A 57,671-nucleotide genomic window follows, 5' to 3' on the forward strand; every position below is an offset into this window, starting at 1 on the left:
CGCCCGCACCAACGCCTCATTCGGACGATGGTTTAGCCTATCGCCCACTTCACGAGCATGCTAGGCCGATGCGTGGTGCTCGCGTACTAAGGGTTCGCTCACTCACGGCACCGCATCGACATCGGTACAGCGGCCCATCATTCATCATTAAAAGCGTCGGCGAGAAATCTCTGCGGACTGGGCGTCGGTCGCGATGCGCATCGCTAATGCTCGCACCGCCTGTTGATAGGCGCGTATCAATTCTGGGTAGCCCCCAGGGGCGCCCTCATCAAAGCGGCCGGTTCCAGTCACGAGCGTGTGCCCGGAATCCTCTGAGAGGACTAGCTCCCAGTCAGCGGTCAGCTGGACGCGCTGACCTGGCCATGCATCGAAGCGCCGAACCTGCACTTTCACCATGACGACCGGCTTGTCAGACTTCATAGACAACCCCGCAACGTCCCGGGTGTTGAGCAGCATCGCCAGATGCGATGAAAGCGCGCCACGGACCTCATCGCCAAGTGGGCTGACCCAGCGCTCCGTTTCTAGCACGGCCACACCGCTGTCACCCTGCCGGACGACCATTTGGGACTGATCCAGCCCGTTGGGAATGCCGACCGGGAGCACGTTGACAAGAAACGATGCCCTCGGCTGCAGCGCCGCATCGTGTTCCAAGGGCGGAGCGACGGTGTGATAGTGAACTGGCGTCGAAGAGCAAGCTGCTAGCGCGAAAATCAAAGCCACAAGGGTAAATCGGATAACGTGTCTCATTGTGCTTGTTCCGATGGCGCGGTGTTGAAGGACGATGGAGTAGCCGTCTTCGCATCGTTTGGCAGACCTTTGATTAAGGCATCCGGGTGACGGCCGAGCATGTCAGTGAGCGTGCGCACCGACTGCGCTGTGCGTTGAACCTCGTGCAGCGCTTGCTGCAGGTTTTGCTGAAGGGGCGCGTTGTCGCCGAATGTGCTTTGAACCGTCTGGAAGGTGCGGTCGGCCTGTTGCAGTGTTTGCGTCGTCGCCGGCAGCACCTCGCCATTGACCTGCTTGAGGCTCTTGTCCAGATCCACCAGTGAAGCGTCGAGGTGCTCGCCAATGGCATCCAGCGGCATCTTCTCGATCTTGCTCACGATGTTGGCCACCTGTTCCTGCATGTGGTCAAAGCTACCTGGGACCGTGGGTATGGCGATTGGCCGCGCCGCCGGGTCGAAATCGACTTTGGGCGCATGAGGTACGAACTCGAAAGAAACGTATAGTTGCCCGGTAAGCAAGTTGCCTGAGCGCGCCTGGGCACGCAGGCCATGCTGAACCAGGTTGGTGAGGAACGCGGCCGCCTGCTCTGCCGTGTCACCGCCATACTTCGGCAAGCGCGCCAGCACACCGCCAAGGCGGGTGGGGTAAATGACCACACCAACCACGGTTGGGAAGCGGTGCGCACTCGCGTCGTAGTCGAGATCAAGGGAAACGACCCGCCCGATGTTCAGGCCGGCGAATTCCACCGGTGCACCAATCGCCAGGCCGCGTAGCGTATTGTCAAAGCGCAACTGCAAATACTGCGATGCGCCATCGGGCGGAGCCAGCGCCGTTTGTTGGTCTTTGGTCAGGTCGAACACCGTCTGCGCTGGTGCAGGAACCTGTGCTTCCCCACCGGTGTTGGCAAACGCAATGCCGCCAGCGAGCACGGTGGCCAACGATTGCGTGTCCAGTTTCAGGCCATCCGCGCCAAGCGAGATATCCACGCCACTGGCGTGCCAAAAGCGCGTTTTGGTAGTGACGAACCGGTCGTAGGGTGCATCAATGAATATTTCCAGCGTGACGTCGTGGCCATCGGCGTCAAGGCGATAGGACGCAACGTGACCGACGCGGATCCGGCGGTAGTAGATAGGCGAGCCGATGTCGAGCGAACCCAGGTCCTCGGCATGCAGTACGAAGCTTCTGCCCGGCATGCCATCGACCACGGTGGGCGGCGTTTCCAACCCTTTGAAGTGTTCGTTTGGGACAGTGGAGGGCCCCCTGTCGACTCCGATGTAGGCGCCCGAAAGCAACGTATCGATGCCCGACACACCTTGCAGGCCAATGCGTGGACGCACGACCCAGAAGCGCGTATCGGCGCGCGCCAAATTCGTTGCCCGCTTGTCCAGCGCCACGGTGGCCGTGACATGCGACCCGTCGTCGCTCAAGGCAATCGCGGAGACCACGCCCACCTTCACGTCCTTGTACTTCACTGGCGTCTTGTCGACTTCGAGGCCGTCGGCTGTCTGAAACTCGATCGTGATTTGCGGCCCGGTCGACAGCCAGGCATGCGCCAACATCGACAGCCCGATCAGTGCAGCTAGCAGCGGCACTAACCAGACCAGGGAGATGCGGTGGTTGGGGCGGATGATGGCCGCATCGTTGGGAGGCGTTACATGCCTAATTGCATCACTCATGTTCGTTTCCGTCCCAGGTCAACCGGGGATCAAATTGCAAGGCAGCGAGCATGGTGAGAATCACCACGCCGCCAAAGAAAAGAATGCCCAGACGCGGCTCGATGTCGGCCAGCGCGTGGAACTTGACGAGGCCCGCGACGATCGCGACCACCAGTACGTCGAGCATCGACCAGTAGCCAACCAATTCCACCAGGCGATAGAGCAGCGCGCGTTCGCGCCTCGCCCATGACGACTGACGTTTGGCAGAGACAAGTAGCACGCTGAGCGCGAGAAACTTCGCGCAAGGCACCGCGACACTGGCAATGAAGATCACCAATGAGATGCCGTAGGAGCCAGCCTTCCAAAATTCGATGACGCCGGTGCTGATCGTGCTGTTGCTGCCACGCCCCAGCAGGCTGGTGTACATCACGGGCAGCACATTGGCTGGGATGTAGAGGATCATTGCGGCCAGCAAGCAGGCCCATGTGCGCGCAAGGCTATTGGGACGGCGTATGTGCAAGGCCGCGCCACAACGAGGGCAGTTAGGAGCCCTTGGCAGTTCAAACGGCACTTCAGAGACCAGGCCGCAAGCATGACAGCCGATGAGACCGAGTCCGCGCGCGCGGCGTCGTGGATTCATGGCGTTGCCTCGCGCTCTGTGAGCTCCCAGAGTTGGCGCGCATCAGGGCTGGCTATCACTGTGAGCAGTACCGTCAGAACGCCAATAGCCCAGAGCCCCGCGCCGGGGATCACGTGCACGAAGCCGGCAAGCTTGATGACCGAAACCAAGATCCCGATCAGCGCCACCTCAACCATGCTCCATGGGCGGAGCGCCACGAGCACCTTCATGGCCGTCCGGAAACCCGGCGCCCGCCGACCTTGGCGCGCGTACGCCAGCAACCATCCGAGCAGAAGCATCTGCACCAAGGGCACGGCGATGACCGTCATGGCTGCGGGTACGGCGACCAGCGTGATGGGTCCCTGTGCCAGTGCGGCAGCGGCTTGCCATAGCGTCGCCTGGTGATGCAGTCCCTGAAAACGGATACTGATGATCGGGCAGACGTTGGCCATGACATACACCACGATGGCCGCCATGGTCAGAGCCAGCCAGCGATCGACATCCAGCCGCCCTGCGCGGTAGAACGGCGCCGCGCACACTTCACAGCGCACGGTTTCTCCGGGCGCTAGCGTAGGTCGCTGGTATACCGCGTCGCAGTGCTCGCAAACGATGAGGTTCGGAAAGGCGTTCATGATTTCGAGGCAAACTCCGGCCTCCCGCTCACGCGGGAGATAGGCCTTGGTCATGGTGATGAGCGCTATTTGGCCGTAGTGATCTGATACGGGAATGCAAACAGACCAAGCACTCTTGCAGCCTCTTTTTCGGCCGCTGGTTCTCGCACGCGCACCGTGACGGCCAGTGTTTTTTTCTCGTAGTCCATCGAGGCGATCACCGCAACGACATCAACGGCGGCCTTGGTGAGTGCTGCCGCGAGCGCGCGCTCGGTTTCCACGCGTTTAAGATCCGGCTTGTAGATCTTGCCGACGGCCGTCAACGGCATCGTTTCGATGACAGTAATGGCCTTGGGCATGGCCGCCCGCTCACCGATGCGGGATGCCAGGTAGCTAAGTAGTTCCGACTCGCTGACCTCAGCGCCCTGCTTGAGCTGTACGTATGCCACCGGCAGCTCGCCCGCATGGCTGTCGGGACGACCCACTGCCGCTGCCAATGCAACCGCCGGATGCGCGTACAACGGTTCTTCGATGGTGGCGGGGTCGATGTTATGCCCCCCTCTTATGATCAGTTCCCTGGTGCGTCCCTTGAGCCAGAAGTAGCCATCGGAGTCTCGGCTTGCCAGATCGCCGGTGTGTAACCATCGTTCGCCGTCGCCAAGGTCGAGCCAGAGGTCACGGTTATGCTCTTCGTTGAGGTAACCCGCGAACACATTTGGGCCGTTCACCGTCAGCACGCCTACTTCACCATCGGCGGCATCGCGCTGATAGGTGCCGTCGTCGCCCAGGATGACCGTCTTCATCGCTTGTCCCGGAATGGGCAAACCCACTGAGCCAACACGGCGGTCGCCCCGCGGTGGGTTGATGCTGCTGACACACGTCGCTTCGGTCAGGCCATAGCCTTCCAGAACGGCCAGGCCGGTCTCCTCCTGGAAGCGGCGAAACAGTTCAGGTGGCATGGGGGCCGCGCCACATAAGCCGAACTGTAGCGAATGGAGACGGTGACCCTCGCTCGGTACCTCGAGTAGTGCGCTGTATATCGTGGGGACAGCACTGAAAAGGTGAATTTGATGATGCTCGACGATGGCCCAGAACTGGGAAAGAACGCCCTCGCCGCGGTAGCCGTCGGGCGTACCCATGATCACGTGAGATCCCTTGGAAAAGGGCAGCAGGCCGGTTACCAGCGCGCCGTTCACATGGAATAGCGGCAAGCCACAAAACACGTTCTTTCCGGGACCGATCCCATCACCGATCATCTGCGACACACTCCACGCATTGGTCACCTCGTTGCGGTGACGGCGCATGGCGATTTTCGGAGATCCGGTCGTGCCGCCTGTACAGAAGAATGACGAGTAGTCGTTTGGATCAATGCGGCGTCCGCTGAGCAGCCGATCGCTCGGCTGGCCATGCATGGCTAGACCGAAATCATGGAACTGCACGTTGGCGGGCGTCTTCGACGTGCCTTCCCAACAGACATGCCCCGCATCACGCGATAGCTGCACGCGCGATGGCAAACGCTTGCGCCCCATGACACGTTCGGCAAGATTGACCAAGACCACATGTTCCAAGCTGGCCACCCGTCCCAGTTCGGGCGACAGCTTGCGCCACAGCCCTCCATCCTCGAAGGACGACAGCGTGACCAAGATACGCGCGTTCACTGCATGGAGCAGCTGCACGATCGCCTCCGACTCCAGCAAAGGGTTGATCGCTGCCACGATGCCCGACGCCTGCCCGCCCCAAATGACGAAGTGCGTTTCGGGAAGATTGGGCAGAATGTAGGCGATCACTGTGTCTTTGTTCGCGCCGAGTGCATGAAACAGGTTTGCCGTTCGGGTGACGTCCTCGAAGAATTCGCGATAGTTCCATTTCTCCGGATAGGGAAAATCGGTCGCATGCAGAAAGAACGACAGGGCCGGCTTTTCTGGATACTGCAGCGCAGTACGCTGCAGCATGTCGTAGGTGCTGTCGGGGAGGCTCAATGCGTTTCCTTCCGCCTCGATCGCGGCCACATGCGCCTGATCAGTGACGCCTGACATGTCACTGCTCCTCCACGATGAGGTTCCGCTGTGCGCCAAGGTGAATCCTGCCATCGAAACTGCGGATCCTGGATTCGACCACATCGCCCGGCTTCAAATATTGGATGCGCTTCGCCTGGATCTTCAGGAACAGCGCCCACTTGGTCTGCTCGGGCAACAGGCTGACGGCGCGCTGCTTGGTGGGTGATGGCACGGAAAGCGCACACCCAGCGGGCGTGCCTGTCGCCAGAAGATCGCCCACGGCAAGATCATGCACGCCGGATAGCTCAGTCAGGGTTTCCGCAGGCCCGTAAACCAGGTGACGGGTCGTGTCATGCTGGCGAACCTGGTCGTTTACGGTGAGGGTGAGTTGCAGCTGGGCGAGCTGGGCGATGTCAGACGGGTCCAGCAGACAAAGATAAGGCCCGACCGGACCGAATGTCCGGTAGCTCTTTCCCTTATAAAACTGCATCTGCGGAATCTGCACGTCGCGTGCGGAATAGTCGTTCACGATAACAATGCCGGCAATGTACTCGTGCAGGTTCTTATCAGTGACTTTCACGAACTCGCGAATATCGCGCTTGAGCACCAAGCCCAGCTCGATTTCATAGTCCAGGAACTTGACGTGCTTCGGACGGACGACGTTTGAATTGGAAGGCACGATGCAGCTGGATGCCTTGGCGAAAATCATATTGAACGTCTTGGTGTCGGGATTCATGCCCGACTCGATCATGTGCCGGCGGTAATTGGCGCCCTGGCACACGAATTGTTGATTGTGTGTGATTGGCGAGAGCAGCGCGACGTCGCGTTCGTGAACTTGGGGATCGTCCAGCAAACGAAGCATGTCGATGGGGTTATCGCGAATGAAATCCGCCGTGGACGGAAACTCGCCGGGGACGGGAGTGATCTGTCCATCACGGATGACACCCCACTGCGTGCGTCCGCGCCAAGAAAAATGAATGATGTTTAGAGACATGGAATTCGTTCCGTAACTTGTTGGGTGTAGGCGTCAGCCAAAGACCTTGTGCAGCGCGCGCAGCTTGGCGACGCTGAGGTCGGGACTCTCGCGCAGGCCACGCACTACTGCAGCCACCGTGGAAAGACCGAGCTTGGGACGGGTGAAACTGGCGGGCATGACTTGCCCCCATTGCGACATGGCCTCACGGCTCGCTTCGTGGACGCCCATCGGCACATCCGCAGTGAAGAGATCACCGTCGCAGTAATGCTCGTGCTTGTCGCCCCACGGATCATTCCAGTAATCGAAGATCTGGCTGCCAAGGATGTGCCGCCCAATTCCCCATGCGTGTTCCCTACGGTGCTCCCTAAGCACGCGCTCACCCATGCCGACCGCGTCCGCGTCCACCAGTTCATAGGCGCTGTGGCTGTAAGCCGGCGCAATGCCCTGGGCCAGTGCCAACGTGTGGTGGTCGGCCGGCTTGTCGCCCAGGTCCAAGCGCATGAAGACCGCCGCGGGAGACCCGTCCGGTAGCACCTGTACATCGCTTGGGATAAAGCCGAAGTGCTGCGTGTACCACGCGCACGTGGCCTGGAAGTTCGCAAGTTCGAGTACGACGTGCCCAAGCTTGATCACTTCCGGCGCGCAGAGCGGAGCCCGCTGCGTTTTGTTGATTCGGTGCACATCTGCCGGCGCGTTAACGGGAAGGATGGGCCGATGATTGATCTCCTCGACCGCATCCTGGCCTTGGATCACATCAACCTGAAAGCCCGAGGGATCCGTCAGGTGCACGCGCCAACCGCCGCCCGGCCAAGAGCAGGGTTCGGCGCGGCTGGCGCCGGCCACGTTCTGCAGCGCTTTTAGCTCCGCGACAGTCTCCACGCGCAGCCCCAGACCCGCGAATCGGGCCCTGCCGCCTCGCCGAACGACATAGCAGAAAGGAGACGCTTCCGTTCCCCGAAAGAACACGAGGTTCTTGCGGCGTGACACAAAGCGCAAGCCGAAGTCGGTGAGGAACTCGGCCGCTTCAATGAGGCTAGGCCGCTCGAAGATCAGGTAGGCAAGCCCGGTGGCCCGGGTAGTTGGATTTGGGTGCCGCGCCGGCTGAGGAGATGTGAGTTGCATGCAATGAATTCCGCGCAGTTAGTGGGCTTGGATAGCAAGCGGTTCGGCCTGGGCTTCCCGCGCGCCGAGGAGATCAAGGCTCTCGCGGACAAGTTGGTTAGCGTGTTTCGCCGGCCCGTCGTGCAGGATCGTGCGATCTGGACGGACCACGGCGAGCCATCCGACGCGGGCGAATCCGGGCAGGAAGACGCCGGTCAGGTCTTCCCAGGCTCGCTGCGTGCCGGTGCTGGGGCGCTGTCCGCGATGGGTGATCTGCACGAGTTGGCCACCCGCGCCAAGAAATTGATGCAGCAGGAGTGGCTCGAGGAGTTGGTAAGGGTCCACGCCAAAACCGATCAGCGTTAAGCGGGGATCAATGGCGTCGTCGCTGAGCCGGATGTCACCGTCACGCCGGCGAACATAACCTTGCGGAAACATGGATCCGCGAATCACTTTCGCGGCGGAATGCCCCTTGGCGAAGAGGCCACGCGCAAAGGTGCTCTTGGGCTTGACGCCAAGCTCCTCGACGTAGCGGCGCAACGTTGGAATCCAACGCGACAATTGCATGAAGCCGTGGATAAGTAACGCCGTAACGGCGTTACGAGGCATCACCAACTTGCCCATCAGTTGCGCCAGGTCAATCATCGCCTTGGCGTGCGGGCGCCGTTCTTCGTCGTAGCTGTCCAAAATATCTGGGACAACGTGTCCTTTGATGGCCCAAGCTAGCTTCCAGCTAAGGTTCAGAGCGTCGCGCAACCCGGCCACCAATCCTTGGCCAATAAACGGCGGCGTGACGTGCGCGGCATCCCCAGCAAGGAACACACGCCCCTTGCTGAAGGCACCGGCAACACGCGCATGGAATCGGTAGACGGCTCGGCGCTCGATATCGATCGTCTGAGGCGTTCCCCATGGCGCAAGCAGTTCCTTGATGCGCGCATCGGACTCCATGTCTTCCCGGGTCTCCTCTGGGTGAAGCCTGAACTCCCAACGCTCACGCCCGCCCGGCGCGGGCAGGTGTGGCCCCGGCCGCCGGTGGTCACAGAAGAACTCCACACGATCGACGGATCGCTCGAGCTTTTGCGCATCGACGATGAGCCAATCCTCAATATAGGTTTTTCCTTCGAACTTCTGACCGATCAATCGGCGCACTAGCGACGATGCGCCATCGGTGCCCACCACGTACCGGGCGCGCACGACCAAGTCGGTGTCACGCTCGATGTGAATATTCGCGACTACGTGGTCTTTCTTCTGGATAAGACCGATCAGCGTTGCGCCTAGCAAAACGTTCACGCACTCGTAGCGCTCCAACCGCATGCGAAGCATGAGTTCCAGCTCTGGCTGGTAGAACGTCACCAGCTTGGGATGTCCGTCGATGGGCCCGAGCGTATTGATTGCTCCGAACTCGCCCAATTGGGGCGAGATGAGCCGTACGGAGGGTACGGCAAGCTGCTCGAAGTCGCGCTCGCCGATGCCAGCCTGTTGCAGGATGCGCAGCGCTTCGTTGTCCAGAGCGATGGCCCTGGGGGCCACGAACAGTTCCGTGGATTTCTCAACGGCCAGCGTACGCACACCATAGCGTCCAAGCAGGTTGGCGATCATGGCGCCCACCGGGCCCATGCCAACGATGAGCACATCCACGTCAACTGCGGACTTGCCCGCGGAGAGATAGCTCTCGCCCGTGCCGGTTTCGGATCGTGTCGTCATTTCGTCAAAAACCATGGCTGGATTCCCATTCGGTATCTCGGTTGACCTGTTGTGTCGTCGCATGGCTGGGCCGATTGGCGACGGTGCCCATGCTAGGAAGTAGTCGCATCCGAGTCGTCAGCGACCGGTCGCGATTCGGTCCGGGTTGGGTACGGATGCTGTCGCGACCGAATCGCGACGGTTCGCTGACCCCCCGCGCGTCGAGCTGACCTACGCTGTGATGCAGGTCATTTCATCTATAGGTCTGCAATGGTCCTCAACCCCGAATCCAAGTACCCGAATCGCCGCGCATACGTGTTGAAGCTGCGTAGCGATGCCGCGCCAGGGGCCCTGATGGGCCGCCTCGAAAACCTCGTCTCCGGGCGTCAGCGCGAGTTTTCGTCTGCCGAGGAGCTGTTGGAGTCGCTTGCCTGCGACCTCGCTTCGGCGGCTGGCGAGAGCGCGGCGTCCGCTGGGGACGTGTAAGCCTCCCGATGGCGACCGAACGATGACGCATCGCTGACGACTTCGCCTGGCCAGCTCCCTACGCTGGCCTCACCCTCGAATCCAGACAAGTCCAATCCCATGCCGCGACTTTCACCCCCCCTCCCGCTGTCCGGGCGTGCCCCACAGAAAACCTCCCAACATGCCGGTCGCCTGGCCAGCACTGCCGTCGCGGCAACGCTGGCCGTGTCAATTGCCCTGCTTCTTTCCGGCTGTGCCACGCCGGTCCTTCACCCGAAGGTCGACGTGCCTTCCACGTTCGCCGCGACTAGCGCCTCCGAGATCGAGCCGGAGGCGGCCTGGTGGGAGACGTTTCACGACCCGGTGTTATCCGACCTGGTTCGTCGCGCGGCACTGGAAAACCGTGACATCAAGATCGCCACTGAGCGCCTGCGTGCCGCGCACGCCGGACAGACGATCAGCCGGTCTTTCCTGTACCCCAGCGTCAGCGCGAGCGGCGCGGGCGCCAAACACGACTCTGGCTACAGCGATGCCATCAAGCAGGTCCTGCCGGACGCCAAGGGCAGCGGCGCTGGGCTGGACGTCGCGTGGGAGGTCGATCTCAGCGGCCGCTTGCGTGCCGGCGCCGCCGCGACCGATGCCGATGCCATGGCTGCAGGAGACAATGTGCGCGGTGTACGGCTGATGGTGATGTCCGACGTCGCCAGCAACTACTTCACGTTGGTCGGTGCGCTGCGGCAGCTAAACACGTTGAGGGCGATTTCGGCCGCCCAAGACGAGACGCTGCGCCTGGTCAAGGCGCGCTACAACGTGGGCTTGGCGACGCAGTTCGACGTGGAGCGCGCACGCACCGACGCTGAATCAGCGCGCGCGCAGATCCCGCCACTGGAAACGGTTGCGGCAGTGTCGCAGCACCGCATCGCGGTACTGATCGGTGACCAGGCGTTCAATGCCGCGCGCATCGAGCCGTGGCAGGGCGACGCGGTCGTGCCGGAGATCCGGCCCGGACAGCCCGCCGAGCTGCTGAAGCGCCGCCCGGACGTGCTCGCGCTGATGGCGCAGCTCGATGCGGCGAATGCACGCCGCCGGGAGGCCGCGGCCGAATGGTTCCCGCGGCTCTTTCTCGGCGCGTCGTACGGCCAGCAGAACATGACACTGAATGGCGTCGGTCTCGGCGCCGCCCGCTTTACCAACGTGGCGGGCCTGCTCGCCATGCCGATATTCAACGCGGGACGCACGCAGGCGATCAACGACGTCGCGAAAGCCAGCCAGCGTGAGGCGCTGCTTCGCGCCGAGGACGGCATCGTGCGCGCGCTCGAAGACGTGGAGAACTCGCTGGTCGCGCTGTCGTCTGAAAAGCAGCGCACAGGGTCTCTAAATGCCGCCGCCACCTCCGCCGATGCGGCGCTGGAGCACGCGCGATCGCTGTATGACCGCGGACAGATTGACCTGCTGCCCCTGCTCGACGCGCAGCGCGCCCGCCTCTCGGTGCGGCTGAGTGCGAACGACAGCCACACCCAGCTGCTGCTCGACAGCGTGCAGCTCTACAAGGCGCTTGGCGGAGGCTGGCAGGCCTTCGAACAGTCCGCCAACAGCTCTGCAACCAGCGACGCCAAACGTCCGTCCGAATCCTGATAACCCACCGCCTTCAGAGGGAACCGCCTTGAAGAACTCATTTACCGCGGCCGGCGCCCTGGCCGTAACCGCAATGCTCTCCGCCTGCAGCTCGCACAAACCACCCGAGCAGGCGCCCCGACCCGTTCGGGCCGTCGAGCTCCGCTACGACAACGCCCGCCAGGCTCACCGCTACGCCAGCACGGTGCAGTCGCGCTACGAGGTGAACCAGGCCTTCCGTGTCGCCGGCAAGGTCGCCCAGCGCAAGGTCGATGTCGGCCAGTTCGTGCACGAGGGCGACGTGCTCGCCGTGCTCGACGACAACGACTTCCGGCTGGCACAAGAAGCGGCACGGCAGGCCTGGACCGCTGCGGCCACGCAGGCCCGCCTGACCGATTCGGACCAGCGGCGCCTGAGTGCGCTGAAGACGGACGGCTCGGTCAGCAGTTCGGACGACGAGCGTGCGCAAAGCAGCGCGCGGCAAGCGCGCGCTAACGCCGACGCCGCCCAGAAGAACCTGGAACTTGCGCAAAACCGGGTCAACTACACGGTGCTGCGCGCGTCCCGCAGTGGCCTCGTGACCTCCGTGGCTTTTGAAGTCGGGCAGGTCGTCCCCGAGGGGCAGCCCATGGTCTCGATCGCGGACCCCGGCTCGCCCGAGCTCGTTGTCGATGTCCCCGAAGACCAGCTTGCGACCTTCAAGGCAGCGCACTTCAGGGCGTCGCTGGCGAGCGCACCCAACGACGTGTTCGACGTCACGTTGAGGGAGCTGTCGCCGCAGGCGGCGGCGCAGACGCGCACCTACCGTGCGCGGCTGAATCCGGTCGAAGCGCGAGCTCTGCCGCTCGGCGCGACCGCCACGCTGCAGGTCGATCGCGTGATGTCGGGAACGCTCACAGCGACCATCCCCGCCACGGCGCTCACGCAGGATGGCGGCAGGCCCGCGGTGTGGGTGGTCAAACACACCGGTAAGCAGTCGGTGGGCACCGTAGAACTGGTGTGCGTAACGGTGCAGGGCTATCAAAACGACGACGTACTTATTGTCGGGCCGCCCGCCGGCGACCAGGTCGTGACGGCGGGCGTGCAGAAGATGGCGCCCGGATTGCAGGTCGCGCTGCCCGGCGTGGCTGAAGCTGATGCGAACACGGTGGCTACGCAATGAAAAACTTCAACCTCACCGACTGGGCGCTGAACCATCGCGCAGTCGTCCTCTTCTTGATCCTCGTCCTGGCAGTGGCGGGTGTGATCAGCTTCACCAGGCTGGGCCAGCTCGAGGATCCGAACTTCTCCGTGCCCTCGATGACGGCCATGGTCATGTGGCCGGGCGCCACGTCCGAGCAGATGCAGAACGAAGTGCTCAACCCCATGGAGAAGAAGTTCGAGCAGCTCGACCACTTCGAGAAGGTAGTGACCTTCGCCCGTCAGGGTTATGGCGGCATGACGATCACCGTGAAAGGTGGCACCTCCAAGGCGGAGCAGCGTGAGGCCTGGTACCAGGCCCGCAAGAAGCTCCAGGACATCAGCCTGGACCTGCCCAAAGGCGCCGTCGGTCCGATCGTCAACGACGAGTACGGCGACGTCTATGGCCTGATGTACGCCATCAAGGGCGACGGCATCGGCCAGGACGAGCTGTCCGACGCGGCCGAGACGATCAAGCGCCAGATGCTGCACGTGCCGATGGTCAAGAAGGTGGACATCGTCGGCAAGCAGGCCAAGCGCGTGTACATCGAGTTTTCGCACGAGCGGCTGGCTGCCCTGGGCATCACACCGGCGGCGATTGCCGAAGCCGTGCGCAGCCAGAACGAGCTTACGCCGGCCGGTTCGATCGATACCCGCAGCGACCGCGTCATGGTGCGGGTGAGCGGCCAGTTCAATAACCTGGACGACATCCGCAACGTGCCCATCTCGGCCAGTGGCCGGCAGATCAAGCTCGGCGACATAGCGACCGTCAAGCGCGGCCTGGAGGACCCATCCACCTACACCGTGCGCTATGACGGCCAGCAGGTCCTAATGCTCGGGATCTCGATGACCAGCGACGGCAATGTCGTCCAGCTCGGCAAGGCGATGAACCAGGCCGTCGCCAAGATCCAGTCCGAACTGCCGTACGGTGTGGAGCTGCAGCAGGTGGTTGACCAACCGACCGTGGTGAAAGACGCGGTTTGGGACTTCGAGCGCTCGTTGATGGAGGCGCTGGCCATCGTGATCGCGGTAAGCCTGGCGAGCCTGGGCTGGCGCACCGGCCTCGTCGTCGCGGCCTCGGTGCCACTGGTGCTCGGCGGCGTGGCCATCGTGATGCTGGCGATGGGCTGGAATCTCGAGCGCATCTCGCTCGGCTCTCTGATCATCGCGCTGGGCCTATTGGTCGATGACGCGATCATCGCCATCGAGATGATGGTGGTGAAGATGGAGAGCGGCTGGGACCGCGTGAAAGCGGCGGGCTACTCCTACTCGGCCACCGCGATGCCGCGCCTGACCGGCGCGCTGATCACCATGGCCGGCTTCCTGCCGATCGGCATGTCCAGGTCCAGCTCCGGCGAATACGCCGGTGGCATCTTCTGGATTGTCGGCACCGCGGTACTTCTGTCGTGGCTATGCTCCGGTCTGTTCACGCCGTACCTTGCGGTCAAGTTGCTGCCCAAGGACCTGGGTAAGCACGCTCACGCCAGCGATCCGTACGACGGCAAGTTCTATCGCAAGCTGCGCGGGCTGATCGACCAGGCCATCGAGCGGCGTTGGCTGGTGATCGGCGCGACGGCGGTAGGGCTGGCATTGGCGCTGGTGGGCGTGAAGATGGTGCCGCAGCAGTTCTTCCCCAACAGCGATCGTCCGGAGCTGGTGATCGACCTGCGCATGAAGGAAGGTGCTTCGTTCGCGGCGACGACCGAGCAGGTGAAGAAGTTGGAAGCGGTGCTAGCGAAAGACAAGGATGTCGAGTTCTACACCTCCTACATCGGCGCCGGTGCACCCCGCTTCTACCTGGCGCTCAATCCCGAACTGCCCAACCCCGGCTATGCCCAGTTCGTGGTGATGACCAAGAATCTGGAGATGCGCGGGCGGGTGCGCTCGCGGCTGACGGCCGTGGCGGACCAGCAGTTCCCGCAGGCCTGGGTACGCGTCACCCGGTTGGAGCTGGGCCCGCCGGTAGGCTTCCCGGTGCAGTTCCGCATCGTCGGTCCAGACACGCAAGTCGTGCGCCAGATCGCCCGAGACGTGGAGCATGTGGTGGCCTCCAACCCCAAGGTGCGCGACGTCCAGCTCGACTGGAACGACCCGGTACGCGCGCTGAAGGTCGACCTGGATCAGGACAAGGCACGCGCACTCGGCCTGTCGCCGGCCGACGTGTCGCTGGTGACGCAAACCGTGATGAACGGCGCGACCCTTTCGCAGCTGCGCGAGCACGAGGATCTGATCGACATCGTGGCCCGTGCGGTGCCCAATGAGCGGTTGAACCTCGGCACGCTGCAGGACATCAACCTCTACACCCGCCAGGGCACCGTGGTGCCGCTGTCGCAGGTTGCAAAGGTCAGCTACAAGCTGGAGGAGCCCGTGCTGTGGCGCCGCAACCGCGACATGGCGATTACCGTGCGTGCCGACGTCCAGGACGGCGAGCAGGCTGTGTCAGTGACGCAGCAGATCGTGCCGATGCTGAAGCAGATCGAAGCAGGCCTTCCTTCGGGGTATCGCATCGACGTCGGTGGTGCGGTCGAGGAGAGCGACAAGGCCAACAATGCTCTAATGGCAGTGGCGCCCTTGATGGGCTTGAGCATCATGCTGCTGCTGATGCTGCAATTGCAGAACTTCTCCCGCATGGGCATGGTGATGCTGACGGCGCCGCTAGGAATGATTGGTGTGGTGCCAGCGCTGCTGGTGTTCCAGGCGCCCCTCGGTTTCGTCGCAATCCTTGGCATCATCGCGCTCGGCGGGATGATCATGCGTAACTCGGTGATCCTGATCGACCAGGTGCAGACCGAGATCGCCGAAGGCCACGACCCCTGGAGCGCAGTGCTGAATGCCGCCATCCACCGAACTCGTCCGGTGGTGCTGACGGCGCTGGCGACCGTGCTCGCGATGATCCCGCTCACCCGAAGCGTGTTCTGGGGGCCGATGGCGATCGCGATCATGGGTGGCCTCACCGTGGCGACGCTGCTGACGATCTTCTTCGTCCCGGCGCTGTACGCAGCGTGGTTCAAGATTCGCCGCCAGACCGAAGACGAGCCAGCCCCTCTCCCGGGCACGGCGGTGGCTACACCCTGATCGACGTGGAAAAGGTCTGTATCTGAGCAAGCTCCCGGCCAGATGGAAGAGCCGCGGAGCATCTGACCAACCTTGATGAAACCGCGAAGGTCGGGCGCAGCGTTACCAACGGAGGACCGGTCAAGGCGCGCATACGCGCGCCCTGACCGGTCCCGCCAGGCGGCATCTATCTTCGCAAAGACCTGCGTGGCTTCCTTCCAACTGCCGCGGCACGGAACTACGAAGGTATCCCGCGCCAGGCGTCGGCGACGCACAAAACCGTTCCAATGGAAAACTCAGGTTATGCATCGCCATCGTCTTACAAGGCAACAGAGCCGCGAGCAAACGCGAGAGCGTCTGCTCGATGCAGCAGCCACGGTCATCACAAGTAAAGGGCTGGCGGCGACGACTGTTGAGGACATCGTCGAGCATGCAAGCTATACGCGCGGCGCGTTCTATTCGAACTTCAACAGCAAGCTCGAACTATTTGGCGAACTGCTGAAAGCAGACCAGGCCAGAATTAAAAATGGCCTGCGGCAGCTACTGGATAGCAGCCTTCGCAAAGAAGACCTGGAACATGCCCTCGCGTCGCGCCATCACCGGCACCAGCATTCAATGCTCTGGGCCGAGGCGCGCCATCATGCAATGCGTGACACGAAATTCCGTCAACTGCTTAATGCATTGATCCTTGAGTTGCTTGATCTTATCGCAAGCCTCATTGATGAATCCTGCGAGCGCATGAAGCTCGAGCCTTCAATATCCACCCGCGAGCTCGCGCTTATGACGATGGCTCTAATCGATGGCTCACTTTACTTTGATATGAACATGCCAAATGAAAAGCCCGGTGGCACACTTCGCGCACATCTAAACACGCTTTTCATCGCAGCATTCTCTGGCAATAGAGCCTGATCGCGCAGGCCCGACGGGATCTTCTTTCGCCTGGCAACGCGCCGAGCGCCAGATCCGTAAGACGCAAATTTTCTCTGCCGTATGCGGCTACTGTTCGTTGGCGCTGGTGGCGCGCATTGGTGGCTTTAGTCTCACTCTCGCCAGGGCGCCGTGGGAGCAGCGGGTGCGCGAGCAGGACGGACCGAGCCGCGCTGCATGCCCGTCAGTCTGGCTCCACGCTTTCGATCAGCTCGCGCGCTCTTCTGAGCAAGGGCGTATCGTGCGCCTCGGGCAGCCGGCCGACCAGCGTCCGGAGGGCGCCGCGCTCCTCGGCCGTCGCGGTGGGGTGCCCGCACAACTCGACCAGAGCGAGGAGTTCGAACCACGACGCCTCTTGTGTCCGCGCCTCCTCGATGGCCCGCCGCGCGGAGGCGGCGCCGGCATCGGTCTGACCACGTGCCCAGGCGATCGCCGCCTCGAGGAGCAGCAACTGGGGCAGGTACACGCGCTCGGTCAGCTCCTGCGCGACCTGCAGGGCTGCGGCGAGCTCGGCTTGCGCCGCATCGATGTCGCCGGCCAAGAGCAGGGCCTGCACCGCATATCCGAGCACCTCGCTGGCGCCGGAGCGCATCCCGAGCCGGGTGTTCTCTTCGTAGGCCTCCCTGATTCGGCGATAACCTTCGCGTGGCTCTCCCTTCCAGGCGTCCGCCCAGCCGCGGAACCACCGGCATGCCGTTCGGCCCTGTCCAAGCGAGAACTCGTCGACCAGCGCCTGCATCTCGTCGGCCAACGTCGCGACACGTTCGGTATTGCCCAGGCGAACCTCGAGCAGGGCTTCCAGCCAACTGGCGATCAGCTGCGTCATCGGTTGCCGCAGCTCACGGGCGCGCGCCTGCGCCTTTTGCATCTGCGTGCGTGCCTGCCGGAGCAGGCCGCAACGCACCAGCTCGATGGCCAGCATCCCGAGCAGGGTGACCTGGGAATCGGCGACGAAAATCTCTTTCGCTGCGAAGTCCAGCGACTCGGCGTAGGCGAGTCCTCGCTCGATCCACGAGCGCGTCGCCTGCGACTGGCCCTGCAAATGGTGCACCTCGCCGTGCACGATGCAGGCGGCCAGCATCAGCCCCGGATCGTCCGCCCCGGACGAGAGCGCTTCGGCACGCTCCGCCACCGCCAGCGCCTGCGCATAGTCGCCGCGCAGGCTCAGCAAGTAGCCGAACCCATGTAGCAGGCGCCCACGCATCGGGTGCTCGGGGGCATTCGCCAGCAGCGCGTACGCACGTTCGAACGCGCTGTTGGCCTTGCTGCCGACGCCGAGCGTGTGGAAGGCCGCCACGCCTTGCAGCGTGGCCAGGGTGATCTCGAGCGCGTCGCGCTCCGGCCCTTCCGGCGCCTGCGTCAACAGGGCCGACGCGCGCTCGGTGAGCCCGATGCACGCGGCCGGGCTGAAGTGCAGCAGTGCGGCTTCCGCCGCCTCGGCGTAGTAGCGCAGCGCGGTCATCGGCTGTCGCCCGCGATCGAAGTGCATCGCCAACTCCGCCGCGGCGACCGGCACACCGGCCGAGCGTTCGTGTTCGAGGGCAACGCCCACCTGGCGATGCAAGCGGATGCGCACCGAGGACGGCGTGCGGTCGTACAGCACCCGGCGGAAGAGGCCATGCCGGAACGCGTAGGGCAGATCGGACGCCTCGTCATCTTCGACAGCCCGCGATGGCGTGAGCCACATCTGTTCGCGCACCAGCTCCTCGCAGGCGTGGGCCACCGAAGGGACGTCCCGCTCGAGGGTCAGCGAAACCGTCTCGCCGCGGAACTCGACCCCGCACACCGCCGCCGCCGAAAGCAGGGCACGCTGCTCCTGACCGAGTTTGGCAATGTAGTGGTCGATGATGGCTGCCAGGTTGTCCGGAACTGCCACATCCGTTAGGCGCGCTTCGATGGTGGCCTCGTCGTTGGTTCGGTCCATCACTTCGCTGATGACCGACGACACGAACAGCGGCACGCCGTCGGTGCGCTCGTGCAGGGCTCGTACGAAAGATTCGTCGCGCGCGAGTGAGGCCGAACGCTGCGCGACATAGTCGGCGACCTCGGTCTCCGAGAACGGGTCGAGCACCACCTCCTCGCACAATCGGTGCAGGCGCAGCTCGTGCCGCAGAGAGTTGAGTGGGTGATCGAGCGCCACCACCTCGGTTACGCGGAAGCTTGCCAGCCACATCAGTCGCGCCTGACCACGTCGCCGGGCGACGTAGTCGATGAGCTGGATGGTGGCCCGGTCGCTCCAGTGCAGGTCTTCCGTGACCAGCAGCAGCGGCCGCTGTTCCGTGTAGCGGTCCAGCAGCTCGCCCATCTCCCGCAGCATGCGGTCCGGGCCGACGCCGGCGAGTTCGCGCCGCAACGCGTCGCGTTCCTCCGCGGTGCTCAACCATGGCAGCTGCAGCAACCAGGTCGGCGCCACGGCGCGCAACAGCGCCGGCAGCGCGGGATCGCCGCGGCACAGGTCGGCCAGCGCCTCCAGCACCGGCAGGTACGGCTCGCCGGTGCCATAATGCTCCACGCATTGGCCGCGCGCGCAGGCGACGCCGTCGAGGCTGGCAACGAACTGCTCGATCAGTGTCGTTTTACCGATCCCCGGTTCGCCGGCAATCCAGGCCAGGGCGCGCTGGCCGCCACACGTGAGTGCCCATGTCCGTTGCAACTTCGCAAGTGCGCCGACGCGACCGATGAACTGCGTCGACGGTCTTGCGCTCGCAGCCGGCAACGTGGCGGGCGCGAGCGGCGTCGACGTCGCGGACTGCGGCGAGGCGATGAAGCGATAGCCGCGTCGCGACACGGTTTCGATGTAGCGGGGTTGCTGGGCGTTGTCACCCAGCGCCGTGCGCAGGTCGCTGATAGCCGTTTTTAGCACCGAGTCGCTGACGAACCGGTGCCCCCACACCGTATCAAGCAAGGCATCCTTGGTCAGCAGCGAGCCTGACTGACTTGCGAGTACGCACAACAGCGTGAAGGGCGTGGGCGCCAAGGCCACCGGCTCGCCATTACGCAACAATCTGGCATTGGCTTCGTCGAGCTCGAACTCGGCGAACCGGATTCGGACCGGGTTCGGATGGGGTTGTGGACTCGTCACGCTCGATTCCTACGTCAATTCGTGCGCCGACGCTTGCCAATACTGGGCCCACGCGCCCGTGGCGGCCCTGTTCTCTCTCGCGCGGCTTGAGCGGGTATCGATGATGTCGCACATGTATGGCTAACCGGGAACGGTGGCACTCGTTCTAATGGCTTGTTGGCAACGGTTTCAGCGACCTTAGTTGCAACACCCAAGGATCGAAGCGAGGCTGCAGCGGTCATTTCGGCAAAGTTTGGCTCGCAATCGGGCTTCAACATGCAATGGATGGCACCGATCACTGCACCGGACACCATATTGAGTGCCAGTGGCATGGGCATGGGACGAAAACGGCCACACCTCATTCCTTCTTCGATGTCACGACGTACGAAGTCGAGCAAAAGGTTGGGACCTTGTGTGTCCGGCCACCCCAATTGGACCAAGAAAGCGGCTGCAACAGGGTCGTGCAAAGCTAGCCGGCAAACCAAGCGGATGCCACACGCGATGCGCTCGGCCGGGTCATCGCGCTCCCGCACGATCGGATCTGCCAGGCAAACCAGGTCGGTGGCCATCTTGATGGCCAGTTCCTGCACCAAGGCCTGGGGCGATGGATAGTATTTATAGAACGTTCCTCGCGAGACGCCCGCCGCCGCGATCACATCGTCAATGGAGGTCGACGATGCTCCCTGCGCAGCAACCAATTGGAGAGTGCTGCTCAGCAGTCGCGATCGCATACGTTCACGCCGCTGCGCGGCCACGCGAGGTCGATGGTCTGGGCTTTCCATAGAAGTCGAATGTGCTCCGGGTTGCCTGCCCGACGTTTAGCAGGGCGAATCGGCAGATCGTTTTTGCGGCGCACCGATGGCGTCACATACGACGCGCCAGACACATAGTAGACCCGGTTCTCCGCCTTCAGAACGCACGATACGGAGCCGAGTGGCTGTTTGCCCCGCCATTGTCGCGCCGCCGGTGTCTTGCGCATCCGCTAGGTCCGGAACGACGCACTACGTGCCAACGAAGTCTCTTAAGAGTTCCAGGGCGCTTCGCCTACCGCGATGTCCAGTGTGCGGTGAGACTCGCCCTCTCCCACCGGCGAACCAAAGGCCAGCGCTTCGCAGGACCGCGATTTCATCCGGGACGCGGCACGAACTGGCCGCGGCTGGGTCCGGTCCTCCGGTCGCCGGACTTACCGAGTGCGACGTAAGACTATACAACAATGACGTTGTTGTCATGATGACATAACTGTCATTATGTAAGCCTAACGTCCTCGGGGGAGGAAATATGAAGTCCAAGCAAGTTGTGTTGTCTCTGGCGGTCTGTGCCGCATTGTTCGTCGGGTTATCCCGGCCGGCCTGGGCGGTGAATGGTGCCCAACCGGGCGGAAACGGTGCCGCCAATGCCGCGATGGGCGGCGCATCGATCGCTCTGCCGCTCGATTCCGAAGCAGCGGCCAACAACCCGGCCGGGCTCGCTTTCGTGCCTTCTTCAATGACTCTTGGCCTGCAGGTGTTCCACGGGAACTCCTCTTCGCACTACGTGCTGCCCGGTAACACGCTGCACAACAGCGAGACAACGTTCGGCCCCGAGGGTGGCGTGAACTGGCATGTGTCCTCCCACTGGGCCGTCGGACTGAGCGTCAACTTCGGGGGCGCCGGGGCCGATTACGGACAGCCAGCGCTGCCGGTGCCGGACGCGCCTAACGCAAAGACATCGCTCCAGGTCATCGAACTTGTCCCGACGGTCGCCTGGCGGCCAAGCGACAACTTTGCCATCGGCGTAGGTCCCAACCTCGCGTACGAACGATTCGAAGCGCAAGGCGTCATCGTCCCGGCCCCCGTCCCCGGTGGATTGCTTCCGTTACCCAAACACGGTCAGCAGCAAGCCACTGGAGTCGGCATGCGTATGGGCATCTTGTGGAAGCTGACGTCCGACCTCTCGCTTGGCGCCAGTCTCAAGTCGCGTACCTCCATGGGCCGTCTCGCCGGCTATGAAAAGGACTTACTGGCTTATAGCGACGGCCATCTCGACATTCCTAGCCAGTACGGCGTGGGCATCGCGTGGCGGGCTACGCCCAACCTCACCTTGGCGGGGGACTGGCTGCGGATCAATTGGGGCGATCTGAGGGTGATGAAGGATCCCGATGGCTTCCGTTGGCGCAATCAGCCGGTTTGGCGAGTGGGAGCTGCATTCGCTCTCGATGATGCCTGGACGCTAAGGGCCGGCTACAGCCACAGCCAGCGTCAAATCACCAGCGACGTCACAGTGCAAAACCTGTTCGTCCCGTCGATCAACAACCGTGCGTTCACCGCCGGAATAACTCGGCGACTCAACCAAAGCAGCTCGGTCAATCTCGGCTACGAGTTCAACCCCAAGACCACGCTGCAAGGCAGCGGCTTGAGCACCGGCACCTCCCTGACCAGCAAGGTGCAGATGCTCATGGCGAGTTACCAACACGACATCTAAGGACCACGCGATGAAGAAAACCAAGGCAGTGCTACGACAGCCTGAGTCGTATCCCGAGAGCCGGCGGCCCGCGAGCGTCCAGCCGTTGAAGCGCCCGCCCGTGGTGGGTCGTGCCGTCGAACTGTCGTTTTTACGATGGGAGAAGCGTGAACTTCCGCCCACCGAGCGTTTCTGGCGCGACTTTGGTTTTCGCATTGTCCACTCAAGCACGCAGCGCCTCATTGCGCGCGGTGCAGGCACCGCACCATGTATCGCCATCGCGGAGAAGGGATCAACGAACCGATTCCTCGGCCCAGCGTTCCGCATGTCTGACGACACCGACCTGGCGTCATACGTCGAACGCTTCGGTGCTACCTGGCTTCCCCCAAGCGCTATCCCGGGAGGAGGAAAGGGTGTATCGCTATACGACCCCGCTGGGCGCAGCGTCTGGCTACTGCAGGGTCAAATGCGGGGCGAAGCTCTGCCGCTACGCGCGCCAACAACGGCGCTCACGAATACCGCCCATCACGCGTTACGCGTGAACCGTACGGTGCGCACACCGATCGAGCCCGCGCAAGTGGTAAGGCTCGGACACGTGGTTCTGCAGACGATCAATTTCCCACAAATGGCAGAGTGGTATCTGCAGGTACTCGCCTTGATCCCGACCGACGTGCAATACCTGCCCGATGGAAGCCCGAACCTCGCATTCTGCCGTCTCGACCTGGGCAACGAGCCAGCTGACCATCACACCTTGGTGCTCGTGGGCGGTCTTGAGGAAAAATACGAGCACAGCGCTTACGAGGTGATCGATCTCGATGCCCTTGGACAAGGACAACAAGTGCTGCGTGCGGCCGGCCACCACCACCTGTGGGGCATCGGCCGCCATCTGTTGGGCAGCCAGCTTTTCGACTACTGGCGTGACCCCGACGGCTTCGAACACGAACACTACACCGACGGCGATCTGTTCACCGCCAATCATGAAACATGAGTATTCGCCGCTCACCTTTGGCGGCATCTGGACGTGGGGCGCCGACGCACCGGCTTCAATGAAGCCTAGCAAGGACATCCCCACGCTGTTGCGCGTGTTGCGATTGCTTCGCCGTCGCGCCCTAACACCCCAGCGATTGAAACTTCTCGGCGCCGCACTCGATGCGCCCGCCCGTCCTTGGCTCTGACTAAGCACCGCATATGGCCCGCACACTCGTTCGTTTTATCCAATCTAAACATTCTTCCATCGCCCAATGGGGAGTGCAGTTCGGCTCTCGCGTTGCTCCGCTGCCCGTGCAAGCGAATACAACAGCCGATCTGCTCACCCATCACTGGGATGAGCTCTGGAGCATCGGCGAATCACGCGCCACGCTGCCATGCGCAGAGCTGACGTTGCTCTCCCCGGTCACGCCCAATCAGCAGTTCATGTGCCAAGGCATCAACTACCGAAGTCACATTATTGAATCGGGTATGCGCGTCGAAGACTTTCCCTTCAACACCATCTTCACCAAGGCCTCGTCATGCATGACAGCGGCCGACGCGCCGGTCGTTCGTCCGCCGCACGTGCAACTGCTCGATTACGAGATCGAACTCGGACTGGTGCTGCGACGCGAAGTGCCCCCACATACGTCCGTACAGCCGGACGACCTCGGCCGCTGGCTTGCCGGCGTCACGATCGTCAATGACCTGTCTGCCCGCGACATACAGCTGCCACAGGGCCAGTTCTACAAGGGCAAGAGCTATCGAGGATTCGGTCCTGTTGGACCTGGCCTGGTGCTGCTCACCGCCGACGAATGGAAGCGCTGGCCCGAGTTGCATATGCGGCTCAGCGTGAACGGCCAGCTGCGTCAGGATGCCTATTGCGCGGAGATGGTCCACTGGCCGGCTGCCACCCTGACCGAGCTCAGCGGCCTCCAAGACCTTCAGGCCGGTGACCTGATCGCCACTGGCACGCCTGCCGGTTGCGCAGCCCGAGCTCCCGGCAAGGCAGTGATGTTTGCGATGCGCCACTTCATGAGCGATGCCACCAAGTGGCGACTGTTTGCGCGCAAAGGCGCAAGCAATCCGGCTTACCTGCAGCCTGGCGACCGAATCCTCGCGTCCATTCGCACGGACGATGGCGCGATCGACCTCGGCGAGCAAACCACCGCCATCGTCGCGCCCTGACGCGAGGACTTCACACCATGCCTAGCCCTTTCGTAGTCGAGAGCTTCATGGCTCAAACCGCCATCAAGACGCGCACCGACATCGAGCACTTCGAATGCCTTCCTTGGCGGGAGCGACTGCCGGCCACCACCACCTATGGACTACTAAAGAGAGCCTGCGAAAACTACGCCGAGCGAGTCGCCCTGCGTTTGTTGCTCGCCGCCCACGCGGACGCACCTACGCGGGACATGACCTACCAGTCGTTGCTCGAAGGCGTGCACAGAGTAGCGAACGTGTTGCACAACTGCGGTGTGTCCTCAACGTCGGCCGTGACACTGCTGTTGCCAAACCTGATCGAGAGTCACCTAGCGTTGTGGGGCGCGCAGGCCGTCGCTATTGCCAGCCCGGTGAACCCGATGCTGGATGCCGCCTACATCGCGGGAATCTGTGAGGAGACGAAGACAGGAGTTCTGATCGCCTTGGGACCGGCGCCCGGGTCTGACATCTGGGAAAAGGCGGTGCAAGTCGCCGAACAGGTGCATACCGTACATACCATCCTGCAGGTGAATCTCGGTGCAGCGCTAGGCCAGTCGGTGGCCGACGTGCCGGCAGGCAACATGCCCGAACGATGGGGTGTGCTAGTGCTCGACTTCCACACGGCGCTTGCGGCGGCCCGTGCCGATAGTCTGGCCTTCGCTCGCACCATCGACGAAGACGATGCGTGCGCTTACTTTCACACCGGCGGCACCACGGGTTATCCCAAGGTGGCCATGCATTGCCACATCAACGAGGCTTTTATGGCCTGCGCGATGCAATGGATCGACCATCGCCAGGACGTGATGCTTTCTGGCCTACCGCTCTTTCACGTGAACGGTGCGCTGGTTACGGGTCTTGGCGCGTTCCATCGTGGCGCCGAAGTGGTGCTACTAACCCCTGGTGGCTATCGCACACCGGGCCTGCTGGACCAGCTTTGGAAGATCGCGCGCCGATTCGGCGCCACCACCTTCTCTGCGGTGCCGACCGTGTTGGCCAATCTGCTGGACAAACCTTGGCCTGAGGGCGGAGTGCCGACGCTGCGCCACGTGCTATGCGGGGCTGCGCCCCTGCCGCGCCAGGTGGCCATCGACTTCGAACGACTCACCGGCGCGAGCCTGCACGAGGGCTATGGCCTGACCGAGGGCAGCTGTGCTTCGACTGTCAATCCGCCTGAGGGCCAGCGCAAACTCGGCACCGTGGGCCTTCGTCTGCCGTACCAGGAGATCGAGCTGTTCGAACTTGGTGCCGAAAGCAAGCCCACCGCCAAACCTGTGAAGCGGGGTAGCACCGGTGTGATCGCGTTGCGCGGTCCCAACGTCTTCCAAGGTTATCTGCGAGAGAGCGACAACCGGCATATCTGGATCGAGGGAGGCTGGTTCAACACCGGCGACCTCGGTCGCTGGGACGAGGACGGTTACCTGGTGCTGTGCGGCCGAGCCAAGGATCTGATCATCCGTGGCGGCCACAATATTGACCCGCAGCTCATTGAAGACGCGTTGGCGGCACATCCCGACGTGGTTATGGCGGCGGCTATCGGGCAGCCCGATCGATATGCCGGCGAACTACCAGTCGCATACGTCGCGCTGCGCGCCGAATCCCATGTGGGAGAGGAGGCATTAATAGACTACGCCCGGGCAGCAATCCCTGAGCGTGCAGCGGTCCCCGTACGCATCGAGATCTTGCCCTCGCTACCACTCACTGCCGTGGGTAAGGTGTCCAAGCCCCACCTGCGCCTGAAGGCGGCCGATCACGTGCTGCGCGAGGCGCTGATCGCGCAGGGTCTGGGTGAGATCCAAGCGAACAGTCGACTCACCCTCGATGGCGGTATCGGTGTCGATCTGTCCGGACCGAGCGAGCTGCGACCGGCAGCGCTGGCGCTTGCCGGCCACTACCCGGTGTCAACGCACTGGTTGGAGCAGGCCGCATGAACGCGCGCCCTATGCCTCCAGAGGTCAGCCCCGATGTTGATGTGCTCCTTGTCGGCCTTGGCCCCGTAGGCGCCGCTCTGGCGAATCTGCTCGGCCGCTATGGTGTGCATGTTCTGGCGATCGACCGCGCTACCGAAGTGTTCGCCAAGCCTCGAGCCATCGCACTCGACAACGAAGCGCTCCGTATCCTGCAACTGGTCGGACTAAGCGAGGATGACTTCCCAAAGGTCGTGATCCCGCAGGTGAAATACCATTCGCCCCTTTTCGGGTGCTTTGCGCGCATCAACACGGCGCGAACGATCGATGGTCATCCGATGCTGGTGACCTTCTGCCAACCAGAACTGGAAGCTGCCCTGCGGCGCCGGCTCGCCAATTATCCCAGCGTGGAAATCCAGCTGGGGGTGACGCTGGATGGCTTTGCCGACGAAGGAAGCCACGTGCAAGCCACCCTCAAGGAGGGTGATGCGCTACGCCAGGTCCGAGCCCGATACCTTGTCGGCGCCGATGGCGCTAGCTCGCTGGTAAGGCGCTTGCTCGGCATGGATTTCGAAGGTCGCACTTTTGGCCAAGACTGGCTGATCGTCGACGCTCTGGATGTGCCAACACCGATCGATCATGTGGAGTTCCTCTGCGATCCACATCGACCAACGCCACATATGGTGGCTCCTGGCGGCAGACAGCGCTGGGAATTCATGCTCCGTCCTGGCGAACAGGCCAGCGATATGGAACAGCCAGAGAGGGTGCGCGCGTTGCTCGCGCCGTGGTGCGAGACGAACGACATCCGCATCGAGCGTACGGCGGTCTATCGCTTCCATGCTCGCGAGGCCCGTCGTTTCTCGAAGGGCCGCTGCTTCCTCGTAGGCGACGCGGCGCACGTCACGCCCCCTTTCGCAGGCCAAGGGCTGGTTGCCGGATTACGCGACGCGGCGAACCTGGCCTGGAAACTCGCAGGTGTCGTGCAGGGTCGCATCCGCGAGCAGGCGCTCGACAGCTACGACCAGGAGCGCCGCCCGCACGCACGCAAGATCATTAACCTTGCCCGCTTCCTCGGCAGGTTAGTGATGCCAAGCAACCGCGTTGCCGCGTTCGCCGTCCACGGACTGATTCGCGCTCTACGTCTGCTGCCTGCCGGCCGTGCCATCTTCGACGATCTAAAGATCAAGCCACCCCAGGTGTTCGGCAGAGGACTCTTCTGGCGCGAGCGAAATACGCGCAAGCTCCTTGCGGGGTCGATGTTTCCACAGACTTGGGTGCGCCAGGGCGACCAGCTCACGCCCCTGCTTAGTGATGATGTCCTCGGGCTGCATTGGTCGCTCATCGGCTTTGGCGTGGACCTGACAAAGCACCTCGACATCGCGCAACTCGAACGCTTGGAGCGTCTTGGTGGCAAGGTCTGGCAGTGGTGTTCCTCAGGGCACGAACAAGATCTGGCGCCGGCAGAGCGGCGCCTGGAGGCCATGGACAAAAATGTGTCCTCGGAACTTGCGCCGATAGGCTGGATCGCCTTGGTGCGCCCTGACCGCTGTGTCATGGCCGAAGGCCCGTTGGCAGCTGCAGATCCGCTGCTGAGGCGCGCGCTGCAAATTCTGGAGCCCGCTACCCCACCCACTCGGTACACGCTCGATCCAGAGGACAGCCGAACCTCCGCTCGACCTGCCCGCGCCGGATAGCCTGATCAGGAGTTCGTCATTCTGCTTCCGGGGTTGAGCGTGCTCACGAAACGAGACCTGCGTGCTCAAGCTCGGCGAAGCCCGTTTAGAGAGCCGACCGCTCGGTGAGCCCTGAGTATTCATCAATAAGCTCAAGCGTACCGGCCGGGTCGAAATCGAAGCGGCGAACAGCGGATGTTTGCGGCGGAATATTCGCAACCCACCGGTGCAAGTCGTGCCCTCGCCGCCAGTTACCTGGCTGCCGTGACATGGTCACTGAGACCCGGACGGCATACCTAAATCGGGTCGGAAGCTGGCATGAACCCTTTGAGCTGTGCAGCCCATTCAATTCGCGACTTGCGAAGCGGGCTTCAGAGGCGCGCTGGACACCTTATGCTTTATTTCAAGCATAAATTGTCCGAAACGGCCAACTTATGCTTTAACGAACAGTACCTTATGTGCACTTACCCATAACTTGGCCGCCGCGTTGATCCATAACCTGGCCAACGGCTCCTGCGGCGCCTTTGGTGGACGAAGATCCAACCATGCTTGGGGCGAAAAGCGGGCTTGCGATCACGGAACCAGTACGTGCCGGCGAGAAGCCTCGCAAGACACCTGAGGGGAGAATCCTAATCACTTGACAGGAAAAGAGGACCCTTGGCCGAGCCTGGAACCAACGCCACGCCGCCAACATCACAGGCGATGGCGATGGCGATGGCGATGGCGTCTAATCAGTTTGTTGTCAGAGGGTATTCCCTACCTGATCGACCAGTTTCGGGTCATCGGTGGAGATGGCCATGCGCCAAGCGTCCGCAAGAAGGAGTTGCCGCCTGACGGCGTGGTGATTGACTTTATGAATAGAGAACTGGGCGCCACCGCCCTCGGCCTCTAGGTTCGTCTCTTTCCGACCCCGGCCGGTGCGACGGAGTAATGGTCGGACCAGTCGGGCACTCTCGAGTGGATGCTTTTGCTCAACCTCGTAAGATTGGGCAATGGAAGGTCCGCCTCCAACTGTAGCGAACCTAACCGATGCCCGCGGGTGGGTAACACCAGCACCGAGTTCAGACGCCGCCGGTATAGTGCTTAACCGTGAGAAGCATCCACACGTAACCGCTTCCAGTTAAGTAGAAAGCTTTAGTTCCTTCCACGTCAAAAGGCAGCCGACTGCCTTTCGCCAGGCAGTCTTCCTGCGTTCCGTGTATTCCGCGACAAGAAACACGACACCAAATGTTCCGGCCACGACAAGAATTTGTTCCGGCAGAGTACCGACTTGCCGGGGTGACATTGCCGCCAGAAATTGCGCGACCGGAACGTGCAAGAGATAAAGGGTAAACGTCGTGCCAGCGAGCCATCGCATAGGGCGTTCAACGGCACGCGCCAGCCTCGCCCAATATGTGGCCGAAAGATTGAGGCTCAGGAAGTTCAGCGCTACCAAAAGTCCGAGGCCATAGTCGGCCAGGTAGGCGTGCCAATTGGCAGGCGACCGCCACGGCGCCGCTTCTTCCACGGGAAACGGTTGCCCGCCCGATATGCGTAGGCGGGCTAGTTGCCAAACCACCAGCACTCCCAAGAGCGTCAAGGTGCCGCACCAAAGCAGGCCTGCGCGAGACTTTCGTATGCTAATGCGGGTTGATAACGTCCAGGCGGCGGCGCCCATCAACCAAAGCGGAAACATCATCATGATCCGCGGACCTGCGACGGCGACACAAAGCAAGGTCAGGGCAATGCGCCAGACGCCCTTGGCGAAGTAAGCGGCAGCAAAGATGAGGTAGTACCAGACCTCATAGCCTAGCGACCAAAACGGACCGTTGTACCCTGGCGTAATCCTGGAAAACCAAAGTTCGTTCGTAAACAGTAGACAGCGAAGATAGGAAACGAGCGAGGTATCTCCCCAATCGACCACTGGTCGCAACGCCGTGCCGACGACGCCGAGCACGAAGCCAATGATTAGTGTTGGCAGAACAACGGAGTACAGTCTCGCGAAACGGCTGATGGCATAGTGGGTTAAATCGCTTTCCCGGTTTGCCACCGCATAAGCAATGACGTAGCCGGATAGGACAAAGAAGACAACCACGGCCTGGGGACCAAACGCGCCGAACTTCCAGAGGAGCCCGTTGGTGTAGTCCGCGATATGGTCGAATGCGACGACTAACGCCGCGCAAAACCGCACTATATCGAGGAAGACCGAGGTTTCTGTCTTCATGACGTTCCGGGCGTGGGGCAGTGTCGCGATGTAAGGGCCGTAGACGCCCGGGCTTCCGCTGCTTGGTTTAGTGGCAGCAACGACCTGTGCTACAGATGACTCCTGCAGCGAATCCATGCTTTCACTATCCATGTGGCCCCTTGGATTGAAGAAACATCGCGAGACGTATCCTACCGTGCACACGGATTGAATGCGCCCTGACCCGTGCACCGGGCAACCGCTGCGACTTCACCCGCTGCCCCATCCAGAGCTGCTCGTGGCCGCCTGATCCCGCGGTAGACATCGTGGACCACGCCAAACGAAGCCCACCTGCTTAATGCGCTCGAGGGACCACGCCCTCGGTCACCGCCACCGCCCGCCTCACCGGAGGCCGCCTGGGTGCTCCGAACTCATGCATACCCTGGGCAGCGCCATGATCTTTATCCACGGATGTTTCTGGCATGGCCGCGATCGTCGACTATGCATGCTCCCGGAAAACCTTGCGAGAACGATCCGGGATGGCACAATGGCCGCCGTCAGATCAACCCCGGCGCCCACTGGCGCACCTGGAAGGAATCAAGGAGACCGGATGGAACGAAGTCGCATCTTCCAGGCATGCTCGAACCGGCTGGCCATCTTGGCCACACAGGTCGACATGTTGGGCAAGCTCAACGTCCTGAACAATCATCTTCATTGCGAAGATTTCTACGCTGAGCTTCTTAATCTGATCTACGGCTACCAGCTTAAGAACATGAATGCGCTCGAACAGAATGCGGACGGATTCGATCTAATCGACGAAGTCGCCGAGCTACTTCTTCAGGTGTCCGCAACGGCGACCAAGAAGAAGGTGGAGTCATCGCTTAATCGAGACCTCGCCAGCTACAAAGGTCACGGCTTTCGATTCGTGTCGATATCGAAGGATGCGTCGCACCTTCGCTCAGGCACTTACTCAAACCCCCATGATCTCGACTTCGATCCGTCGCAGCACATCCATGATGTCGGGTCGCTATTGAGAGTCGTATTGCACATGTCCCTGACAAGGCAGAGGCAAGTCTATGACTTCCTCCGCGACGAGCTCCGCGACCCGAACGACGACCTCGTTCTCAAGGAAACCAATGTCGCGTCCATCATAAGCATTTTATCCAAGGAGGATCTCGATCGCGCCTCGCCTTCTGCGACGACACTCGCTTTCAATGTCGATGAGAAGATTGATTTCAACCAGTTGAGCGCCGCTGCCGGCGTCATCGAAGACTATAAGTTTCACCATGCGAGAGTCGATCAGATCTACGCTGAGTTCGACCAGTGCGGGGTGAACAAGAGTAGATCGGTCTTGGATGCTTTCCGTACCGCTTACCATAAGCTCGGCACTAAGTTCTCTGGCGACGAACTCTTCTTTCAGATCGTGGAGCACGTGAGCTCTGTCGTTGAGAGCAGCTCAAACTATGATCCGATTGCAGTGGAAGAGCTTCAGCTTTGCGTTAACGTCCTAGCGGTAGACGCATTCATTCGATGCAAGATCTTCAAGAATCCGATGGGAGTGGCGCATGTTGCTACCTGACAATGTCCACCCTGACAACACGCTCATGTACAACGGCGCGCTGATAATCAAGACCCTCAAGCGAATTGGCGGCGCGTCGCTGCTCGACCTGTTTGTCGAGACGAAAACCGAGAACGACCTCGGCATGCCAATATTTGTCCTCTCGCTGGACTGGCTCTACCTGGCGGATTGCATAACGCTGAACGATCAAGGGAAGATCACCCTATGTTCCTGAAGAGCCTGACGATCGAGAATGTCAATGGCATCATCCGGAAGCTCGCCTTTCATCCGGGCATGAACCTTGTCGTCGATGAAACCCCAAGTACGGAAGCTCAGATTACGGGCAACAACGTTGGAAAGACGACGGTACTCAAGTTGATAGACGTTTGCCTCGGGGCCGATCCGAAGCGCATCTACACGGATCTGGAAAATCCGAAGGCCGAGTACGGAGACGTCAAGAAATTTCTGATCGACACGAAGGTCATTGTAACGCTCGCGCTTTGCGAATCGTTTCAGAAGGCCTCCGATCGTGACCTTGTCATTGAGCGAAACTTTCTCGCAAGAAAGGCATGCATTCGCCGAATCAATGGAACGGCATGCAGCGAAAGCGAATTCGAGAAGGCCCTGACGGATCATCTATTTCCAGGACATTATGGGAATAAACCCACTTTCGTGCAGATCATATCGCACAACATTCGTTACAAAGAGCCAAGTGTCAGCAACACGCTGAAGACACTCAATGCATTCACGAGAGACGAAGAGTACGAGGCACTCTATCTCTTTCTGCTGGGCGTCGACTTTGATCGGGGTGACGAGAAGCAGGACCTACTGGCACAGCTTCGTGCAGAGTCGGCGTATAAGCAACGACTCGAGTCCACTGCCACGAAGGCGCAGTACAAGATTTCGCTCGATATTGTTCTGGACGAGATCCGGGGGTTGGAACAACGCAAGGGTTCGTTCGCAAAATCGTCCGACCTGGATGGCAAAATCACCGCGCTTGGGCACGCAAAGTATGAAAAGAGTTTCGCGGGGGCCGAATTGGCGCGGCTTCGTCTACGGCACGATCTCGTTTCCGACGCCGTACGTGATGTGCACGCTAGAAAGTCCGACATCGACGTTGATGAGCTTCAGACGCTCTACCGTGACGTATCAGAGCGCCTGACGGTAGTGACACGAACCTTTTCGGACCTGGTTTCGTTTCATAACAGCATGGTCGAGGAGAAAGCGCGATACATCGCCAAGGATCTTCCTCGGCTTCAGCGGGAGATCGCATCGCAGGAATCCAAGATCGCGGCTTTGACGAAGCTCGAGCAATCGTATTCCGAAGAAATAGCCTCCAGCGGCGCGCTCGACGATTTGGAAGACGTCGTCAATGCACTTAATGATCGTCATCGCCAGCGCGGTGAATACGAGAAGGTCATTGAACAAATATCCGAAGCCGAGGCCGCCATCAGCACCGTTGAGTCAAGGCTAGGTGATATCGACAAACTTCTTTTCTCAGAAGATGCGGAATCGAAGATCCATCAGCAGGTGCTTAAGTTCAATAAGAATTTCTCTGCCATCTCGGACGAACTCTACGGCGAGAAGTATGCATTGACGTTCGATCGCGTCAAGACCAAGACGGGGCAGCAAGTCTATAAGTTCCGTTGCTTCAACACGAACAACTTCAGCTCGGGAAAAAAGCAGGGCGAGATCACGTGTTTCGATATCGCGTATACGCTGTTTGCCGACGATCAGAAGATACCTTGCTATCACTTCCTTCTGAACGACAAGAAAGAACTGATGCACGACAATCAGCTTGCCCGGATCGGGGAGCTCGTTACGCGAAAGTCGGGCCAGCTTCAATTTGTTGCATCCATCTTGCGGGATAAACTTCCGCCAGAATTGGATAATGACAAGCTAGTCGTTGTGAAGCTATCGCAGGATGACAAGCTTTTCCGAATCGAGAACGACGGTCGTGCGCCTGGTGCGATCGTCGACGGAGCGGTCTAGCGAAGGATTTACGCCACTCCGTCATCTTAGTGTCTGCAGCATATTGAACACATCGACGCCGGCCGCTAGGCCTGCGCTTCTAATCTGATCCTTGATTGCACAAGACTCTGCGCCGCAGCAAGGGCTTGATCGCTTCTGAACTCGACAGCTTGATGGATGAGCGTTTCGGTGGCTGCCATGTGGGAGGTCAGCGGAAGGTCAGGGAACCAAGGGAAATCACATGACTAAGTTGGGACCGCAAGACGCCATCGAACCCATCGTTAAGCTGAGTACGGACAAACCACCCTCGCGACTGCAAGCAGGGACCCAAATTCTCACTCTGCTTTCCCTACTCTTCGTGGTGATGACGCCTGTGACGTATTTCAACGGGCGAGCCTTTCATGATGGGTGGTATGCCTATCTTCACCTCGATCAGCAAATGTTCCCGCTGGACACCGCTGGAATGTTGACCCAGGGTGCGGTGGCGTGGGGTGACGCGTTGGCAGAATTGATCGACGCTACCTTTAAGTCGATCGGCGCTCATTGGTTTGTCGTTTTGCTGATGATCTTTTCAGGTGCGCTGCTTTGGTCCGTCTTCGCATGGCTCAACCGTACGATGGAGGAAGGCGGAAAGAAAAAAGAGCGCGCTGCCAAAACAGAAGGACGTCTGGCCAGGCTGGCCTCTCCAGTCTTTTCACGCGCTATCGTTCTGACACTCGCCCTATTTCTAGCCATTGAGGTCGTCTCCCTGATGACCTTGGGATTCGCAGCATTGAGCTTGCCTTTCTATCTATTGGGCCGCTACGAAGCCAAGAAGGCCGTGTCCATCGACTTCGCGAAAAATCCCCTGGTGACAGTGAAGTCGGCCAAAGGAGACATTTTGGAGTTGCGAGAGCTTGGCTGCGGCCCCCAGTTCTGCGCGCTCTGGGGAAATGGCCACGCAAGCACGGCACCACTATCGGCCATTTCCTGGTCCGATTCACCGCCGCCCGACAAGTGATGGCAAGTTCGTTCTGGTGTCAGTTCGTCCGCCCCATGCACCCGTGGGTCGTATATCGGTACGCGAGTGCGAGGCATGCACATCGCGCAGCAGGCCTGTGGAACCTCGATAACGATCTGCTTATACGTTCGTTATGGACGCCACGCCATGTCAAGTGACTGCTCGGCGAGCCATGTCAGCCTCCGGTCCAAGACCTTAGCCCTGCTTCGCTGATGCGCTTTTCAGGATGTTCTCTAGCCTGGAGATCACTTCTTCAGCTTCGACATAACATCCATCGCTTAAGCGCTGTTCGCGCCTAGCTAGCGCCTCTGTGAGAAATTCGCGCTGACGCTTCCTCCGCTCGACGCCGACGCGGACTGCTTCACGCACGAAGCATTTCAGGCTCTCACCGTCGTTCAGAATGGCTTCGACGGAGCCACGCAGCTCCGCGTCCAGACCAATAAGTACATGCTTCGAGGAGCTCATGGCTAGTCGTCCCAACTTTCCAACCGAACCTTGATCGTCTATCGACCTTACACCAAGCGATCATGCGGGTACTTCCACAACCTAGTTCGAGCTGCCCTGATCGCGGACGAGCGCACGCTGCAGCGGGAATTCTACCTCGATCGCACCTGATCCGAGGAATCGTGGTTGCCTATGCAATTGCGATCTCCTCCCCAGCCTAGCTGACGAGCTGGCGGGAAAGACTTGTTCGCAGGCCAACTTAACCCGGCAATTTCTATGGATGAGCCATTGAATAGGCGGCAGATGAGGCACTTGCCAAATCTATCTGCCAAGCGCTTGAAAACCTTAGATGATCGATGCGTCAGCTGTGGAGCAGCTCGCACAGATTAGTCATTTCGACACGCCGACATGATCATCTTGGCAGTTCACGATTAGTCACATCGACATGCCGATATGAATATTTTGGCAGTTCAAGATTGGTAACGACGTCATCCGACCACGTCCGCATTCACGCATGGCTCCTGAAACATCGCAAAAAATGGCTTGTTTTAGGGCACTTGCGATATTGCAAATCAAATGGCAATGTTCTTTCGTCCCGTGAAATCTATCGACTGAGCTTGCGGCCGATTGATCACTTCCAGTGACTTGCCAGCGAATTCGATGACTAGAAGTAACCTTCCCTAGCCGAAGAAATTGATCATTGCTTGGAGCCACCAGGTGTAGGTGGGTCAACTAAGTAACCCCGAGCTACTTTGTGCGGTATTCGAGGACTGGCGCATGCAGGCACCTCACACTGCCGATCCAATGAGCGCTGATCTCTATCTCAGCAAGCCGATACTTACGGCGCCAGAGACCGCCCGTTGTCTTGGATTCGCATCCGTCAACGCACTTCTTCGCGCTCGAAAGCGCGGCCTTCTTCCCATCGAAATGTTTCAGATCCCTGGACGCCGCGGATGGTTCGCTGCGACGCGCGCCGTCATGGGCTGGGTTGACGCTTCCACCCGGCGCCACCTTGAGTTCAGGGCACCCCAATTAGAGGAGGGCCTTCCGATGAAGAAGTAACCTGAACAGGTCTTCTGAGGGCGGGATGAAAAAAGAGGGGACCGCGTACTAGCGCGTGCCCCCTCCGGTTGACCGACATTGAGAGCCGACGGTCATCCTCATTCTCAGCCCATATCTCTTACTGAGTCAACCGCCTCCACGGCGCGCCAAGACTCCGGTACGCCTGGCTGCGGCTCGCATTCGCCGATAGGGCGATGGAGGCTGAGCTATGACCCTTCAATCTAACGAGTTTGACGGGCTTCTTCGTTCCCTGCCGCTTACTGACAAGGGGCGCGACTACCTGCAGTCCGTACGAAGCAGCGCCCCCGCGCGGAGAGTCCAGTCGGGGACGGTGGCAAACTGTTGCTATCGCTATGTAAGTGAGCGAATGGGCTTTGCTCTGATGGCGGAGAGCCATCTAGAGCATCGCGTGCTGCTGCGCTGCGAATTCGATCGGAAGGGAACCATCGAGTTCTGGGACCAACCCACGTCAGTGCCAGTGATTGGCACAGACAAGCGCGGCAGGTGCTTTCGATCTCGATATACCGCCGACGTCCTGACAGTCGGGCCATCGTCTGTGACAGCAATCGAAGTAAAGCCCTTTCAGGAATGTCTTCGACTCTGTGAAGAGCGCCCCAGTGACTGGATACAAGCCGACGGCCGCTTCCTTTACCTTCCGGCCAAACGTGCATTTGATGAACTTGGCATTGGGTTTGACGTAACTACAGATCGTGATATCAGCGCGGTAGAAGCAAGCAACTTTGACCTGTTGCTTCACGCCAGGGCCAACCCGTCTAAGATCAGTTACCGCCAGCGGCAGGTCCTCAGCACGATACTTTCCAAAGAAAACGTGCTGCCAATCTCTGACATTATGAGTCGACTGAGATTTGAGGACGTAACGCCAATCCTCTACCTCATTCAAGCCGGTGTGCTGTATGCCGAACTCGCCAGGCAGCCGCTTGATCAGATAGACAACGCGTGGGTTGGGCTCGATCCCTCTGTTCTGCGTAGCGCGCTGAATGCCCGTGATGCCTTCACCTGCGCCATCGACCCCTCACTTTCGATTTCGACCGAGGAAGTTCCGCGACCTAAAGATGCAATCCAGTTCCTATCGCGCATCAATCAGCTCCGCCATCAAGCGACGATCAAAGTAAGCCCGAGGAGCCTTAGGCGATGGCGCGCCATCAAGCGCACACTGGGCGAATCTGCCCTGGTACCTCATACCCTTCGGAGGGGAAACCGAATCAGCCGCCTTTCCTTCGAGCACGAGCGACTTATAGATGACTCTCTACGGGAAAACTATCTAAGTGCAGATAGCCGTACCGCCTACAGCTGCTACGGTGACTACTTACAGTTGCTCAATGAGCGAGTGCGAAGTGGCACACGGTGTGCTGACCTTGGGCGCGCAGTAAGCTTCAAGGCCTTCCTTCGTCGCGTGAATCGACTCGACGCTGTTGATGTTGCACTAGCACGAGGCGGGAAGCGCGCCGCTAATGCCGCCGCGCCACCAATACCTGTGAAGGACAGAAAGATACTCGCCTGCCGGCCTTTCCAACGAGCACATATCGATCACTGCCGACTGAAGGTCCATTTGAAGGTTGTGGAAAGCGGTGGTCGAGTCTATCGGCTGAGGCCCTGGCTCTCGGCCATGAGGGACGAACACACCGGGGCCATACTTGCTATGTCCTTGAGCTTTCGGAGCCCGAGCCGGCGAGCCTGCGCCTTGCTACTCCGCGATTGCGCCATGCGCTGGGGCCGTCTCCCGGAAACGATCGTCGTTGATAACGGAAGGGAATTTGAATCTGTTTACTTCGAAGCTTGCTTGGCCCGGCTTGGAATTCACAAACAATCGAGGCCCCCAGGAAATCCGCGATTCGGAACAACCATTGAGAGAGCATTCGGCATACTGAAACAGGAGCTCTTGAGCTCGCTGCAAGGGAACACGGCTAATAGAAGGGAGGACCGTGGTAAGTCATCAAGCCATAAAGGATGCTACCGCGGAAAGTACACTCTCCTAGAGTTACACCTTCTCATCGATCACTACTTCTTTAAGCTATTTAATCGACACATCGTTGGCCATCAGCTTACGTCTCCAGAGGTGATGCTCAGTCAGGGACTCAAGCGCTTCTCCAGCTCGGGCCGCAAAGTAGATTTCGATCAGGCTTTCCTTGTTGCAACCGCGATCGAGCTTCATCGGCAACATACCTGGGATCCTCAGCGTGGTATCCGCTTCAGAGGTAGGTATTACAGCCACCCCAGACTACGGGCGCTAGAGAACCGCCGCTGCTTCGACGTCCGCGAAGAGCCTTGGGACGAACACTGCATCCACGTGTGCATCAAGGGCGAGTGGCTCGCCTGCTACCACGGCCCCCGACCGATACCAGCCCCGATCACGGTAGCCCAGATCTGCTCATCGATCCTTTGGGCTGATTCAAGCCACCCGGTTGAGAAGGCTAGGATCGGCAGGCTGCTCGCACAACGCGACGCCGATTCCTTGAGCTTGGAGATTGAGGCGGCTCTTACCAGCAAAGCAGGAGCCGCAAAATGCAAAACGCCAATCAGCCTTCCATCATCGGCAACCAATATTTCCGCATTGACTCACCAAGTATGGAGTGAACTATGAACGCCAGTGCTTACATTGAAGAGATCAAAGCTTTAAGGCTTAGCCACGCGCGTTTTGACCTTGCCTATCGTCGAGCCTACTCGCAAGCGGCGCTATCGGTACCGAGCCAGCTTATCGTTGTCTCCGGCCCAACGCGTGTCGGCAAGACGACACTCGGAAAGCGCCTTGCAGCGGAACTGGTTAAGACGAAGTCCGACCAGCACGACGATGGGATCATTCCGCTCATCCGGGTTGAAGCAGCCACGACAAATCAAGGAAAGTTTTCAACAAAACACTTTACACTTCGCATGCTTGAAGAGCTTCTTGACCCCATAACGACCATTGGGGACACCATGTCTCTTCGTCGAAATCAGTCAGAAACACACCTCCGTATACAGCTGGAGCGATGCCTCCGTTATCGGAAAACACGGTACATCCTGGTGGATGAGGCTCAGCATCTTTTACGAACGACAAGTCAGCTACGCACGGGCGAAGTTATCGATACGCTTAAGTGCCTGGCAAACGTCGCGGATCTTACTGTGATCCTGATCGGCGGCTACGAGCTATTGAATGCTTGCGTTCAATCTTCTCATCTCAACGGCCGACTTACTATTGTCGATTTTCCGCCCTATGGCATAGATATGGAGTCCGCCAAGGAATTTGATCGCATACTGTTGGCGCTCCAGATGAGAATCCCTGCCAAAGAAGGCTTGCTTATCGAGCATCGAGAAGCCCTATACACCGGCTCACTTGGATGCGTTGGCCTTCTGATGGGGTGGACGATGAAAGCGCTTGCAGAAATGCATGCGCAGTCGCATCGTGAGCTGCGATTCGAACACTTCCAGGCAACCCGCTTTTCCATCCAGAATCAAGCCATAGCCGATGAGATCGCGCTCGGCTCCGCCCTGCTCGGATGGTCCCATCCATCGTGCGCATCGATCTCACCGGCCACTCGTGCATTGACAGCGCGCGTTAGAAGGTCCAGTCGGCCATTTATGCGAAAGCCCAAAAGGGACATAGGACCTAGTGCATCGGCTAGTTAGGCTATGCCAACTATTTTTCTACCGCTTACTCCCCAAGGCCTCGGCACCTGCGATATCGAGGCCTTGGATTCCTATCTGCTTAGGCTCGCTGCTGAACACGGTGTCAGCGAGTATCAGTTCTATCGAGTGCTCGCGCACTGGTGGAATCAGTCTATAGCGCAAGAAGATCACCCGCTTGGAAGGCACGTCGCATATATCACGAAGATTGGCCACGGAAAGGATATTGATGCGCTGGTGCGAGCCATCGAGCATGGAACTGGCTTTAGCGGATTATCTGGCATGACGCTAAGCGCATTTAGGGACGTGAGCGGAACACATGTAGGCGACATAGTCCGCAAGATTCACCAGTGGTGCCCTGCCTGCCTAAGGGAGTGGGATAAAGCGGGCGCCCCGATTTATGAAAAGCTCCTTTGGCGACTCACTCCGATTACTCGCTGTGCTATCCACAAGCTGGCATTGCAGGATCGCTGCCCGGCGTGCAACAGCTATCAATTGAGGCACGAAGATACTTGGCCGAGATGCTTCTCGTGTGGCGAGCATCTCGCTGCAGACGCACGTTTATGGCGAAGGACACCACGACCAAGCGAAGGCGAATCCGATCTAAGCGAGGTTGTCGAATACTGCGCAACTCACTCGGACGAACCCTTCGACGGAAATGCCGCCAGAGATTTCTTGCGGCTGATACGCAAGAATTGGCGGCAACCGCGCGGGATCGCGACCGACTTCCATTTGCGCGAAAAACCTTCCCGAACCCTCATCTCCGCTCTACTAAACCTTGCTAGGGAAACTCATGTGCCGCTCCTTAGCATTCTTCTCAATCCCAGCGAGGCGTCTGCTATACGCCCTTTGATCGAAGGCAAATCTGGACATATCACCCACCCACGACGTCGCAAACTCTCCCATAGCGATCGAAGGGCATTGCGCAAAGACCTTCTTTTGTCGACGAGGCAAGGTCACACGGCGCCATCTCTTCACCAGATTTGTCGCAAGCACGGATGTTCACCAACAGTTGCACGTTATTGGTATCCCGACTTTGTGCAGGCGGTCTTAGCAGCGAGACGCGCTCAGAAAAGTGATCTTATCCGTAACTATGCGCAAAGACTCGACGGTATCCGACTAGACGATGCAATGGTATCGAAGGCTAGCGTTGCTGGCTGGCATCAAGTTACTCGCGATATCGCTCTTCATCTTGACATTCCCATCCGCCTTATTCGCAAGCGCATCACCATGCTTCGTGGGGATCCAAGTCTGGCCTATAGATCCACAGAGCCGTGAATTCGAGATCTTTCATCTAAGGATAAGGAATAACTTCCATGAAGAGTGATATCAGAGAATGTGGCCAGACATCACAATGCGTCACCCAGGCCGAACGCGTTGCGCGTTGCCGCCAAAAGAAGGTCATGATGGGTGGACGAAAGATTGTTGCATGGCTCGACAAAGAAACCGCCGAGGCGCTCCGAAATCTTGAAGAAGCGTATCCCCCATTGTCTATGACGACGATAGTTGGTCGTCTTATCAAAGAGGCGGGAAGTCGAATCATGTCCTAGAACCGAGCGGATTCCAGTCACATTGAGCACTTCATCCGGTAACCGTTAATTGCGACAGAGGTTCCCTCTTCCTCTGAGGAATCATCCATCGCCGTACGCTCATGTCCGCTATGGGTTGCGGATTCGTCTGGTCGTTGGCTTACAGGCGTGCCACTGCAAAGTAGCGACGCACCGATGGAGCATGAAAAAGGTACGCGTAGCTGAGAACTCCCCAATACGTTGCTGACGCGACGTCCAAAAGTCTCAACCCCACATGGGGAATGCTTATTGCTTCTATAACGAAGGGGCTGACAACCAAGATCCATCGAAAGCCGGCTCGACGCGCAGCGACACCAGGCAGCCTACGAAAATTAGGAGCAGCCAGGAGTAGAGCGACACCCAGGCCCCGGACCGCCACATATAAGTGAAAGGCGCTGTCTGATTGCCAATTCCCCAGATGACCGACACCGTTGTCACAACGACGACCCCGGTAACACCGGCGAGCATCCCAAGCGCTGTGATGACCCGAAGGGTCTTGGGCATGTCGCTAGCATTCGCCATGTTGGCGACTGCTTGACGCCAGATGTTCAACGCCCCTCCCCGTAATGATCAGTGGATCCGGTAATGTCCGTTTCGGGTCGAGGCTGTGTGAAAACACCTAACCACTCAGCCTTGCTACCCTAGGCACATCCTAGCGTGGGTGTGCCTCATGAAGCGATTCGTTGAAGGTGCCGATCGGTCGCAGAGCGTGCTGTTTCCCGAGCGACTGGATGACTACATCGATGACGACAATCCCGTGCGTGTTGTCGATGTCTTCGTCGACGAGCTGAACCTTGGCGACCTGGGCTTTTCGGGTGTCGAGCCTGCCGCCACCGGTCGCCCCAGCTATCACCCCGGCACGCTGCTCAAGATCTACATCTACGGCTACCTCAATCGCGTGCAGTCCAGCCGCCGGCTGGAGCACGAAGCCCAGCGCAATGTCGAACTGATCTGGCTGACGGGCCGCTGCATGCCGGACTTCAAGACGATCGCCGATTTCCGTAAAGACAACGGCTTGGCGATCCGGCGCGTGTGCAGCCAGTTCGTAATGCTGTGCCGCCGAATGAAGCTGTTCACCGATGCGGTGGTCGCCATCGATGGCAGCAAGTTCAAGGCGGTCAACGGCCGGGACAAGAACCTCACCCAAGCCAAGCTCAAAGCTCGACAAGAACAGCTCGAATCCAGCGTGGCTCGGTATCTGGCCGAACTCGATCGCGCCGATCGGGAGCCTGGATGCTTGCCGGAAGTTCGGGTGAAACACCTGGGACAGAAGATCGCCACGGTGCGCGAACAGATGCAGCAACTGGCCACGCTCGGTAAGGCGATGCGAGAGGCGCCCGATCAGCAAATCTCGCAGACCGATCCCGACGCGCGCGCCATGGCGACCAGCGGTCGAGGCTCAGGCATCGTCGGCTATAACGTGCAAGCGGCCGTAGAGGCCACCCATCACCTCATCGTGGCCCATGAGGTCACGAACGAAGGCCATGACCGTCACCAGCTGACGGCCATGGCCACGCGTGCTCGCGAGGCGATGCAAGGAGACACGCTCACTGCCCTGGCCGACCGCGGTTACTTCAAGGGCGAGGAAATCCTGGCCTGCGAGCAGGCGGGTATCACGCCACTGGTGCCCAAGCCGCTGACCTCCAGCAGCAAGGCGGCGGGGCGTTTCGACAAGCGTGATTTTCGCTACCTGGCTGACCGCGACGTGTATCAATGCCCTGCTGGTGAAGATACACCTCGGCGCATGACGTGCGATGAGAACGGCAGGTCGGTGCACGTCTATTGGTCGTCGGCTTGCCCGACCTGCCCACTACGATCGCAGTGCACGACCGCTCGCTATCGACGCATCCGACGATGGGAGCACGAGTCAGTGCTGGAAACCATGCAGGATCAACTCAATGCACGTCCGGAAGCCATGCGCGTGCGGCGACAAACCGTCGAGCACGTCTTCGGGACACTAAAAGCGTGGATGGGGGCCACACACTTCCTCACGCGCACCATGCCGAGGGTCGCCACGGAAATGAGCTTGCACGTGCTGGCCTACAACATGAAGCGGGTCATGAAGATCATGGGGGTGAAGCCGCTGATGCAAGCCATCATGGCCTGACTAGGCGTTGCTACTTGCGTTCTATCTTTGAGACGATCTCCGCAGCGAAACAGCGTCACGCTTTGCTCGAGTTTTTGTGTTTTCACACAGCCTCGGTCGGAAACGGACCTTACGAAACCCACGTTGGAATGGAAAGAAACGTGCCGCCGCCCACGAAGTCATAGCTTCGGAAGCCACTCACGTGCCCGTTGTAGTCGTGTATCACCACGCTAGTTTCAGCTCGGCGAGATCCGTCGCGAATAATGACGGCGCCACCCTTTTCAATGAGCCTTCCCACCAAGTACATCGCGTCCAGTTGATGCTTAAAGTCTCCCAGCGAAACTAACGAGCAACCTGACGCGTCTTGGTCTGAGGTCAGGGAATCAAGAAGGATGGCGGCTCGATTGCCCGCGATCAGTGCGAGTCGTTCCTCCTCGCTCCAATAGGGCCTACCCTGATTTCTACTTAGCTCGATCAGCTCGTTTTTTGACAAGAGAATTCTCGCGCCCTTGCCTTTGACGGAAACGCATGATCGCTTAACGACTATTTCCGCTGCGACGGTTTGATACGTGTGCTCCGGAGAGCCTGGTCCATCAGTGGCGATGCACACGCCACTCATCAACCATGCCAGCGCCACAACGATGATTCCAGGTCTCATAGTTATCCCTTCTTCCACACCCTTCCCCTGATGCCCTGGTTCTTCTATTTCCGTAAATGTCTGCTCCGGGTCGGAAGCGGCTATTCCCAGCATGCCCAGCGAACGCCCCAATCTCAACATCAAAACAAAGCGTTGAACAGAAGGTAGGAGGCTGGTGCCGAAGCTAAGCCAACAAAGAATCTCGCCACTAGATTGGTCGGGCGAGAGACGAAAGCAACCGCAATAGCGCCTACCAGCACCGCAAGGTAGGCCCAAAAGGTCATCACCCACATAGCGTAAAACGCGAAATCCTGGCTCTTCCCCGCTGAGCTAAGAAAATGCCCCGCGACAATGAGCAGGTATAGAGCGAGAGGGAGGCACGTCGCACCCAAAACAACGATCACAGCTCTCCGATGCTTTGGCCTATAGAGATAGAGCGCAAGCGCACCTGCCGGGACACCAAGTTCGAACGATGCCGCGGCAATAGAAAGCGTCATGTCATCCATGCAATTTGAATCTCTCACGCACATTGTTGATGGCTTTCAATGGGAAGTGCTGATGTCCGCTTCACGCCCTGAGCCGTTCCGTCAACTATGTGACGAAGCCAGGCCGGCGAGCAAGGGCGAGCCGCGGCGCTGCAAAGCCATAAGGTAACGCGACTCGTCATAAGGCGTGTGGGACTGCCAACAACGATGCAGGATGCGGATCCACTTGAAGGCCAAGGCACGGACGGCCACCTGATGCGGGCTGCCCTTGGCGCGCTGCTGGCGATAGAAGGCGCCGGCCCAGAACGACTTGTTGATGGTCTGTGCCGCCCATTCCACGAAGGTCTGGCGGACGAAGGTCGGGCATTGCCATCGCCAGTGCACCCAGCTCTTCTTGCCGCTGCGCTGCGTCACCGGCGCGACGCCCGAGTAGCGCTGCAGCTGCTCGGCGCGAGCGAAGCGTTCGCGTTGTTCGCCGAAGGCGGCCAGCAGGCGCGGCGTGAGGATCGGGCCACTACCGGGCAAGGCATGGAAGAGCGCGTAGTCAGGAAGTGTCGGCGCCAAGGCCGCGATCTCCTGATCGAAGCGGTCAATGGCGCGCAGCGTGACCTGCAGCTGCTCGACCAGGGCGATGGCCAGCAACTGATGCGTGGTGATTACCGCCGGATCTTCGGTCAACGGCATCGCCCTCTGGATGGCTCGAATGCGCTCGTTCATGACCTTGGCGGAGCGCACATTGTGGCCACGGAAGAAGGCTTCCAGCGTGGCCTTACGTGCACGCTTCACCTGCTTGAGTGTGGGCCAGCGCAGTAGGAAGTCACTGAAGACCATCGTGTCATGCTGCTCAAACCAGTCTAAAACCTGGGGGTAATACTGCTTGAGCGTGTGGCCCAGCCGATTGACCAGGCGCTTCTTGTCATCCACCAGCAACCGCCGCTGCTCGACCAAGAACCCCAAGGTACGCATCGCCACACTCTGGGGTCTGAGCGGCGTAAACCGGTGTGGATAGCGCTGCATCAACTCCAGCGCCAGTTGCGCATCGGTCGGATCATCTTTGGCCCGACTCGGCTTGAACGCTTCGCGGTACTTGGCCAGCAAGGTCGGATTGATCGGGAACAGCACGAAGAAATCGTACTTCTGCAAGGCGTACACCACCGGTCCCTTGGTCAGCTCCAAGGCGATGGCGATACGCCCGCCAAAGCGCTGGTGCAACGCGCGTGCCCACGCCTCGATGGCGTCGGGCTGATGCGCGACCGTGCCGAACTCACGCATGTCGCTGCCCGCGGGCTGCAAACAGACATCGTGCTTGGCATCCGCCCAGTCCAGTCCAATGAAAGCTGTAAAACCGGTATCGCTTGGCTTACCCATGATCCACCTCGCCGCGTGCGTCAGCTGTCGAGACGTGCGTGCCCGAGCTCGGCGAAGTCGATATAGAGAGCCGACCATGCGGCGTTCCCTGAGTATTCGTTCAGGAGCTCAAGCGCACCGGCGAGCTCGAAACCGAAGCGGTGAACATCGCATGTTTGGGTCGGAATGTTCGTAGCTTGCCGGTGCAAGTCCCGCCCTCACCGGCAGCTACCTGCCGGCTATGCCCAGTGTCACGGAAGGCGGAACGGAATACCTATACCGGGTCGGAAGCGGACCTCACCTTACCGCTAGAATGCTGCGCTCTTACAACGCGATTGCCATCCACACTCCGAGTGCGACCAACGGAATCACTATGGCGGCCGCGACGGCAATCGATCTGACCTTGGCTTCTGAATAGCCAAATCCGGCCAGCCACATGGCGACGACGATCAAGACTGCCCCGCCAAAGAATACCCCCCAATAAAAGCGGTTTTCCGCCTCAATGATCTCGCGCGGTACCCTCGGATCCGCGTCACCCAAATGCGCCATTACTCCCCAGTAAGACACCAGCCATCCAATAGCGACCAGGCACAGAGCAATATTGGCAGCTGTCGCTTTCCTCATAGGTTCGAATCCCCTGACTTTGATTGAGAACCCGACATCTTGTTGCCGAACGTCGTCTGCTTTGGATCGGAAGCGGACTTCAGCCATCGACCTGCAAACAGAGTTAGCTGTGCGCATCACGAAAGGTTTCGGTTCGGATGCAGTTGATCAGTGGATCTGACGGATTCTCGCCAAATTGCTTTTGGCAAGCCAAAATTCCCGACGCCACCGTGGAAAAATTGGCCGGAACGGGCTTCCCTTGGAGTTTGGCCGCGCAAGTCAGCAGTCGATACGTGTAATAAGTAAACGGCTGAACTGAAGGATTGTCGTAGACATCGTCCAAGACGGAATACATCGTCACAGCAAGCGGGTTGCTGGAGTCCTGGCGTGGAGGAAGTGCACCAGCTAGCTTTTCCTTTGGCTGCCCAGCGTTTCTCATCTGAACTGCTGATACCGCTGCCTTACCTTCCAAGTCGCACGGCTGGCCCGCGGGAGCAAGCGTCCCATACCCACCCTGAGGTGAAGCGACGGGTCGTTCCTGGGACGCAACGGCTGAGCAGGCAATCAAGAGAGCGGCACCTGCCGCTGCGTGCACACAACGTCTAAGCACTTCCTTTCCCCTTTTAGTCGATTTCTTGAGGAGCGCTAAAGGCCACCCGATTCCATGGACGCTTCGTAGCGCAACCCAGGCCCAATTATGTCCGCTTCGCGTTGCGGACATGGGACTTACCTAGAGCCTAAACGATGCGCAAGCTTGTGGCCTGCCTTCGAAAGATGAGTCCAGCACATGCCCATTCCGAATCTTTAGTACTAGCTGGCACGAACTTGGCGACGGGTAGTAGGAACTCCGCGGACTGCTCAGCGGAAACATAGACCCACCTTCTATCGAGACCGTGCTCCTGTCGGGATTCGAAACACCAGCGGGAGCCATATCGACCCTCTCGCTGTCCCAAGTCAACTGGCGAACTCCATCGCCAAGATCCCGATCGTGGACAGGGGTTCCGAAGTGGGATTCAACCACGTCAAGAGGCTTTCCACGATAGGCCACGAGCGTCCGACTTAACTCGTTCGGGGCAGCGCAACCAGCCAGAATGAGGGTGCAAAACAGGCCGCCGACCAATCGCCTCTCCCGCCTCATAACAAACCTTCCTTGTCGATAGGCGATTTCGGATATGTCCGCTACGGGTCGATTGTGTTGAAAAAGTCCGACCAAGAAAATATGGGTAGAAATTTTCGCTCGCGATGCCCGCGACAGTTCGATTCTGCGTAAATTTGCACATAAGATTCGCCACAAAGCGATTGTCGCGGCCAACTTTTCGAGTTTCCGGCGGCCCCAAATTTCAGAAGCGACTTTTTCAACACCATCGGTCGGAAGCTGACTCCAGATTATCGGGCGACCAGCCTAATCTGTGATTGACTGACCTGCGCGTCAAACCCCGACTCTAGCTCCAGGACAAACATTGGCTCCGGCTCAAGGTCCAGCACGGTCACCAGTGATCCAAAGGAGCCAGCGACCTTCCCAGAAATGACTTCAACGTAGTTGTTATGCATGAACAGCACGCCATCTATCGGCTCGCGATTGAGGAAGGCCTGTCCTGGGTCTATGGATTTCACCACTCCCTCCAAAGATGCATCGAATACTTAGGTCCGTTCTGGGTCGGGAGCGGACGATTCCAAGCATACCGAGCAGAACACCTTGCCGGGAGGCGTGCAATCGCTCCGGTGGCAGAAGCGCGCCTTCCAGGGGATTCACTCTGAAACGGTGATCGAACGCCATTTGCCACCGATACGGCAGTAGTTCAACTGCCCCGATTCCGTCTCGCCGATCCCTACTGCGTCAAAACGACAATCGAGTTGTTCTGGCTCACCCACAGAGGCGGGCTCTCTCTCCCCACGCTCGTAGTGCCCCGGCTGCTCTCTGCTCACGTAAAGGCGCGACGCAAGCGTGGGCCAACTGATCAGCTGTTCAAACAGCCAACCGGAGTGAGCCTTCCGGGCAACAACAACCAAAGCTGAGTCGGCGACGCTGACTGATCGAAGGGCGATGACCCACTGAGTCTTGCTGTCACCGTAGAAGCCCCCAGTCACCACGCCTAAGCACCCGATTCGTGCATGGGTGCGCGCATAGCGCACATCCTCAGCCAAGTTGTCATTCTCGCGGGGAGGTCGATAGTCAGGGAAACGCGCAGCAATGGCTGACTTCAGTGTCTTCGGCAACAGCTGCCCGCATGCATCCTCGCTAGCGAACGCCTTTGATTGGGTCACGCCAAAGAGCAAAAGCAGAGTGGTGACCGTAACCCACAAGGCTTTCCAGCTTATCGGCGAGCCCAGCAAATGCCGGCAGACAGACAAAAATTAGTCCAAATAGAAGATAAGGCTTCCTCATGTCTCCCCCGATTAACAGCTAGATGGTCGTCGAGCACAGCGTGACGACTGCGGCAGTAATCGAAGTGTGCGCAACCCTGGTTGAACGCTTGGGACATTAGGAGTCCGGGCTCGGCTTCCTTCGGCGAACTAGTCGTGGGTGCCGCAGTTACCCCCGAAGTTACCCCCACAATAGCTTCGTGGTCTCTACTGCGCCCGCAATTTCTCAATGACCATTTGCCTGCGCGTATGGGTCTTTGGTACCAGCCTTTCCAGTGTACGGATTGACGTTCGGCCTACTTGACCAATTGTCTGTTTTCGTCTGGTTGGGCGCTGTCTGGTAGTGGGGAGCGACGTAGGTGCCGTTTTGTTTTGTGTATCCACTGTGCAGCACGGGAGTCGCCGAAGTTGCGCCGGAAGCGCTATTACGTGGCGCTTTATACCCTGAGGAATGGCCTCCAGCAAAAGCCGGCAAGGCAAACAGTGCAGTCATGGCCAGTGCGGCGAAAATTGCGGTCTTCATGATGATGCCCCCTGATTTTCTGTAAGTTTCAATTGAAGTCCGGGTTGCTGCGGCGCCGATGGCACCCCGTCCGGAGACTTCATGCCATATTTCGCCCGGATTGACTGCGCGATGAAATGTGCGTCGAACAGACTGGCGCCGGGCGGCTGATCCCTGAAGCACTTGACGAGCAAGGTACTGTTGGGCTTGACGACGGGCACGGAATTGGAGAACCCCCAGGCGCTATGCTCGCTCCAGCCTGCAGTCCCGACTGTCATGGACCCTACGGATGCACCCTCGGCGTCGTTCATTACACCAAAGTAATTGCATCCCAGTTCCAAGGATTTATCCGCGGCCCGCAAGATGGCGAAGTCGGATGCTCTCTCGGCACTCGTGAATCCGTTGCCCGCAAAGCTGATCTTAAAGGTGTCTGGCGACAGCGCAGTCTCGCTGAATCCGCCCGTAAAACTCTTGGACTGGTACGCCGTAGCGCAGCCCGTGACGCCAGCAGCTGCAACAATCAGCACACAGGTTCGTTCAATCCACGTCTTCATAATTCCCCCTGTTTGAAAACTAACGCTCGCTTCGGTGCTAAACGACATAGCGAGAAGCACACCCTGAGCAACCTTCCCTTTAGCTGCACTGAAGGACGCCCCTATCTCCAGGGGCGTCCATTGCACTCGTGTGCCAGCGTCTTCACCAGTTGTTGTCGACGGCCTCCGACCTAGGTGCAGCGGTGGTTGTTTTGGGACGATTAGGCAACCCCCAAAAAGCCATCTCGCCCCCCTACCTTCGTCCATGGGCACCGTCTGCACTAGACGGCGCGTCCTTTGGTCGCCCAAGACGACCATGTCTTTATCGGGAACTGTGAGTCCAACTTGACCACCGGGGGCACCTCGGCCCCCTTAGTGTGCTGAGTCGCAAATTCCCCTGTTGCGAACAGAGGAAGCAATGCTCGTGCCATCGACTTCAGCATGGCCATATGTCTTTGGCGTCAGGCGTTATTTCCATGTCCGGAATGAGCGCTAGGGGGCGCAGGCAAGTGCAATTGGTTGCCCCTTCCGACGCAATAGGGCGGTATCTGTCACAGACAGAGTGCGACAAGCAACACGCCATCGCTCAAACATTAGCCAGCAGGCTTGGAACATCCGATTCCGCCAACCGGTGGTCGTCTCCAATTACCCGCACGCTTAGGCAGCAACCTCCACCACCCCCCAAGCTTTTGCATGCGCCTCTCCTGATCCCCTAGCAGCCGTCTATATTTACGGGTCCGGCGCGTTTAAGTGCCTGTTTCCTCGATAGCGCCGCCGATATTTTCACGGGGTAAACAGACGCATAGCGGCTGCGAAATTCAACTATGGGCGGCTCCGAAAACCTCCGACGACCCATGCGATGGCGAGACCCAAAAGCGCCAACAGCAATGGAGGCGCTATCACTAACGCCACCCAAATCCAGATCGTTGCTCCCAGCGACGACGTGGGACTGACCTGAGGCTGCGATACCTCTGCATTTACACACTTCTGAATTGCCGTAATGCTCGACCTGATCAGAATCACGCGATCGTCGAGCCAATACGCCACCAGTGCAGAGTTCAGGTCGACCTTCGGGCCCGCGCTAGGCAGGGGCGCTGCGCCCGGCCCATAAGTCGCAGCGAAGGTTGCCAACGCATCCTGCGCAATCGCCTCGTCCGCAAAGAGGGGAGCGATGGCGCGCCTAAAATATTCCTGACGGAACCGCTCCTTGCGGTCACTCTCAAACCGTTGATAGGCAGGATCTTGCATAACGATCGCCCAAGGCGCGGGCCTTTGCTTTGGGTCCAGCCGCCCGTTGGGATCCGGCGGCCCGATGAGCGTCAACCCGTCCATCATCTGCAGCAACTGGGGCGGCGAATAGCGCTCCAAGTTTCGGCTCAGACCCAAAACCGGATCTTGGCAGTCGGCTTCCGGCCGGTGGGGCACGGCAGCCTTTTGCTTATCGAGGTCCGCCCGAGCCTGCATCACTGACCACGAGCCGGCGGCGCCCATCACCACCACCCAAACCACGGACAGTACGACCCATACCCGCCACCAGCCACCGAGCTTCTTCATCAGGCTGCTCCCCTCTGAACTGCATTGTCTAGCCTCTCCCGCTGGCGCCCGCCATGAGCCATAAACTAGGCGGACCCGTCTAGGCGGCATCCCATCAAGACAACGATACCCTTCCGTTCGATGGTTAGATCCGGCTCTAGCGTATCCATCCGGCCGTGAACGACCAATGCCGTGCGATCTTGCGGGCGCTGGTAATGGCTGATCAGCGTCCCGGCACGGTCTGAACAACGCGCTTGTGTCGATCACCTTGCTGCTGTTGCCCAATTCCGGCGAACCCGAAAGGTCGGCTATGGGTCGGAAGCGGACTTACTTCTATTTGCTCACCTGGAAGACCGCCATGATGATGCAGTCGAACAACGGATCCGATCTTCCATATTTCTCCTGGCATGCAAGAACCCCTGGCTCCACGTCCGAAAATCTCTTCGGAACCGGCTTCTCGTGAAGCTTCGCATGGCAGATCAGCGTTCTGTATATCCAGTATGTTTCAGGCTTTACGGAAGGGAATCCATACGCATCATTCACTATGGAGTACTCCACAGGTCGATTGTCTTCCGTGTCGCCGTGCGCGCGCAGTCCATTGACGAGATGTTGCTTGGAGTTCCCAGCATCACGTGACCGGGTGACAGCTATCGCTCCCATGTTCTCCTTGTAGCAAGGGTCTGCTTGTGACGCGGATAGCGCATCCTCCCCGACGTACCGCTGCATTAGTGATGGGTTTTGGGCCATCGAGGCCGACATCACTGTTAACAAAGCAATTCCCAGTGCTCCGCATAACGACCGTCTGTACATTCCCCCTCCCTTCAAAAAAGGTCCGCTTCATGCCCTGAGCCGTTCCGTCAACTATCTGACGAAGCGAGGCCGGCGAGCAAGGGCGAGCCGCGAGGTTGCGGGGCCCTAAGGTAGCGCGACTTGTCGTAGGGTCGGTAGCGGACGCTTAGCGGTGAACTGAAATAGTGATCTTTGGTGCAGCCATGGATGCCACCTCGATCGTGTGATTCAGGCAGTAAATCCTCCAGTGCACAAATGGTCCTGGGAAGTCCGCCGTTGCAAAGGTCACCTTCGCTAAGTAGTCGAGATAGGTAGACTTCGTGTATCGAACGAAAAGGCGCCCCGCACCCTCTGACTCCTTGGGCTCTGGGAGGTGAAAGCTCTCATTCTGGACTGCATAACCAATGTAGCTCTCCCAAACGACCTCAAAGATGCGGCATCCGGGTCCGTGGAGAATAGGTTTCGCCTCAGAGAACGGCCCTGCCGGCAAGCCCATGACTTCAAGCGGTTCTATCGCCTGATTGGGCAGAAGGTCACTCGTAGCTTCGAGTATGACAAGGCGGAGGCAATTGTCTTCGGGCTCGGAAATCGAGCCGAGATATAGGTACTTGGCCGACCGAATGGCTTCGATCTGAGCGTCCGTTTCAATCAACTTGCCGACTCCTTGATCTTTGCCGCGACGTCCGCTTCGGGTTGCGGACTCAGCCGGTCGTTGCAACACACTAAAGACTGCGCGAGCAGCGGGAGTGTTGCAACGACCGGCTGAATCCGCAGTGGGAAGCGGACCTTGCGAGCGCGTCAAATAAACAACACCCGGTCACCAGCCCGCGCTTGACTGGCACGGTCCAAAAAACCGCTCATATGAAAAGGGATGTTGTCTCCAACATCGCCCAAAAGCCGGCAGAGTCGACATCTACGCTAGAAGTATTCTGTCGGTTACCTGCCGCCATACCGTTGCTGCACGAACTGAAGGGCGGCAACCACCGTCAATCCAATGACAGCGAGGCACCGCATTCAGTTAGACGATTTCTTGTATGCGAAGCCGTCGATAACGTAGGCGCGGTCGAGGCATATACCCTTCATATGCTCCCCCTCTTGGCTCAGGATTTGGACATAGTCCGCGCCCATCGCTGCGGCTTTATTTCGAAGAATTTTCATCGCTCCTTCGTAATCGCCCTGGGACCCATAGAGGCCGCAGCCACCGCCATGCTTTGCCGTTATCGGGCCGATCTGAGCAAAACCGGATCCGGGCGAATTTGCGCCAACTTGTACGCTTACAGAGCCTGGGCTCACCTTAACTTCCGAAGCTGTGCAGCCCGCCAGTAGGCCTACGGCGAGTAATGTTGCAAAGACACGGTGCATGACTTCCCCCTTGTTGCGTGTGTGCGGAATTTCGTGTGGCCGGGTTTCGATTAACAGCTGAGGAAGGTGCTCTTAGAGCCGAGCTCTTCATAGCCGTTGAAGGCCATTGCCAATGTAAATACCGCCGTCCGATCGTCAGGACTTGGCAGCTGATCGACCGTCAGCTCAGTGGCCATCCCCATCCCCTGTTTGGACCCGCCTTTCGCCAAAGGTAGCAATGTCTGCTCCGGGTCGGAAGCGGGCCTTAGCAATGCTGCTCAAAATTCATTTCGTGTTATCGGAACGAAGTCTTTGAACAAAGGTTCCAACTGACTTTTCAAGATGGCTCAAGCCATCAGATTGCGATTGCCTGTCGGTTCCACTCACCATAACCACGCGACCATTCACGATGGCGAGTTCTGTGTATATCTGCACACCATCAGGCATCTGCAAGAAAGCGCATGCTCGGTCTGGTTGATCGCAGGTTAGCCGCGCGGCCCCAAGCTCGCTCGCAAAACGCTCTTTGACAGACTTGAACTCAAATGAGCGTACGGGCACAGGGCCAGGCCTGACGTCGTCAACGACAACTATCAACTGGCTAGGTTCTATAGCTTGAGCCTTTGTGTCAATCGGAACGAATGCACCGATGAAGAGGTTTTTGTCGACTGTCCTCGCCAAATTCCTATTTGCCGCCGGATCGACCAGAAATGATTGCCAACCACGGGGAACGCTCAGCGCAAGCGAACTAGCAGGAGAGCGGCCAACTCGCAAATGTGTTTCCCCGTGAGGGTCGCAGTGGGCATTGTCTTTGGCGCCAACGCGTACAGAAACTGATCTCAAGGCGGTTGGCTGCTTGCTTTCGCTTGATGCTGACGGAGCGAACTGCCGATCAATCAGAAGCCAATCTTCATCTATCCGGTAGCGCATCTCTGTCGGCGGCGCTTTTGCCTGTCCCGTAACCGCATCGATGGGGGTAACACGGAGCTGACCGGGCCCAATCACCTCATAGGCTGAAACAGTCTCAGTCGTGCCCTTTTCGCTGTAACAGCGCGAACGAGCTAGAGAAGCATCGTATTCCACGACGCAATCACCATTCATATCGCGGTGGCTGCTATCAGCCATGGTCAGCTCAACCTGTTGACTGCGCCAGCATCCTTGCAGGGGGAGGTCTTGTCCCGCTGTAGCCACACCACACATGGAAGCCGCTAGGAGAAAGGTCGATACCCCAATTGTTGCTCGCACGAATCTCTTCTCCAGTCACTACTCGGTGATGTTTGGGTTTGACCCGCTGTCGATCAATATGGTGACCAACGATCGTTGAAGGCACATGGAAGTATCCGCTCCGAGTCGCAAGCGGACCTCCTCGATAACAACTATCTCGAAGGAAACGACTTCACCAAGCGTTGCAGATCAGCCAGCGCGGCAAAACCGTCTCGCCGCCGTCCGGCCTGGTATTCGCCATACGCTACCCCTGCCAATGTCATGCACTCGACAAACCTTGCGCCATCTTGCCCCTTAGGGACATATAGATCGAGGCCGGCACGTAGCCCTTGAAAGGCGAGGTCGAGAGACCATTGCTCTGCCGGTGGAACTCCCTCACGCAATGGAAATGCATCCGGCGCGCACATCTTTACGAAGCCAACGAAGTCTTTGAAACCGTGAAGATCAGAAAACGGCCATTTCGCCACGCTCTTTCCCCTGTATGGGTTTGGCCAAGGTCTGCTCTGGGTTGCGATTTCAACCGGTCAACGCAACACATGGACGGGACCGTTCGTGTGAAATCTCAAGGGTCTAGGCCTCGCTCGGTGACCCGTAAACAATCCTGCTACCGCATTGCCCCGGATTTTCCTCTGGAATTAGGGCACTTCTGGATCTTCGGTTCCAGGTCAAACGCTTAGGGTCCGGATACAGTCGCAGCAAGCCTTTTCCGGCTGCCATTTAGGGGTGTTGCATTGACCCATTGAGACCACAGTCGGAAGCGGACTCGCTACTTATCCTGATCCTGCCGCGGAATACCCCTCTTTTGAGCCAACAGTGGGCGCGACAAGCCGAACCAAATCAACACGCCCATTGCAAGGCCGCCCAAAGCACACAGCATCGCAAAGTACATTGCGATACGGAGGCTTAGATCCCCATCCAAATATGCCTTGATGCAAAAGAGGATGAATACCCCCAATCCACAAATGAGCTCCATCAAGACGATATTGCCAATCAATGAACGACAGAGCCAGTTCATGGATTTGGACTGGATGAACGATCGGACCATGCAGCCCCCTTGGATTCCCACTGATTAGGTCCGCTTCATGCCCTGAGCCGTTCCGTCAACTATCTGACGAAGCCAGGCCAGCGAGCAAGGGCGAGCCGCGACGTTGCAGGGCCATAAGGTAGCGCGACTCATCGTAGGGCGTGTGGGACTGCCAACAGCGGTGCAGGATGCGGATCCACTTGAAGGCTAGCGCCCGTACGGCCACCTGGTGCGGGCTGCCCTTAGCGCGCTGTTGGCGATAGAAGGCGCCGGCCCAGAAGGACTTGTTGATGGTCTGCGCGGCCCATTCGACGAAGGTCTGGCGAACGAAGGTCGGACACTGCCAACGCCAGTGCACCCAGCTTTTCTTGCCGCTGCGCTCCGTCACCGGTGCCACGCCGGAATAGCGCTGCAGTTGCGCGGCGGTGGCGAAGCGTTCGCGTTGGTCGCCGAAGGCGGTCAGCAGGCGCGGGGTCAAGATCGGTCCACTGCCCGGCAAGGCCTCGAAGAGCGCGTAGTCGGGAAGCGTGGGAGCGAGCACAGCGATCTCTTCGTCGAACCGTTCGATCGCCCGCAGGATCACCTGCAACTGCTCGACCAGGGCCTCGGCCAGCAGTTGATGCGTGGTGATCACGGCCGGATCCTCGGTCAACGGCATGGATGACCGGATCGCCTGCACGCGCTCGGCAATGACCGTGGCAAAGCGGACGTTGTGGGCATGGAAGAATGCTTCAAGCGTGGCCTTGCGCGCCCGCTTAGCCTGCTTGAGCATGGGCCAACGTCGCAAGAAGTCAAAGAACACCACCGTATCGTGCTGCTCAAACCAGTCCAGCAGTTGGGGGTAATACTGCTTGAGTGTGTTGCCCAAGCGATTGACCAAGCGCTTCTTGTCGTCGACCAGCAATCGTCGCTGCTCGACGAGGAAACTCAAGGTGCGCATCTCCACACTTTGGGGTTTGAGCGGCGTAACTCGGTCGGGATAGCGTTGCATCAGCTCCAATGCCAGCTGTGCATCGGTCGGATCGTCCTTCGCCCGGCTGGGTTTGAACGCTCTGCGATACATGGCCAGCAGGCTGGCATCGATCGAAAACAGCACGATGAAATCGTACTTCTGCAGTGCATACACCACGGGCCCTTTGGCCAGTTCGAGCGCGATGGCAATGCGCCCACCGAAGCGCTGATGCAATCCACGCGCCCACGCGTCGATGGCGTCGGGCTGATGCGCGAACGTGCCGAACTCATACGCGTCGCTGCCGGCCGGCTGCAAGCAAACGTCGTGCTTCGCATCCGCCCAATCCAAGCCGATGAACGCCGTGAAATCGTCATCCCGATGTGTGCGCATACGTCACCTCGTGGCGTGATCACGATACGAGACCTGCGTGCTTAAGCTCGGCGAAGCCAATATAGAGAGCCGATCACTCGGCGAGCCCTGAGTATTCGTTAAAGAGCTCAAGCGCACCGGCCGGCTCGAAACCAAAGCGGCGAACATCGGATGTTTGGGTCGGAATATTCGTAGCCGACCGGTGCAAGTCCCGCCCTCGCTGCCAGCTACCTGGCAACCGTGACATGGTCACTGAGAACGGGACGGAATACCTATACCGGGTCGGAAGCAGACCTTAGGGCTGTGCTCTATCCGTTCACACAAATGTTCACGAGGGCTGAGGCCGCCAAAGGAGCATTTTTTTCTCGTTGTATTTCCTTGCGTAACGCAAGGCTCTGGTATTTAGCGCGCTTTCCTCGGGTGAGCAGGGAGTATCGGTTCCTTCGACAATCCGTAGACCATAGCCTGAAGTATCTGGATTTGTAGCCAAGCCCGGCACCATCAGGCCCACGCCACTATGGATGCCCAGTAAGCGGTGATCTCCTTTGTTGCTGTCGCTAGCCGCGTCGTTTTCCGCACTTTCCAGTTTCAACGCCCGTATCGCCACTAGATCACTGGTCGACTTACAACCAACGGCATCGACCTTC

48 protein-coding genes and 1 pseudogene (1 of these 49 running past the window's edge) are annotated in these 57,671 nt (G+C 59.4%); 20 read left to right on the forward strand and 29 right to left on the reverse strand.

All coding sequences use genetic code 11. The features are described 5' to 3' along the window. Positions 1–147 precede the first annotated feature (147 nt). The 8 genes from ACT01B_RS20245 to ACT01B_RS20280 all read right to left on the reverse strand — a co-directional run bounded on the left by ACT01B_RS20245 (position 148) and on the right by ACT01B_RS20280 (position 9,404). On the reverse strand, positions 148–651 hold the full coding sequence (locus tag ACT01B_RS20245; RefSeq protein ID WP_445144997.1) for a PqiC family protein: 504 nt from the start codon (positions 649–651) through the stop codon (positions 148–150). A gap of 92 nt (positions 652–743) precedes the next feature. Continuing rightward, positions 744–2,402 (reverse strand): PqiB family protein, encoded by a 1,659-nt coding sequence (locus ACT01B_RS20250; RefSeq protein ID WP_445144998.1) that lies wholly within the window; start codon positions 2,400–2,402, stop codon positions 744–746. After that, positions 2,395–2,844, reverse strand: a complete 450-nt coding sequence (locus tag ACT01B_RS20255; protein ID WP_445144999.1) for a paraquat-inducible protein A — start codon at positions 2,842–2,844, stop codon at positions 2,395–2,397. The genes ACT01B_RS20250 and ACT01B_RS20255 overlap by 8 nt, the downstream gene beginning before the upstream one ends. A 173-nt stretch (positions 2,845–3,017) precedes the next feature. Beyond that, positions 3,018–3,686: a paraquat-inducible protein A gene (locus ACT01B_RS20260; protein ID WP_445145000.1), complete on the reverse strand. Its 669-nt coding sequence runs from the start codon at positions 3,684–3,686 to the stop codon at positions 3,018–3,020. Positions 3,687–3,697: 11 nt separating this feature from the next. Then, the gene (locus ACT01B_RS20265) at positions 3,698–5,647 is read right to left on the reverse strand and encodes an acyl-CoA synthetase (protein WP_445145001.1); all 1,950 of its coding nucleotides are present in this window, start codon (positions 5,645–5,647) and stop codon (positions 3,698–3,700) included. A 1-nt stretch (position 5,648) separates the two neighbouring features. After that, the gene (locus ACT01B_RS20270) at positions 5,649–6,602 is read right to left on the reverse strand and encodes a fumarylacetoacetate hydrolase family protein (RefSeq protein ID WP_445145002.1); all 954 of its coding nucleotides are present in this window, start codon (positions 6,600–6,602) and stop codon (positions 5,649–5,651) included. A gap of 33 nt (positions 6,603–6,635) precedes the next feature. Further along, entirely contained in the window at positions 6,636–7,706 is a 1,071-nt protein-coding gene (locus tag ACT01B_RS20275) for a hypothetical protein (RefSeq protein WP_445145003.1), read from the reverse strand. Between the two features lie 18 nt (positions 7,707–7,724). Continuing rightward, on the reverse strand, positions 7,725–9,404 hold the full coding sequence (locus ACT01B_RS20280) for a bifunctional 3-(3-hydroxy-phenyl)propionate/3-hydroxycinnamic acid hydroxylase (RefSeq protein WP_445145004.1): 1,680 nt from the start codon (positions 9,402–9,404) through the stop codon (positions 7,725–7,727). Between the two features lie 234 nt (positions 9,405–9,638). On the opposite strand from ACT01B_RS20280, the gene ACT01B_RS20285 reads away from it, so the two are divergent. From ACT01B_RS20285 to ACT01B_RS20305, 5 genes are all read left to right on the forward strand, one after another. Beyond that, entirely contained in the window at positions 9,639–9,854 is a 216-nt protein-coding gene (locus tag ACT01B_RS20285; protein WP_445145005.1) for a hypothetical protein, read from the forward strand. Positions 9,855–10,058: 204 nt separating this feature from the next. Further along, positions 10,059–11,468: an efflux transporter outer membrane subunit gene (locus tag ACT01B_RS20290; RefSeq protein ID WP_445145006.1), complete on the forward strand. Its 1,410-nt coding sequence runs from the start codon at positions 10,059–10,061 to the stop codon at positions 11,466–11,468. A gap of 28 nt (positions 11,469–11,496) precedes the next feature. Then, positions 11,497–12,609 carry an efflux RND transporter periplasmic adaptor subunit gene (locus ACT01B_RS20295; protein ID WP_445145007.1) on the forward strand — a complete coding sequence of 371 codons (1,113 nt, stop codon included), beginning with the start codon at positions 11,497–11,499 and terminating at the stop codon, positions 12,607–12,609. Further along, complete coding sequence (locus ACT01B_RS20300; RefSeq protein WP_445145008.1) at positions 12,606–15,701, forward strand: efflux RND transporter permease subunit; 3,096 nt, start codon at positions 12,606–12,608, stop codon at positions 15,699–15,701. Before ACT01B_RS20295 ends, ACT01B_RS20300 begins: the two co-directional genes overlap by 4 nt. A gap of 282 nt (positions 15,702–15,983) precedes the next feature. Continuing rightward, positions 15,984–16,589: a TetR/AcrR family transcriptional regulator gene (locus ACT01B_RS20305; protein ID WP_445145009.1), complete on the forward strand. Its 606-nt coding sequence runs from the start codon at positions 15,984–15,986 to the stop codon at positions 16,587–16,589. Between the two features lie 202 nt (positions 16,590–16,791). Here ACT01B_RS20305 and ACT01B_RS20310 read toward each other — a convergent pair whose 3' ends face one another. The 3 genes from ACT01B_RS20310 to ACT01B_RS20320 are packed head-to-tail and all read right to left on the reverse strand — an operon-like array spanning position 16,792 to position 20,647. Beyond that, positions 16,792–19,689 (reverse strand): AAA family ATPase, encoded by a 2,898-nt coding sequence (locus ACT01B_RS20310; RefSeq protein WP_445145010.1) that lies wholly within the window; start codon positions 19,687–19,689, stop codon positions 16,792–16,794. 14 nt (positions 19,690–19,703) lie between these two features. After that, positions 19,704–20,399, reverse strand: coding sequence for a TetR/AcrR family transcriptional regulator (locus ACT01B_RS20315; protein WP_445145011.1), 696 nt, complete (start codon positions 20,397–20,399; stop codon positions 19,704–19,706). Continuing rightward, on the reverse strand, positions 20,381–20,647 hold the full coding sequence (locus ACT01B_RS20320; protein ID WP_445145012.1) for a hypothetical protein: 267 nt from the start codon (positions 20,645–20,647) through the stop codon (positions 20,381–20,383). Before ACT01B_RS20320 ends, ACT01B_RS20315 begins: the two co-directional genes overlap by 19 nt. A gap of 299 nt (positions 20,648–20,946) precedes the next feature. On the opposite strand from ACT01B_RS20320, the gene ACT01B_RS20325 reads away from it, so the two are divergent. From ACT01B_RS20325 to ACT01B_RS20345, 5 genes are all read left to right on the forward strand, one after another. Further along, a complete protein-coding gene (locus tag ACT01B_RS20325; RefSeq protein WP_445145013.1) occupies positions 20,947–22,128 on the forward strand; it encodes an OmpP1/FadL family transporter in 1,182 nt (393 codons plus the stop codon). Positions 22,129–22,138: 10 nt separating this feature from the next. Continuing rightward, positions 22,139–23,095: a hypothetical protein gene (locus tag ACT01B_RS20330; RefSeq protein ID WP_445145014.1), complete on the forward strand. Its 957-nt coding sequence runs from the start codon at positions 22,139–22,141 to the stop codon at positions 23,093–23,095. A gap of 260 nt (positions 23,096–23,355) precedes the next feature. Continuing rightward, positions 23,356–24,261: a fumarylacetoacetate hydrolase family protein gene (locus ACT01B_RS20335; protein WP_445145015.1), complete on the forward strand. Its 906-nt coding sequence runs from the start codon at positions 23,356–23,358 to the stop codon at positions 24,259–24,261. A gap of 47 nt (positions 24,262–24,308) precedes the next feature. Further along, positions 24,309–26,204, forward strand: a complete 1,896-nt coding sequence (locus ACT01B_RS20340) for an acyl-CoA synthetase (RefSeq protein WP_445145016.1) — start codon at positions 24,309–24,311, stop codon at positions 26,202–26,204. Further along, a complete protein-coding gene (locus ACT01B_RS20345) occupies positions 26,201–27,874 on the forward strand; it encodes a bifunctional 3-(3-hydroxy-phenyl)propionate/3-hydroxycinnamic acid hydroxylase (protein ID WP_445145017.1) in 1,674 nt (557 codons plus the stop codon). The genes ACT01B_RS20340 and ACT01B_RS20345 overlap by 4 nt, the downstream gene beginning before the upstream one ends. Before the next feature lie 1,099 nt (positions 27,875–28,973). Here the strand turns inward: ACT01B_RS20345 and ACT01B_RS20350 are convergent. Next, entirely contained in the window at positions 28,974–30,173 is a 1,200-nt protein-coding gene (locus ACT01B_RS20350) for an acyltransferase family protein (protein WP_445145018.1), read from the reverse strand. A gap of 199 nt (positions 30,174–30,372) precedes the next feature. On the opposite strand from ACT01B_RS20350, the pseudogene ACT01B_RS20355 reads away from it, so the two are divergent. The 5 genes and pseudogenes from ACT01B_RS20355 to ACT01B_RS20375 all read left to right on the forward strand — a co-directional run. Then, positions 30,373–30,447: pseudogene (locus ACT01B_RS20355) on the forward strand (hypothetical protein); the annotation flags it as partial. Between the two features lie 177 nt (positions 30,448–30,624). Then, on the forward strand, positions 30,625–31,593 hold the full coding sequence (locus ACT01B_RS20360; protein WP_445147539.1) for an ABC-three component system protein: 969 nt from the start codon (positions 30,625–30,627) through the stop codon (positions 31,591–31,593). Continuing rightward, positions 31,580–31,807, forward strand: a complete 228-nt coding sequence (locus ACT01B_RS20365; protein ID WP_445145019.1) for an ABC-three component system middle component 6 — start codon at positions 31,580–31,582, stop codon at positions 31,805–31,807. The genes ACT01B_RS20360 and ACT01B_RS20365 overlap by 14 nt, the downstream gene beginning before the upstream one ends. Beyond that, a complete protein-coding gene (locus ACT01B_RS20370; RefSeq protein ID WP_445145020.1) occupies positions 31,798–33,564 on the forward strand; it encodes a DUF2326 domain-containing protein in 1,767 nt (588 codons plus the stop codon). The genes ACT01B_RS20365 and ACT01B_RS20370 overlap by 10 nt, the downstream gene beginning before the upstream one ends. Before the next feature lie 220 nt (positions 33,565–33,784). Beyond that, positions 33,785–34,543 carry a hypothetical protein gene (locus ACT01B_RS20375; RefSeq protein WP_445145021.1) on the forward strand — a complete coding sequence of 253 codons (759 nt, stop codon included), beginning with the start codon at positions 33,785–33,787 and terminating at the stop codon, positions 34,541–34,543. 195 nt (positions 34,544–34,738) lie between these two features. Here the strand turns inward: ACT01B_RS20375 and ACT01B_RS20380 are convergent, their stop codons facing one another. Continuing rightward, positions 34,739–35,008: a hypothetical protein gene (locus ACT01B_RS20380; RefSeq protein ID WP_445145022.1), complete on the reverse strand. Its 270-nt coding sequence runs from the start codon at positions 35,006–35,008 to the stop codon at positions 34,739–34,741. 1,408 nt (positions 35,009–36,416) lie between these two features. Here ACT01B_RS20380 and ACT01B_RS20385 point away from each other — a divergent pair. The 5 genes from ACT01B_RS20385 to ACT01B_RS20405 all read left to right on the forward strand — a co-directional run bounded on the left by ACT01B_RS20385 (position 36,417) and on the right by ACT01B_RS20405 (position 43,345). Next, a complete protein-coding gene (locus ACT01B_RS20385) occupies positions 36,417–38,651 on the forward strand; it encodes an integrase catalytic domain-containing protein (protein ID WP_445145023.1) in 2,235 nt (744 codons plus the stop codon). Beyond that, entirely contained in the window at positions 38,648–39,673 is a 1,026-nt protein-coding gene (locus tag ACT01B_RS20390) for an ATP-binding protein (protein ID WP_445145024.1), read from the forward strand. Before ACT01B_RS20385 ends, ACT01B_RS20390 begins: the two co-directional genes overlap by 4 nt. Positions 39,674–39,676: 3 nt before the next feature. Next, entirely contained in the window at positions 39,677–40,948 is a 1,272-nt protein-coding gene (locus tag ACT01B_RS20395; protein WP_445145025.1) for a TniQ family protein, read from the forward strand. 38 nt (positions 40,949–40,986) lie between these two features. Further along, complete coding sequence (locus ACT01B_RS20400; protein WP_445145026.1) at positions 40,987–41,220, forward strand: hypothetical protein; 234 nt, start codon at positions 40,987–40,989, stop codon at positions 41,218–41,220. 688 nt (positions 41,221–41,908) lie between these two features. After that, complete coding sequence (locus ACT01B_RS20405) at positions 41,909–43,345, forward strand: IS1182 family transposase (protein ID WP_445145027.1); 1,437 nt, start codon at positions 41,909–41,911, stop codon at positions 43,343–43,345. Positions 43,346–43,454: 109 nt separating this feature from the next. On the opposite strand, the gene ACT01B_RS20410 is transcribed toward ACT01B_RS20405, so the two are convergent. From ACT01B_RS20410 to ACT01B_RS20485, 16 genes are all read right to left on the reverse strand, one after another. Continuing rightward, positions 43,455–44,102 carry a hypothetical protein gene (locus tag ACT01B_RS20410; protein ID WP_445145028.1) on the reverse strand — a complete coding sequence of 216 codons (648 nt, stop codon included), beginning with the start codon at positions 44,100–44,102 and terminating at the stop codon, positions 43,455–43,457. Further along, positions 44,102–44,467 carry a hypothetical protein gene (locus ACT01B_RS20415; protein WP_445145029.1) on the reverse strand — a complete coding sequence of 122 codons (366 nt, stop codon included), beginning with the start codon at positions 44,465–44,467 and terminating at the stop codon, positions 44,102–44,104. Before ACT01B_RS20415 ends, ACT01B_RS20410 begins: the two co-directional genes overlap by 1 nt. Positions 44,468–44,548: 81 nt before the next feature. After that, complete coding sequence (locus ACT01B_RS20420; RefSeq protein WP_445145030.1) at positions 44,549–45,814, reverse strand: IS110 family transposase; 1,266 nt, start codon at positions 45,812–45,814, stop codon at positions 44,549–44,551. Between the two features lie 303 nt (positions 45,815–46,117). Next, positions 46,118–46,504, reverse strand: coding sequence for a hypothetical protein (locus tag ACT01B_RS20425; protein ID WP_445145031.1), 387 nt, complete (start codon positions 46,502–46,504; stop codon positions 46,118–46,120). Between the two features lie 1,278 nt (positions 46,505–47,782). Next, complete coding sequence (locus ACT01B_RS20430; protein WP_445145032.1) at positions 47,783–48,010, reverse strand: hypothetical protein; 228 nt, start codon at positions 48,008–48,010, stop codon at positions 47,783–47,785. Positions 48,011–48,145: 135 nt separating this feature from the next. Beyond that, complete coding sequence (locus ACT01B_RS20435) at positions 48,146–48,700, reverse strand: hypothetical protein (protein WP_445145033.1); 555 nt, start codon at positions 48,698–48,700, stop codon at positions 48,146–48,148. A 286-nt stretch (positions 48,701–48,986) separates the two neighbouring features. Then, the gene (locus ACT01B_RS20440) at positions 48,987–49,283 is read right to left on the reverse strand and encodes a hypothetical protein (protein ID WP_445145034.1); all 297 of its coding nucleotides are present in this window, start codon (positions 49,281–49,283) and stop codon (positions 48,987–48,989) included. Then, the gene (locus ACT01B_RS20445) at positions 49,280–49,816 is read right to left on the reverse strand and encodes a CC0125/CC1285 family lipoprotein (RefSeq protein ID WP_445145035.1); all 537 of its coding nucleotides are present in this window, start codon (positions 49,814–49,816) and stop codon (positions 49,280–49,282) included. The genes ACT01B_RS20440 and ACT01B_RS20445 overlap by 4 nt, the downstream gene beginning before the upstream one ends. Positions 49,817–50,617: 801 nt before the next feature. Next, positions 50,618–51,349 carry a hypothetical protein gene (locus ACT01B_RS20450; RefSeq protein WP_445145036.1) on the reverse strand — a complete coding sequence of 244 codons (732 nt, stop codon included), beginning with the start codon at positions 51,347–51,349 and terminating at the stop codon, positions 50,618–50,620. A 934-nt stretch (positions 51,350–52,283) separates the two neighbouring features. Further along, positions 52,284–52,769: a hypothetical protein gene (locus tag ACT01B_RS20455; RefSeq protein ID WP_445145037.1), complete on the reverse strand. Its 486-nt coding sequence runs from the start codon at positions 52,767–52,769 to the stop codon at positions 52,284–52,286. 362 nt (positions 52,770–53,131) lie between these two features. Beyond that, positions 53,132–53,479 (reverse strand): DUF4156 domain-containing protein, encoded by a 348-nt coding sequence (locus ACT01B_RS20460; protein WP_445145038.1) that lies wholly within the window; start codon positions 53,477–53,479, stop codon positions 53,132–53,134. 264 nt (positions 53,480–53,743) lie between these two features. Beyond that, positions 53,744–54,580: a hypothetical protein gene (locus ACT01B_RS20465; RefSeq protein WP_445145039.1), complete on the reverse strand. Its 837-nt coding sequence runs from the start codon at positions 54,578–54,580 to the stop codon at positions 53,744–53,746. A gap of 251 nt (positions 54,581–54,831) precedes the next feature. Then, positions 54,832–55,146, reverse strand: a complete 315-nt coding sequence (locus ACT01B_RS20470) for a hypothetical protein (protein ID WP_445145040.1) — start codon at positions 55,144–55,146, stop codon at positions 54,832–54,834. 299 nt (positions 55,147–55,445) lie between these two features. Further along, positions 55,446–55,724: a hypothetical protein gene (locus ACT01B_RS20475; protein ID WP_445145041.1), complete on the reverse strand. Its 279-nt coding sequence runs from the start codon at positions 55,722–55,724 to the stop codon at positions 55,446–55,448. Between the two features lie 55 nt (positions 55,725–55,779). Further along, on the reverse strand, positions 55,780–57,045 hold the full coding sequence (locus tag ACT01B_RS20480) for an IS110 family transposase (protein WP_445145042.1): 1,266 nt from the start codon (positions 57,043–57,045) through the stop codon (positions 55,780–55,782). Positions 57,046–57,352: 307 nt separating this feature from the next. Then, on the reverse strand, positions 57,353–57,671 hold the 3' portion of the coding sequence (locus tag ACT01B_RS20485; protein ID WP_445145043.1) for a hypothetical protein. Its footprint extends 62 nt past the window's final position; only the last 319 of its 381 coding nucleotides appear in the window; its start codon lies beyond the right edge, outside the window — the gene reads right to left on this strand; the stop codon is at positions 57,353–57,355.

The organism is Dyella sp. Tek66A03, assembly GCF_052567735.1.

Excerpts from the sequence above, each read along its gene's own strand:
- ACT01B_RS20410 (WP_445145028.1), bottom strand. The coding sequence starts at position 44,102 with ATGTTGAGATTGGGGCGTTCGCTGGGCATGCTGGGAATAGCCGCTTCC.
- ACT01B_RS20365 (WP_445145019.1), top strand. The coding sequence starts at position 31,580 with ATGTTGCTACCTGACAATGTCCACCCTGACAACACGCTCATGTACAAC.
- ACT01B_RS20370 (WP_445145020.1), top strand. The coding sequence starts at position 31,798 with ATGTTCCTGAAGAGCCTGACGATCGAGAATGTCAATGGCATCATCCGG.
- ACT01B_RS20405 (WP_445145027.1), top strand. The coding sequence starts at position 41,909 with ATGAAGCGATTCGTTGAAGGTGCCGATCGGTCGCAGAGCGTGCTGTTT.
- ACT01B_RS20320 (WP_445145012.1), bottom strand. The coding sequence starts at position 20,647 with ATGCGCAAGACACCGGCGGCGCGACAATGGCGGGGCAAACAGCCACTC.
- ACT01B_RS20395 (WP_445145025.1), top strand. The coding sequence starts at position 39,677 with ATGCCAACTATTTTTCTACCGCTTACTCCCCAAGGCCTCGGCACCTGC.
- ACT01B_RS20315 (WP_445145011.1), bottom strand. The coding sequence starts at position 20,399 with ATGCGATCGCGACTGCTGAGCAGCACTCTCCAATTGGTTGCTGCGCAG.
- ACT01B_RS20425 (WP_445145031.1), bottom strand. The coding sequence starts at position 46,504 with ATGGCTGAAGTCCGCTTCCGATCCAAAGCAGACGACGTTCGGCAACAA.
- ACT01B_RS20325 (WP_445145013.1), top strand. The coding sequence starts at position 20,947 with ATGAAGTCCAAGCAAGTTGTGTTGTCTCTGGCGGTCTGTGCCGCATTG.
- ACT01B_RS20340 (WP_445145016.1), top strand. The coding sequence starts at position 24,309 with ATGGCTCAAACCGCCATCAAGACGCGCACCGACATCGAGCACTTCGAA.
- ACT01B_RS20345 (WP_445145017.1), top strand. The coding sequence starts at position 26,201 with ATGAACGCGCGCCCTATGCCTCCAGAGGTCAGCCCCGATGTTGATGTG.
- ACT01B_RS20475 (WP_445145041.1), bottom strand. The coding sequence starts at position 55,724 with ATGGTCCGATCGTTCATCCAGTCCAAATCCATGAACTGGCTCTGTCGT.
- ACT01B_RS20380 (WP_445145022.1), bottom strand. The coding sequence starts at position 35,008 with ATGAGCTCCTCGAAGCATGTACTTATTGGTCTGGACGCGGAGCTGCGT.
- ACT01B_RS20460 (WP_445145038.1), bottom strand. The coding sequence starts at position 53,479 with ATGCACCGTGTCTTTGCAACATTACTCGCCGTAGGCCTACTGGCGGGC.
- ACT01B_RS20280 (WP_445145004.1), bottom strand. The coding sequence starts at position 9,404 with ATGGTTTTTGACGAAATGACGACACGATCCGAAACCGGCACGGGCGAG.
- ACT01B_RS20285 (WP_445145005.1), top strand. The coding sequence starts at position 9,639 with ATGGTCCTCAACCCCGAATCCAAGTACCCGAATCGCCGCGCATACGTG.
- ACT01B_RS20400 (WP_445145026.1), top strand. The coding sequence starts at position 40,987 with ATGAAGAGTGATATCAGAGAATGTGGCCAGACATCACAATGCGTCACC.
- ACT01B_RS20420 (WP_445145030.1), bottom strand. The coding sequence starts at position 45,814 with ATGGGTAAGCCAAGCGATACCGGTTTTACAGCTTTCATTGGACTGGAC.
- ACT01B_RS20465 (WP_445145039.1), bottom strand. The coding sequence starts at position 54,580 with ATGGCTGATAGCAGCCACCGCGATATGAATGGTGATTGCGTCGTGGAA.
- ACT01B_RS20255 (WP_445144999.1), bottom strand. The coding sequence starts at position 2,844 with ATGATCCTCTACATCCCAGCCAATGTGCTGCCCGTGATGTACACCAGC.
- ACT01B_RS20300 (WP_445145008.1), top strand. The coding sequence starts at position 12,606 with ATGAAAAACTTCAACCTCACCGACTGGGCGCTGAACCATCGCGCAGTC.
- ACT01B_RS20360 (WP_445147539.1), top strand. The coding sequence starts at position 30,625 with ATGGAACGAAGTCGCATCTTCCAGGCATGCTCGAACCGGCTGGCCATC.
- ACT01B_RS20275 (WP_445145003.1), bottom strand. The coding sequence starts at position 7,706 with ATGCAACTCACATCTCCTCAGCCGGCGCGGCACCCAAATCCAACTACC.
- ACT01B_RS20415 (WP_445145029.1), bottom strand. The coding sequence starts at position 44,467 with ATGGATGACATGACGCTTTCTATTGCCGCGGCATCGTTCGAACTTGGT.
- ACT01B_RS20270 (WP_445145002.1), bottom strand. The coding sequence starts at position 6,602 with ATGTCTCTAAACATCATTCATTTTTCTTGGCGCGGACGCACGCAGTGG.
- ACT01B_RS20350 (WP_445145018.1), bottom strand. The coding sequence starts at position 30,173 with ATGGATTCGCTGCAGGAGTCATCTGTAGCACAGGTCGTTGCTGCCACT.
- ACT01B_RS20445 (WP_445145035.1), bottom strand. The coding sequence starts at position 49,816 with ATGAAGACGTGGATTGAACGAACCTGTGTGCTGATTGTTGCAGCTGCT.
- ACT01B_RS20305 (WP_445145009.1), top strand. The coding sequence starts at position 15,984 with ATGCATCGCCATCGTCTTACAAGGCAACAGAGCCGCGAGCAAACGCGA.
- ACT01B_RS20375 (WP_445145021.1), top strand. The coding sequence starts at position 33,785 with ATGACTAAGTTGGGACCGCAAGACGCCATCGAACCCATCGTTAAGCTG.
- ACT01B_RS20260 (WP_445145000.1), bottom strand. The coding sequence starts at position 3,686 with ATGACCAAGGCCTATCTCCCGCGTGAGCGGGAGGCCGGAGTTTGCCTC.
- ACT01B_RS20390 (WP_445145024.1), top strand. The coding sequence starts at position 38,648 with ATGAACGCCAGTGCTTACATTGAAGAGATCAAAGCTTTAAGGCTTAGC.
- ACT01B_RS20480 (WP_445145042.1), bottom strand. The coding sequence starts at position 57,045 with ATGCGCACACATCGGGATGACGATTTCACGGCGTTCATCGGCTTGGAT.
- ACT01B_RS20385 (WP_445145023.1), top strand. The coding sequence starts at position 36,417 with ATGGGCTTTGCTCTGATGGCGGAGAGCCATCTAGAGCATCGCGTGCTG.
- ACT01B_RS20330 (WP_445145014.1), top strand. The coding sequence starts at position 22,139 with ATGAAGAAAACCAAGGCAGTGCTACGACAGCCTGAGTCGTATCCCGAG.
- ACT01B_RS20265 (WP_445145001.1), bottom strand. The coding sequence starts at position 5,647 with ATGTCAGGCGTCACTGATCAGGCGCATGTGGCCGCGATCGAGGCGGAA.
- ACT01B_RS20450 (WP_445145036.1), bottom strand. The coding sequence starts at position 51,349 with ATGAAGAAGCTCGGTGGCTGGTGGCGGGTATGGGTCGTACTGTCCGTG.
- ACT01B_RS20250 (WP_445144998.1), bottom strand. The coding sequence starts at position 2,402 with ATGAGTGATGCAATTAGGCATGTAACGCCTCCCAACGATGCGGCCATC.
- ACT01B_RS20440 (WP_445145034.1), bottom strand. The coding sequence starts at position 49,283 with ATGAAGACCGCAATTTTCGCCGCACTGGCCATGACTGCACTGTTTGCC.